Here is a 56136-nt window from a genome sequence, read left to right as displayed (position 1 = left end):
TCTGCGCCGCCGGATACCCGCCAAACACCAGCCCGGCAATCTGCGCGATCTCGCGAAAACGGCGCAATGCCATTTCTCCAGCATTGAGGCTGGCCAGCACATCCTCCAGCAGGTGTTCGGTAACCAGCGCCTGTGGCAGATGCGTTGCCCAGTCCACGTTGCCCGGGCTGAGCAGTTCGAACCCGTAGTCATTGACGGCAATCGAAACCGAAAGCGGCTGCACGCGGCTCACTCGCCAGGCAATCAGGTTGGCCAGGCCAAGGTTGGCCATGCGTCCGGCGAACGGGTACAGGAACAGGTGCCAACCTTGGCGCGACTTGAAGGTCTCGGCCAGCAGCGTGCCGGGGGTGGGCAGCGCCGACCATAGCGCCTGCAAGGTCAGCAGAGGGCGCACTGCACGCATCTCCGGGCCTTGGAAGCGCCCCTGGGATGCTGCGCCAAGCTGCTCGACCAGTGCGTCGGCCAGTTCGCTGGAAAGCGGCATGCGGCCACCATTCCAGCGAGCGACCGCTGCCTTGCGCGCGGTGCTGCGGCGTACGTAGGCGGTCATGTTTTCCACGCGCACCAGTTCCAGCACTCGCCCGGCGAACACCAAGGTATCGCCAGGGCGCAAACGGGCAATGAACGCCTCTTCGACGCTGCCCAGCGCCTTGCCTCCGCCGCCCTTGCTCCAGTACTTGAGCTGCAGGCTGGCGTCGCTGACGATAGTACCGATACTCATGCGGTGGCGACGTGCCAGGCGTTCGCTGGCAACCCGGTAAGCACCGTCGGCCTGGCGCTCGACGCGCTGGTAGTCCGGGTAGGCGCTGAGTGAACTGCCGCCATGGCAGACGAAGTCCAGCGCCCATTGCCACTGGCTGTCGCGCAACTCGCGAAAGGCCCAGGTGCTGCGCACTTCGGCCAGTAACTGCTCCGGGTGAAAGCCACTGCCCAGGGCCATGCTGACCAGATGTTGCACCAGCACGTCCATGCACAAGCGCGGCGAATGACGGGCCTCGATGTGCCCGGCTGCCAATGCCTGCCTGGCGGCGGCTGCTTCCACCAGTTCCAGGCTGTGGGTGGGCACCAGAGTAACCCGGGAGCGCCGCCCCGGCGCGTGGCCGGAGCGCCCGGCCCGTTGCACGAGGCGGGCAATGCCCTTGGCGGAACCGATCTGCAGTACTCGCTCCACGGGCAGGAAGTCCACCCCCAGGTCCAGGCTGGAGGTGCAGACCACTGCCTTCAGGCTGCCTTGCTTGAGGCTGCGCTCGACCCAGTCACGGGTATCGCGGGCCAGCGAGGCATGGTGCAAGGCAATCAGGCCGGCCCAGTCGGGGCGTGCTTCGAGCAGGGCCTGGTACCAGAGTTCGGCCTGCGCCCGCGTGTTGGTGAATACCAGGCAACTGGTGCTGGCATCGATCTCCCGGCTGACCTGGTCGAGCATCTTCAAGCCCATGTGCCCTGCCCAGGGGAAGCGCTCGATGGCCGTTGGCAGCAGGGTATCGACCTGCAGCGGCTTGTCTTGTCGGCCTTGTACCAGCAAGCCGCCTTGTGGCAGCAATACGTCCAGCGCATGTTGAAGATTGCCGAGGGTGGCGGACAGGCCCCAGGTCGGCAGGCTCGGGTGCCAGTGGCGCAGGCGGGCCAGCGCCAGTTGCAGTTGTACCCCGCGCTTGTTGCCCAGCAGTTCGTGCCATTCGTCCACCACTACCAGGCGCAGCGTGGCGAAGTCTTCGCGGGCTTGTGCCCGGGTCAACAGCAGCGTAAGGCTTTCAGGGGTAGTGACCAGTACGCTGGGCAGGCGCCGTGCTTGCCGGGCACGTTCGGCGCTGCCGGTGTCGCCGCTGCGAACGCCCACGCTCCAGGGCAGGCCCAGGTCGTCCAGCGGCAACTGCAGCGCGCGAGCGGTGTCGGCGGCCAAGGCACGCATGGGAGTAACCCACACCACCTGCAACGGTGCAGCCAGACGCCCCTGGGCTTCGGCCTTGAAGGCCCGCAGCGCGGCGAGCCATACCGCGTAGGTCTTGCCGGCACCGGTACTGGCATGCAGCAAGCCGGATTCGCCCCGGTCCACGGCTGCCCATACACGGCGCTGGAAAGCGAAAGGCTTCCAGCCACGCTTGGCGAACCAGGCCTTGGCGAGGTCGGTGGCGGCGGGCATGGGGCATAGGGTCCTTCGGTGGCTGTGTTTCTACAGACAACCAGCCAGGTGCAATGGTTTTACCGGATCAGTTTGCCAGCAGATAGCCGCTGCGGCACACCTGCTCGCCTGCGACGTGGGCGATGACCATGCCTGCGGTAGCCATGCGCCGTACGTTACGTGCATACAGCAGGCCGGGCTGGCTGTTGTGGATGGCAGTCACCCGGTCGCTGAGCGGGTCGATGACTTCGGCGATCAACTGGCCCGCTTCCAGGTGCTGGCCTGGCCGGGCGTGGTACACCAGCAGCCCGCCCAGTGGCGTTATCACCGGTTCGACGGCGGCCAGCGGCGTGGCCGGGCAGCGCAAGTCGGGCAGGGCCGGGCTGGCGCCTTCGATGACCCCCGCATGGGTCAGGAAATCGAGAATCGCCTGGCAGTCCTTGCTGGCCAGGTCGTGGCTGACATCGGCCTGGCCGCGCAGCTCGACGGTGACCGAGCAGCAGCCCAGCGGAATCGGGAACCGTTTGCCGAAGCGTTGCTGCAACTGCCACCACACCAGGCTGAAGCATTCATCGAACGACTGCCCGCCCGAATCGGTGGCCAGCAGGCTTGCCTGGGCACCCAGGTAGCGGGCCAGCGGTTCGATCTGCGGCCAGGCGTCTGGCGTGGTGTACAGGTGCTCGACCGCCTCGAAGTCGCAGTGCAGGTCCAGCACCATGTCGGCATCGCAGGCAAGGCGCTGCAGTATCAGGCGTTGGGCCTGCAGCGGTGTGCGCGCCGGGTGTGCGTCCAACCCCCGGCGCAGGTATTCGCGGATCAGTGCGAGGTTGTGTGCCGGGTCTTCGGTCAGGTGTTCTTCGATCTGGTCGCCGATGCTGTCGGAAAGGTCGACGAAGTTACGGTTGAAGTTCTCGCCACTTTGCAGTTCGAAACGTCCCAGCGGCGCGTCCAGCAGCACTTGTTCCAGGCCGACCGGGTTGGCCACCGGCACCAGGATGATCTCGCGCTGCAGGCGGCCTTGCTGTTCCAGTTCACCCAGGCGGCGCTTGAGGTGCCAGGCCACCAGCATGCCGGGCAGCTCGTCGGCATGCAGCGAGGCCTGAATATAGACTTTGCCGCCACCGCGAGGTCCGAAGTGGAAGCTGTGCAACTGGCGGGTAATGCCCGGAACGGGCGAGAGCAGGTCGTGAGTTGAATGGTGCATGGTGGTCCTGGGTGCGTGGCGAAAACGGTCTGCGACACAGTCGGCACAGAGATGGAAGCACAGTTTTCGGGCTTGCGCCTCCTTCGATTGCGCCCCGATTACCGCGTCGGCTTCTTCGCGGGCGCGCCCGCTCCCACAAGGAACCTCACAATCCTCGGGCCTGTGATGAACCTGTGGGAGCGGGCGAGCCCGCGAAAAAGCCAACCCGGTATCGAATTGATTTCAGGCCAGCAGCGCCTGCAATGTAGCCAGGTCATCCGCTTCTTCCACTGGCTTGTCCAGCCGCCAGCGCAGCATCCGCGGAAAGCGCACGGCAATGCCGCTCTTGTGCCTCCTGGACAGCGCGATGCCCTCGAAGCCAAGCTCGAACACCAGCGTCGGCGTCACGCTGCGCACCGGCCCGAAGGTTTCAACCGTGGTCTTGCGGATGATGGCGTCGACCTTGCGCATCTCTTCGTCACTGAGCCCTGAATAGGCTTTGGCAAAGGGGACCAGTGCCCGCCCCGGCGTACCGGCTGGCGCGTCCCACACGGCGAAGGTGTAGTCGCTGTACAAGCTGGCCCGCCGGCCGTGGCCGCGCTGGGCATAGATCAGCACGGCATCGACGCTGAACGGGTCGATCTTCCACTTCCACCAGGTGCCCATGTCCTTGGTGCGCCCCACGCCATACAAGGCCTCGCGCTGTTTCAGCATCAGCCCTTCCACCCCCAGGCTGCGGGACTGTTCGCGCTGGCAGGCAAGGTCGGCCCAGTCCCGGCCTTCGAGTAGAGGCGAGAGCAACACCGGGGCCAATGGGTGCTCCTCAAGCACGTGTTCCAGCTGTTGGCGGCGTGCATGCTGCGGCCGGCTGCGCCAGTCCTCGCCTTGCCATTCCAGCAGGTCGTAGGCCTGCAGCACGACCGGCGCGTCGCTCAGCAGCTTCTTGCCCAAGGTCTTGCGACCCAGGCGCTGCTGCAACATGGCAAAGGGTTGTACAGCCAGTTCAGCCGCTGAGCTGCCGGGTTTCCACACCAGGATCTCGCCATCGAGCACGACACCGTCGGGTAGCGTCTGCGCCAGGCTGTGCAATTCGGGGAAGCGTTCGGTGACCAGTTCCTCACCGCGCGACCAGACCCACAGCTGGCCTTCGCGCTTGACCACCTGGGCGCGAATGCCGTCCCATTTCCATTCGATCTGCCATTCGCTTGGCGGCCCGAGCAGTGCATCGAGCTGGTCGGTTGGTACCTGCAGGGGGTGGGCCAGAAAAAACGGGTAGGGCTGGCCGCCACGCTGGCTATGTTCATCGTCTGATTCCGGGGCTATCAGCCGTTGATAGCTGGCTGCCGTCGGGCGGTGGCTGATGTCGGTGTAGCCAACCAGGCGCTGGGCCACGCGTTTGGCATCCAGCCCGGCCAGTTGTGCGAGGGCGCGAGTGACCAACAGCTTCGATACCCCCACGCGAAAGCTGCCAGTGATGAGTTTCAGGCAGAGCATCAGGCTGGGGCGGTCCAACTGGGCCCAAAGAGGCGGCAGGCGTTGCTGGATCTCCTCGACCGGCAGGCCACGCAATGGCAACAGATGCGCTTCGACCCAGCGGGCGAGGCCCTCGTCGCCAGGGTGGTGGCTTTCCGGTACCAGCAGGGAAATGGTTTCGGCCAGGTCGCCAACGGCCTGGTAGCATTCCTCGAACAGCCAGTCAGGCAGCCCCGCCAACCTGCCAGCCAGCTCCCGCAGCACGCGTGTAGGCACCAGTTGGCGAGGGCGGCCACCTGCCAGGAAGTACACCGCCCAGGCGGCATCCCCAGCCGGGGCGGTGCTGAAGTAGTCGCGTAGCGCCGTGAGCTTTGCAGTGCTGGAGGTAGTCGCATCCAGCCTCAGGTACAGCTCGGCGAATGCTTTCATGCGTCTGGCTCCGCTGCTACCACGTCATCTTCCTCGCCGTACTCGGTCACGAAAGCGCGGGCATCGAGGCCTTGTTCGATGAGGTAGCGCACCAGCACATTGACCGAGCCATGGGTGACCATCACGCGTTCTGCGCCAGTCTGGCCGATGGCCCAGAGCAACCCCGGCCAATCGGCATGGTCCGAGAGCACGAAACCTCGGTCTACCCCGCGCCGGCGGCGGGTGCCGCGCAGCAGCATCCAGCCACTGGCAAAGGCATCGCTGTAGTCGCCGAAACGGCGCATCCAGCTGCTGCCACCCGCCGAAGGCGGTGCCAGGACCAGTGCCTGGCGCAGCAGCGGGTCGTTGCGTGGGATATCGCCCACATAGCGGGTTTGCGGAAGGTAGACGCCAGCGTCCCGGTACACCCGGTTGAGTGGTTCGACAGCGCCATGCACGAGGACAGGACCAATGTTGGCGTCCAGCCCGTGGAGGATTCGCTGGGCCTTGCCGAAGGCATAGCAGAACAGCACGCTGGCTTTGCCCTGTTCACTATTGGCGCGCCACCAGGTATTGATGCCGGTGAAGATCTCGCCCTGGCTGGGCCAACGGTAGATGGGCAGGCCGAAGGTCGATTCGGTGATGAACGTGTGGCAGCGCACCGGTTCGAACGGCGTGCAGGTGCCGTCGGGTTCCACTTTGTAGTCGCCGGAGGCGACCCAGACCTCGCCCTGGTACTCCAGGCGCACTTGCGCCGAGCCCAGTACATGCCCGGCCGGGTGCAGGCTCAGGGTTACGCCATGGTGCAGCAGGCGTTCGCCGTACGGCAGGGTTTGCAGGTTGATGTCCTGGCCCAGGCGGCTGCGCAGGATGCCGGCGCCTGGGGCGGCGGTGAGGTAATGGCGGTTGCCGACGCGGGCATGGTCGCCGTGGCCGTGGGTGATGACGGCACGCTCCACTGCCCGCCAGGGGTCGATGTAGAAATCACCGGGCGGACAGTACAGGCCTTCGGGGCGGGCGATGACGAGGTCCATGGCTCAACGTCTGGAGTAGGGCTTGCTAGGTCAGAGTGTCGAGGCCCGCGACAAGTTCTATGTGTGAGGCAGCCCTCTCGAGGGCTGCCAGACCCGCGTCAGGAAATAGCGACCTTCCAGCCCGTTTTTCGGGCTTCTTCGATACAGATCTTGGCGACGCGGGCGATGTTCAGGCGTTTGCCGTCATGCATCAAATATGGCGAAGCACGGAAGTGATCCCAAGTGGTATCGACGCTGTTTGGCAGCAGGTCCTCGGTGTCGTAAGTGATTTCCAGGGTGACGGGTGAAGTAACCGCAGGGGCGCAGGCATCTCCGTCGCTGATCATGCGGTAGTCGGCGATTGCAGTTCCCACCCAAAGTTGTGCATTGACGGTAGCGCCAGCTGGAACTTTGAGGGTATCAGGCCAGGAAATTTCAATTTTCAGGGTTTCTGTAGCCATGTTCTCATCCTCTTGATGGAAAGTGTGCCGCACCTGTCCGGGAACAGTGCGGCACCGAGGATGCTAGGTAGCTGGGCGGCTGCCGGTAACCAGGAAAGGCTCCACTAGCGCCCTGGCACCAACGTCAAACGCTGGTTGCCATACGCCCGCCCGAAGTTCTGCTGCTGCAGTGGCAGGCTCATGAAGCGCCCTTTGAACCAGGCATCCAGCCCGTCGCTGTAATGCGTGCTGGCCGGGTTGCCGGACTGCCCGCTGCTGGTCAGTACCTGCAACGGCTCGGCCTGGCCGAAGTCGACGATCATCCGCGCCGAGGCCGGCAGGCGGGTGTCGAAGTCGGCGCCCCAGGCGTATGGCGTCAGGGCCAGGGTGGTGAAGTCGCCACCGGCAGCCAGCGGCGAGCGGCCGAGGGCGTCGCCCAGGCCATGGTAGGCCGGTGCAGGCCAGCGGTATTGGTGCAGCTTGCCCCACTGCCAGGCGCGGCGGTCGGCGCCCAGATGCGCGGTGCCGGCATCCACCGCGCCAGCCAGGCTGCGGGCGAGAATGGCCGGCTTGTCTTCTTTCTGCGGCGTGCTGCGGTCATCCCAGAACGGGCTGTCGTCGCGGCCCAGCAGGTGGTCGGCCTGCGCCGAGAACGACAACCGCGCATTGCTGACGAAAGCCTGCCAGGCCGGGCCGGATTCCGGGCCCAGGTCGTCGAGGAAGGTTTGCCGGGCCACTTCCTGGAGGAACAGTTCGTACAGTGCGGCATCGGCCGATACCGGGCTCAGGCGGCCATCGAAGGCCTTGAGCCGGGCCAGCGCGTCGCTGGCCTTGTCGCGCTGTGCGGCGGGCAGGGCGTCGATCGCCTGCTTGAGCGGCTGGGCCATGCCCGGGGCGTCGAACATCTGCTTGAGCTTGTCGGCCAGCAGTGTGGTCTGGTCGTTCTGCAGGGCCATCAGGCTGCGGCTGTCGTGGCGGCCATTGCCGGCCAGCTGGGCCAGGCGCTCGGCGCGCTCGGGGTAGTACCAGGTGCTGGACAGCTGCATGCCATAGCCACGCGGCAGGCTGCGCTGGTTGGCGTGGCCGATCCAGCCGGCGGGCGGGTCCTGGTCGTAAGGGTGCAGCATCGGGTCGGCATAGCCGTCCCAGTCGTAGCGCCCGTCCCAGCCCGGCGAGGGCAGCAGGCCCTGGCCTTCGCGGCGGTTGGGGTAGCGGCCACTGACTTGCCAGCCGATGTGCTCGGGTTCGGCGAAGACGAAGTTGAGGGCGGCGGCGGTCACTTCACGGGTGCTGTCGAAAGCACGCTCCACGCTCTTGGCGCGGGTCAGGTCGAACAGCGCATCCAGGCTGCGGTCGCCCTTGAACTGTGGCAGGTTCAGTGCCAGGCCCAGGCTGGCATTGCCTGGCTGGGCCAGCAGGGTGCCGTGGCGGGTGTCGTACATCACCTCGCGCAGCGGGCGCTGGCCGCGGACGAAGAAGGTTTCGCTACGGGCGCGGGCCGGCAGCCATTTGCCGTCGGCCAGGTAGCTCAACTGGCTGCCCTGGTGGCGCAGTTGCTCCAGGTACAGGTCCTGGTTGTCGGCCATGACCGCGCTGCTGCTCCAGGCCAGCTTGCCGTTGTAGCCGGCCAGCACGATCGGCAGGCCGGGCAACGACAGGCCGGCGACCTGGTACTTGCCGGTGTGGATCTGCACCGGGCTCAGGGCCCAGGCGGCTCGGCTGTCGCTGGCCAGCAGGCTCTTGCCGCTGCGGCTGCGCTGCGGCGCCAGGGCCAGGTTGGCCGAGCCCGGGCTGCCCAGAAGGTCGAGGTCGGCCAGCTTCTGGCTGGCAGCTGCCAGGGCCGGCAGCCCCGGCAACTGGCTGGCCAGGTTCAGGCCCTTGAGCTTGTCCACTTCGGCGTCGGCCAACGGCTCGTCCGGGGCACCGGGTAGCAGCCAGGCCAGCTTGTCGCTGCCGGCTTTCTGCGCCAGGGTCAGGGCGCTCAGTTCTTCCTGCAGGTTCACCGACTGGCTGAAGGCATACAGGCTGAAGATCAGCGCCGAGTCTTCGGGCTTCCAGTATTCGGGGCGGTAGCCACTGCTGGCCAGGCCGGCGGGCAGCTTGTCGCGGTAGCGGAACAGGTAGGCGTTGACCCCGCGTGCATACACTTCGAAGAAGCGCTTGAGCCGTGGCGACGCGTCGGCGTACTGCTGGGCGGCGCTCTGCTTGAGGTTGGCCGCGCGCATCAGGCGGTCGATGTCCAGCGCGTCGCTGCCGGCCAGTTCTGCCAGGCGGCCCTGGGCCAGCAGGCGCATGGCGACCATCTGCTCGATGCGGTCGCCGGCATGCACATAGCCCAGGCTGAACAGGGCGTCATGGAAGCTGCTGCTTTCGATCAGTGGTGCGCCCATTGCGTTGCGCCGTACCGAGACGTTCTGCGCCAGGCCCTTGAGCGGCTGCACGCCGCTGGTCGGTGGCACGCTGCCCTGGTAGCCGCCCGTCTGGCAGCCGGCCAGCCCGAGCATGCCGAGCAGCGTGGCAGCGGTTGCGAACCGCGGGCGGAATGGAGGAAAGGCGGAGGCGGCCATGACAAGGGCTCCTGCAAGGCGTGGCGGGTTTCGAAAGGCGCTAAGGTAGTGAGCGCGCAGGCGCCGTGCAAGGTCCCTGGGCGGTTTATTTGCCAGTGCCGACTCAAACCTTGAAATGTTCGGCCACGGCGTCGGAAAAGTGCGTGCAATTGATGCGAGCAAGGCGTTGATAGTCACGGCTGACGGCGAAGGCCGAGCCTGGCATCAATAGCACCTTGTGCTGTTCCAGGCGACGCATGAAAGGCTGCAGGTCGGCCAGTTCGGGGTGGTAGACCCACAGGAACATGCCGCCTTGGGGCGTTATGTCGAACTGCCAGCCACGCGCCCGCAACAACTGCTGGGTCTGCGCCTGCTGCCGGATCAGACGCTGCTGCAGGTCTTGCATGTGCCGGGCATAGGTGCCGTCGGACAAGATGGTGTTGACGAAGCGTTCGCAAAACGCCGGCACCGCCACGCAGGTCAGCAGTTTCAGGCGCGTCAGCGGCTCTATCAGCTCTGCCGAGCAGGCGATGTAGCCCACGCGCAATGAAGCGGACAGGCATTTCGAGAAGCTGCCGATGTAGATGACCCGCTCAAGGTTGTCCAGTTCGGCAAAGGTCTGGCGCACACCCGGGCTGAAGTCGCCGTAGACATCGTCCTCGACCACGAAGAAGTCGTGTTCCACCGCCAGGCGCAGGACGCTGAAGGCATTGTGCGGGCTGATGTTGCCGCCGGTCGGGTTGTGGAAGGTGCTGTTGCAGAAGAACGCCTTGACCTTGTGCCTGGCCAGGTGCTCCTTCATGTCTTCCACGCTTGGTCCGTCCTGGGTTCGGCGCACCCCGACCACGTGGCCGCCGGCCAACTGGATCAGCTTGATCAGGTTGCCGTTGCCGGGCTCGTCGACGAACACGTGATCGCCTGGCTTGATCAACAACCGCGCCACCAGGTCCAGCGCTTGTGTGGCGCCCAGTGTAGTCAGCAACTGGCTTGGCCGGGCATCGACACGGGTCAGGCGTTTCAGGTGCACGCACAGCTGTTTGCGCATGGGCAGGTAGCCCTGGATGTCGCCATATTCCGCCAGCGAGCTCTGCTCCAGCCGCGCAGTGCGTCGAATCGCCTTGGCCAGCAGCTCGGTGTCACGCCAGGCGGGTGGCAGCCAGCCGCTGCCCAGTTTGATGTAGTGCTGGCCCCCCTGCAGCAGCTTGAACAGTGGGTCGCCGGCCATGCCTGCGGGCGCATCCACTGCGCCGGTTTGCCGTGTGTGGCTGGCGACGAAGTAGCCGCGGCCAGGAATGGCAGTCAACACACCTTCGCTGACCAGCCGGGCATAGCTGGAGACGACATCGTGGTAGCTGCAGCCAACCGCCGCCGTCAGCTTGCGGATGGACGGCATGCGCTGGCCGGGCAGCCATTCGCCGGCTTCGAGGCGCTGTTTCAACTGGTCATGAAGGCTGTGCGGGCGCATGGCGGGTCCAGCAGCTGTTAGAAAAAATAGCCTAACAGTTAACCGGAAAGCGCGTCGACTGTTCGAATTTCAGGGCGCGGCAGATGCGACCATGCACCTGTCGGCATCTTTCCCAATACCGAAATCGACCCGTCCACCAACCGTGAGCACACGCTATGTCGAGCACACTTCCGCGGCGCACGTACCTGTATTTCACCGCGCAATCGATCAACCTGACGACTGCGGTCATGTCCGTGACCATGGCGGCCATTGTCGGGGCGGCGCTGGCGCCTGCCGCCACGTGGTCCACCGTGCCCTATGGTTTCCAGTTCCTCTGCCTGATGCTGGCCACCTATCCGGTCTCCAGGCTGATGAGCCGTATTGGCCGCAAGCGCGCCTTCATGCTGGGCTCGATCCCTTTGGCGGTGTCTGGCATCAGTGGTTACCTGGCTGTGCAGTACCAGCACTTCCCGACGCTGGTGATCAGCCATTCGGCATTGGGCATCTACATTGCGTTTGCCAACTTCAATCGCTTCGCGGCCACCGACAATCTGGCCCAGAACCTGAAGCCCAAGGCGCTTTCCCTGGTCGTGGCCGGTGGGGTGATCGCTGCCGTGGTCGGGCCGGCGCTCACCGAGTGGCTGAGGGACGTTGGTGGGTATCCGCTGTTTTCGCTGTGCTACGCCGCTTTTGTCGGCCTGGCGGTGATGTCGTTGCTGACAGCGGCCTGCCTGCCCGGCGATACCGGCACCGCCAGTAACGACCGTGCAGCGAAACCGGCTGGCACGACCGCCGAGCCGCTGAGCCCGGTGGTTGCCGTGGCCATGGCAGTGGCCGCGCTGGGCTACGGGATCATGAATTTGCTGATGATCCAGGCGTCCATGCACATGAAATACATGCATGAGGACTTTTCCGACGTTCGCCTGGCGATTCAATGGCATGTGATTGCCATGTTTGCGCCGTCGTTCTTCACCGGCGCCATCATCCACAAGCTCGGCATCCGGGCCACCATCTGTCTCGGCCTGGGCCTGCTGATCGGTTGCACGGCCATGAACATGTGGTCGCACAGCTACGCGATGATGACCTTGTCACTGATAGCCCTGGGCCTGGGTTGGAACCTGACCTACGTGGGCGGTGGGGCGCTGTTGGCGCAGACGCTGCAAAACAGCCCGGCAGCGATGCAGATGCAGGGGAAGAACGATCTGGCCATTGCGGTGTTCGCGACCATTGGCGCATTCAGCCCGTCGCTGTTGCTGGGTACGGTCGGTTGGGATGGCACCAATGCCATTTGCATGGCCCTGTGCATCGTGCTGCTCATGGCCACCGCAGGGTTGCTGCAGCGCAAGGTTTCAGGGCCTGCCAGGGCCAGCTAGGCCCCGGCTACCCACTGCGCGGCCCGCGGCAGGGACGCGCAAGCGCTGTTCAGGTCAGGCGCCGTGGCACTTCTTGAACTTTTTCTGGCTACCGCACGGGCACGGGTCGTTACGGCCAACGTCCTTCAGGGCGTTGCGTACCGGCTCCTGGTGGCCGTGGTTGCAGTGCGGGCCGTGTACATGGCCATGATCGTGGTGGTGATCATGATCGTGGTTGCAGTCAGGGCCATGAACGTGGGGTTGCTGGGACATTGCAGGGTTACTCCAGTTTGTAATCACCGGGGATTATCTCACCACTGCGCGACAAGTGCAGGTCCCGATGGATGAGCAACCCGGTCGCCAGTTCGCCCTGCAGGCTGTAGTGCAGCGGTTGTTCGCTTTTCAGCAGCTTGGCCAGTGGTTTCAGGTGCTGCCACAGGTTGGTCCGCGCGGTGATATTGAAAGTACGCTGGGCATGCCCGCCGACACTGCGCCACACGCTGGTTTCATCCTGCACCAGCAACAGGTCGTTGAGGCGTATGGCATACGACAGGTTGCGGATGAATAGGCGGCTGTCATTGGGGTTGTCGATTCGCAGATGCAGCACGAATTCCTGCTCCAGCAACCTGGCCTTGACCGTCTCCACCTCGACCAGGTGCACCTCGGGTTCGCGCCAGTCGTCACTGCCCCAGCTGGCGCAGCCCGCCAGCAGTGCCAGCCATGCCATCAAGGTGGCGAGCAGCAGCGGGCGGGTGCGGGCGATCATGTTCAGCTACCCACGTAACTGGCGCAGCATTTCTTGAACTTCTGGCCGCTGGCGCAGGGGCAGGGGTCGTTGCGCCCGGCCTTGAGCCCGACCGTGGGGTCGATGAAGTACCAGCGCCCGGCATGCTGGACGAATGCCGAGCGCTCGCGGTGCTGATGGTCACCCTCCTGGTCGTGCCAGCGTGCAGTGAAGGTGACAAAACCGTGCTCCGGCTGGCCGCCCAGCACCTCTGCGCTTTCCACCTCCAGGCCCAGCCAGGTGCTCTGGGCGCTCCAGGCGGCCATGGCGGCACGGTCCAGGCCGGCTTGCTGGGCGGGCAGGGTGGTGGCCACCAGATAGTCGACCAGGCCCAGCACGTAAGCGCTGTAGCGTGAGCGCATCAGCGCCTGGGCATCCGGTGCCGGGGTGCCGGCATGGTAATGCCCGCAGCAGGCGTCGAGCAGGTTGCCACTGCCACAAGGGCAGACCGAGACACTCATCATCACCACCAGTACTTGCCGAAGTTTTCAGGGTTGGCCCAGAACTTGGCATTCAGCCAGTCCGGTACCTGCTTGTAGTCATGTAAATCATAGGTGAACAGGCTCAATACCTGCTGGTCACGGCGGAATTTCTCGCTGGCCGACAGGGCCAGGGCAAAGAAATCGGTGTCTTGCCAGCCACAGGCGGCCAGGTCGGCCAGCACCGCGACCCGGCTGGCATTGAGGTTGCGAATGCCGCCGAGCAATTCCAGGCCGGTGCGTTTGGGCAGGTGCTCCAGGCAGTCCACCAGTACCGCCAGGTCAAAGCGCTGGGCTGCCAGTTCGGCCGGCAGCGGGCCTGGGGCGGCCGTGGCGATGGTTACCTGTGGGTGCGCCTGGGCGAAGGCGTCCAGCGCCGGGAAGCGCGTGCCCACCAGCAGCAGGCGTTGCGGGGTGAAGCGCTCGAGCAGGGCCGCCAGGGCCTGCTGCGGGGTGCGCTGGGAAAAACCGTCGGTCATTGGCAATCCTCGTTGAAGTCGTCCAAGACTAGCGGGCCGCAGCGTGCGGGCAAAGAGGCATGTGACTGTGTCGTGGCTTATTGGTGGCAGGGATCAGATGCTCGGTCTTTACTCCCTGAAATCGGCCTTATGCCGATTCCCCCTAGGAGAAGCAATGAAATGAGCATAGTACGCACAGCGATACCCCTGGTTCTGCTCACCAGTGTGTTGACTGGTTGTGCAGGTTTGCAAAAGACCGACTGGCCGAAATGTGCCGCCGTCGGGGGTGTAAGCGGCGCTGCCCTGGGCGCCATCGAGAGCTCCAGCTGGGCTGGTTGGGGCGCGTTGCTGGGCGGTGGCCTGGCGGCGGGCTATTGCTGGGCCCATGGCGATGGCGACGAGGATGGCGACGGCGTGCCGGACAGCCGTGACAAGTGCCCAGGCACCCCGCGCGGTGTGCAGGTCGATGCCAACGGCTGCCCGCCAGAGCCGGCCGCGGTGGTCGAGGAAGTGGTGGTGCAGAAGGAAGAAGTCATCGTCATCCGCGATGTGCACTTCGAGTTCGACTCTGCGCGCCTGACCGCCAGCGACAAGGAGCGCCTCAACACCATTGCCACGCGCCTGAAACAGGAAGCGCCGTCCGCCCGCCTGAGCGTCAGCGGCCATACCGACAGCGTCGGCTCCGACAGCTACAACCAGAAACTGTCCGAGCGCCGTGCCCACTCGGTGACCGATTACCTGGTCGAGAGCGGTGTGCCGCGCAGCAGCTTCGTTTCGGTGGTCGGTGCCGGTGAAACCCAGCCGGTGGCAGACAACGCCACGGCCGATGGGCGCGCCATGAACCGCCGTACCGAGATCAAGATCCAGCGGTAGAGCGGCGTGCGCCCGTGCCTTGAGCAGTGGCACGGGCGCGCCTTCACGGCGGTCAACCGTCCGTGGCCAATGACACAGGAGCATTCAGCATGAGTGTGACGTCGAAGGCGGCGCTGCCGCTGTTGGTGGCTGCCAGCCTGCTCGCGGGCTGCGCCACCCACAGCGATGGCAGCGCGCCGCTCAACCAGAGGACCTGGCCCATCTGCAGCCTGCTCGGCGGCCTGGTCGGTGGTGGCCTGGGCGCCATCGAAAGTTCGAGCTGGGCGGCTGGCGGCGGTGCCCTTGGCGCCATTGCCGGGGGCCTGATCTGTTACGCCCAGGATGGCGACGAAGATGGCGACGGTATTTTCGACCGCCGCGATCGTTGCCCCGATACCCCCGCCAACACTGCGGTCGACCACATGGGCTGCCCGTTGAAGGTGTACCCCGCATCGCCGCCTGCCACTGAACCTGAACCGTCGCCAGAGGTGATCATCCTGGATGACAACGGCGCGGTGATGTTCGCCTTCGATTCCGCCGAGCTGACCCCGGCGGCCCAGCAGCGCCTGCAAGGCCTGGTGGCGAAGCTCGATTCACCGACGGTGGCGAAAGTAAGTGTGATCGGGCATACCGACAACGTAGGCTCCGACAGCTACAACCAGGCACTTTCCGAACGCCGCGCCAGCAGCGTGGCCGTTTACCTGATCAGCCAGGGGCTGGAGGCGGGCAAGGTCACCAGCCAGGGGCGCGGCGAGAGTGAACCGCTCACCGACAATGAAAGCGAGGAGGGCCGCGCCCGCAACCGACGGGTGGAACTGCACCTCAACTGAGTGGTGCTGGCGCCTGTCCTGACATTGCAGTTAATGTTGGTCGCACGGCCCGCTCGAACGGGCCGTCTCGACATAACAACAATCCATGGGGGCGGGATATGAAGTTCATCCTGGGCTTGGGCAAGGTCCTGACAGTCGCTTTCTGGGGTGTGGTGTTGTTCAATCAGTTGATGCCACAACCCTTGCCCTTCAATCTGCTGATCAACGCCGCCGGCATCACCTTGCTGGGCCTGCACCTGCTCGAAGTGCTGTTCTTCAATGGCAGCCTGCGCGGCCGCAGCCACCGCTGGTTCGATCGTCTGCAGATCCTGTTGACGGGTATCTTCCATGTCATGTCCATCCCCCGTGTGCAGGAGGCGCCGCGAAATGCGTAATCTGATGTTGCTGGCCATGTTGGCCGTTCCCCTGGCCCAGGCCGAAAGCCTGGAGGTCGCTGCCAATTCCATGCTGCGCCTGCCCGACAAGTCGGCAAGCGTGCACCTGGCACAGTTGCGTGTCGCCGATGCCGCAACCCTGCTGCTGCCTGCCACGCTCGCTGAGTTGAAGGTCGACCAGCTGGAGTTGGGGCGCGATGCACGTATCGCCATTGCACCTTCCGATAGCCCGTTGCTGATCGAGGCGCGCAGTGCGCGGCTGGGTGAGGGGAGCGAATTCAGTGCGCCGGGAGCGGCGGGTACTTACCAGCGGGGAGCCCGGTCGGGCCGCAGCCTGGACCTGAAACTGGCTGAAGTGGATGCCGAGCGCCTGGCCATCGATGCCCGTGGCGGTGCCGGTGCGCCGGGGTACGTGGGGCTCGATGGCGCCAACGGCCAGGCCGGTGGCTGCACCTGGGGCCAGGCCAGCCGCGGTGCCAATGGCGATGACGGCGGCAACGGGCACGATGGTGCGCCGGGTGGGCGCATCCGCTTGAGCGTGCCGCAGGGCTTCCCGCAAGAACGCATCGTGGTGCGCCTGGACGGCGGCGCACCGGGCAAGGCCGGGGCTGCAGGCAAGGCCGGCAAGGGCGGGGCTAGCAAGGGTTGCCTGGTGTACCGCACAGACGCCGGCGCCAACGGCCGGCCGGGGCAGCCGGGCCAGCCTGGATTGGCCGGCGCTGCAGGTGAGCTGATTCTGCAGCGCCTCTGAAGCCTTGCCGCGCCCCCTGTAGGAGCGGCCTTGTGTCGCGATGGGCTGCGCAGCAGCCCCAGGATTTCAGCGCCTTCGCCCAAATTGCCGGGGCTGCTGCGCAGCCCATCGCGACACAAGGCCGCTCCTACAGGGGCCGCGCAGATCCTGTCAGAGCATCAGCCGCGAACTGGCCACGGCTACCACCGCCAGGCCCAGCAGCAGGTTGATCCCCACCATCCGCCGAATCCGCCCCAGCACTGCCGCACCTGCCGGCCAGTCCTCGGCCTGCACCGCCGCCCTCAGCTCCGGCAGCAGCAACGCCTGGATGCGCATGAACAGGGCAAACATGGCGATGCCCCCACCGATCATCACCTGCACATACTTCGGTGCAGTCTCGAAGCCGCTGAAGCGCATGTGCAACATGCCGATACCACTTATCGCCAAAATCGCCACGGCCAGCCAGACCCAACCGAAGAAGCGTCGGAAAACTTCCACCCACAAGCGCAGCCGGGCAGGCCCTTCAAGGGCTGCAACCGTTGCCGGGCGCAGCACCAGCCAGGCGAAGAACATGCCGCCGACCCACACCAGGGCGGCCAGGACATGCAGTGTGTAGGGCAGGGCAAAGGCAAGCATCCGGATCTCCATGCGGCATAAAGGGCAATAGCGGGGTATGATAGCCGCCCCATGCGAAACACTGAAAATATATCCAGCCCGCCGGGCGCCTGCAGACCATGATCAGCAACGAACTCAAAGCCACCATCCAGGGCGCCTATACGCGTTTTCTCGAAGCCAAGAGCCTCAAGCCGCGCTATGGCCAGCGCTTGATGATCGCCGAAGTGGCCAAGGTGCTCGGCGACATCGCCTGCGACGAAGAAGGCCGCCGTGCCGGCGAGCCTGCCGTGGTGGCAGTGGAGGCGGGCACCGGTACCGGCAAGACGGTGGCCTACAGCCTGGCTGCCATTCCGGCCGCCAAGGCCGCCGGCAAGCGCCTGGTGATTGCCACCGCCACCGTGGCGCTGCAGGAGCAGATCGTCTTCAAGGACCTGCCCGACCTCATGCGCAGCAGCGGGCTGAACTTCAGCTTCGCCCTGGCCAAGGGCCGTGGCCGCTACCTGTGCCTGTCCAAGCTCGACATCCTGCTGCAGGAAGGCCACGCCCAATCGGCCACCGCCCAGCTGTTCGAGGAAGAAGGCTTTCACATCGAAGTCGACGAGCGCAGCCAGAAGCTGTTCAACAGCATGATCGAGAAGCTTGCCGGCAACCGCTGGGACGGTGACCGCGACAGCTGGCCCGAAGCCCTCGAAGACCAGGACTGGGCGCGTCTGACCACCGACCACAGCCAGTGCACCGGCCGTCATTGCCCGAACTTCCAGCAGTGCGTGTTCTACAAGGCCCGCGAAGGCATGGGCAAGGTCGACGTGATCGTCACCAACCACGACATGGTGCTGGCCGACCTGGCCCTGGGCGGCGGCGCGGTATTGCCCGACCCGCGCGACACCATGTACGTGTTCGACGAAGGCCACCACCTGCCGGACAAGGCCATCGGCCATTTCGCCCACTATTCGCGCCTGCGCTCCACTGCCGACTGGCTGGAGCAGACCGCCAAGAACCTGACCAAGCTGCTGGCCCAGCACCCGCTGCCCGGTGACCTGGGCAAGTACATCGAACAGGTGCCGGAGCTTGCGCGGGAAGTGCGCACCCAGCAGCAGTTCATGTTCACCCTGTGCGAGCAGGTTGCCGACTTCCGCCCCAGCGAGGACAACGAAGGCCGTGAGCGCCCGCGCTACCGCTTCGAAGGCGGCGTGGTGCCGGAGCAGATTCGCGAAGTGGGCATCGAGCTGAAAAAGGGCTTTGCCCGCCTCAACGACCTGTTTACCCGCCTGGCCGACCTGCTCAAGGAAGGCATGGATGGTGAGGTCAACATCGGCATCGCCAGCCACCAGGCCGAGGAGTGGTACCCACTGTTCGGTAGCCTGGTCACCCGTGCGCAGGGCAACTGGGAGCTGTGGACGGCCTTTACCGCCGAAGACCCGGAAGACAGCCCGCCCATGGCCCGCTGGCTGACCCTGGCCGAGAGCGGTGCGCTGTTCGACATCGAAGTCAACGCCAGCCCCATCCTGGCCGCCGAAATGCTTCGCCGCAGCCTGTGGAGCGTGGCCCATGGCGCGCTGGTGACCTCGGCGACGCTGACCGCGCTGGGCAAGTTCGACCGCTTCCGCATGCGCTCGGGGTTGCCGCGTGACGCGGTCACCTGCGTGGTGCCCAGCCCGTTCGTGCATGGCGATGCCGGCCTGCTGCGGGTCCCCGACCTCAAGGCTGACCCGCGGGATGCGGCGGCGCATACCGCAGCGATCATCCGCGAACTGCCGAACATCGTCGAAGATGCCCGCGGCGCGCTGGTGCTGTTCTCCTCGCGCAAGCAGATGCAGGACGTGTTCGATGGCCTGGACCGTGACTGGCGCAAGCTGGTGCTGATCCAGGGCAACCTGTCCAAGCAGGAAACCCTTAACAAGCACAAGGCGCGGGTCGACGATGGCCAGCACAGTGTGCTGTTCGGCCTGGCCAGCTTTGCCGAGGGTGTCGACCTGCCGGGTGCCTACTGCGAGCACGTGGTGATCGCCAAGATTCCCTTCGCCGTGCCCGACGACCCGGTCGAAGCGGCGTTGGCCGAGTGGATCGAAGCTCGCGGCGGCAACCCGTTCATGGAAATTGCCGTGCCCGACGCCTCGCTGCGGCTGATCCAGGCCTGCGGCCGCCTGCTGCGAACCGAACAGGATCGCGGTGTCATCACCTTGCTTGACCGGCGCCTGGTCACCCAGCGCTACGGCAAGGCTATTCTCAATGCGCTGCCGCCGTTCCGGCGGGAGATTTCCTGACCGCCGGAGCACACTTGCTCCGGCGCGATGTCCATTACTCAGTCGTGGGCCATGAGGGCCCTGAAGGAGAGCCCCAGCCTTATGGTCCGCCGTACCCTGCCCGCCATTTTCGCCCTGTTGTTCAGCTCGCCCTTGCTGGCTGGGCAGCAGACGCTGTTCAGCTTCGTGCGCCCGGCCTCAGTGGTCAACGTGGCGACCGAGGATGCCGGCATGCCGCAGTACAACGCGGAGCAGACGGCCGAAGGCGAAGTGTTGCGGCGCGTGGTGTTCAACCCGGCCCAGCGGCCGACCCTGCGCCTCAGCCCGCAAAGCGGTGTGTGGGACTGGTCCGGCGGTCAGTTCCTGACCTTGCGCCTGCAAAGCGCGATGGATTGGGCGCTGACCGTGGACGTCATGGTGCAGGGCAGTGATGGCCGCACGTTGACCAGCCGCATCGACCTTCCGGCCGGTCCTGCGCAAACCGTGATGGTACCGCTGACGGCCAGCTCGCCGCTGAGCCAGGGCATGCGCGCCGGCCCGCCCATGCCCTGGAACCATGGCGGCCAGCGCCTGCTGCTGACCAGCAGCGCCGGCGCGGTCGACCTCAAGCAGGTGGCGTCGGTCAGCCTGAGTATCCCCAACCCCAAGGTGGCGCAGAACCTGCTGATCGAGCGGGTCGGCATCCAGGATGACGACCAGGCCTACAAGGCGGCCTACCATGAGCTGATCGATGCCTATGGCCAGTCCACCCGCGGCCATTGGCCTGAAAAGGTTGCCAATGACGAGCAGCTCAAGGCGGCCGATGCACGCGAGCAGCAACAGCTCAAAGGCTGGCTGGCAGAGCATGGCAAGCAGCAGCTGGATGCATACGGTGGCCTGCTGGCCGGGCCGGCGTTCGAGGCCAAAGGCTTCTTCCGCACCGAAAAGCGTGACGGCCGCTGGTACCTGGTAACGCCCGAGGGGCATCCGTTCTATTCCCTGGGGGTGAATGCCGTGGCCGCGGATGGCGGGCGTACCTACGTCGCCGGGCGTGAAGGGATGTTCAAGGCGTTGCCGGGCGAGGATGATGCACTGGCCGCATTCTATGGCGAAGGCAACAACGACGACGGCAACCCCTCGTCGCAAGGGCGCAACTTCAAACAGGGGCGCTGGTTCGATTTCTATGCCGCCAACCTGCAACGCACCTATGGCAAACCCTGCCCGCCCGCGGTAGAAGGGCAGCCGGCCAACTGCCCACCATTGGCGCTGGATACCGCCCGCTGGCAGGCGCATGCGCTCGACCGCCTGCAGGCCTGGGGTTTCAACACGGTCGGCAACTGGAGCGAGCCGGCCCTGGGCCAGGCCAGGCGCATGCCGTACACCTTGCCGCTATCGATCGTGGGGGATTACGCCAGCATCAGCACCGGCATGGACTGGTGGGGCCGCATGCCCGACCCGTTCGACCCGCGTTTTGCCATGGCTACCGAGCGCGCCGTGGCCATTGCCGCCCGCGATCACCGTGACGACCCCTGGCTGATCGGCTATTTCGCCGACAACGAACTGGCCTGGGCCGCCCCCGGTAGCGACCCGAAGGCGCGTTACGGCCTGGCCTACGGTACCTTGCGCCTGACCACCGATGTACCGGCCAAGCGCGCCTTCCTCAAGCAGTTGCGTGACAAGTACCGCAACCAGGAAGGGCTGTCCAAGGCCTGGGGCATCGAGCTGACCGCCTGGGAACTGATGGAGGACCCGGGCTTCGAGGCACCGTTGCCCGACCCGGAGCACCCGGAAATCGAGCGTGACTACCAGCACTTCCAGCAGGTGTTCGCCGAAACCTACTTCAGGACCATTGCCGACTCGTTGAAGTGGCATGCGCCCAATCACCTGCTGCTGGGGGGCCGCTATGCCGTCAGCACGCCGGAGGCGGTCAAGGCCTGCGCAGAGTTCTGCGATGTGCTCAGCTTCAACTTCTATACCCTCAAGCCGCAGGATGGCTACGACTTCGCCCGCCTGGCCGAGCTGGACAAGCCGGTGTTGGTGTCCGAGTTCCAGTTCGGCTCGCGCGATCGCGGGCCGTTCTGGCCGGGGCCGCTGGAAGTGGCGCGGGAAGAAGACCGTGGCCCGGCCTACGGCAACTTCCTCAAGGCGGCCCTGGCGCAGCCGATGATCGTTGGCGCGCACTGGTTCCAGTACCTCGACCAGCCGGCCAGCGGCCGCCTGCTCGATGGCGAGAACGGCCACCTCGGGTTGGTGGCGATCACCGATATGCCATATCCGGGGTTTGTCGATGCCGTGCGCAAGAGCAACTTGCAGGCAATGAGCCAGCTGCGCGCCCAACTGGAAAAGCCGGCGCCCTAGCAACCGGCTGACGCGGTCTGGTGTAGGAGCGGCCTTGTGTCGCGATGGGCTGCGCAGCAGCCCCAGGATCTCCGCCGCAATGCACAATTTGCCGGGGCTGCTGCGCAGCCCATCGCGACACAAGGCCGCTCCTACAGGAGCACCGTTCGTCCTGGCTGCCATTCGTCGCGACCACTTGGCCCAAGCCAGTTTGCAAAACACGCAACTACTGAAACAATGCACACCATTTTCGGAATTGGTCGTACGGAGAACAGCGGGTGCAGATCCAGGGTCACTATGAGCTGAAGTTCGAAGCAGTGCGCGAAGCCTTCGCCGCGCTGTTCGATGATCCCCAGGAGCGTGGCGCCGCGCTGTGCATCCAGGTTGGTGGCGAAACCGTGGTCGACCTGTGGGCCGGCAGTGCCGACAAGGACGGCCAGCAGGCCTGGCACAGCGATACCATCGCCAACCTGTTCTCCTGCACCAAGACCTTCACCGCTGTCACCGCCCTGCAACTGGTCGGCGAGGGCAAGCTGGCGCTCGATGCGCCGGTGGCCAACTACTGGCCCGAGTTCGCCCAGGCAGGCAAACAGGCGATCACCCTGCGCCAGCTGCTCAGCCACCGTGCCGGCTTGCCGGCCATCCGTGAGCTGCTGCCGGCCGAAGCGCTGTATGACTGGCAGGCCATGGTCGATGCGCTGGCTGCCGAAACGCCCTGGTGGACACCCGGCACCGAGCACGGCTATGCCGCCATTACCTACGGCTGGCTGATCGGCGAGCTGATCCGCCGTGCCGACGGCCGTGGCCCCGGCGACTCGATCGTGGCCCGTACCGCTCGGCCGTTGGGGCTGGATTTTCATGTCGGCCTGGCGGACGATGAGTTTTATCGCGTGGCGCACATCGCCCGTGGCAAGGGCAACGCCGGGGACGCTGCGGCGCAGCGCCTGCTGCAGGTGACCATGCGCGAGCCCGAGGCCCTGTCGACCCGTGCCTTCACCAACCCGCCGGCGATCCTGACCAGTACCAACAAGCCGGAGTGGCGGCGCATGCAGCAGCCAGCGGCCAATGGCCATGGCAATGCACGCAGCCTGGCGGGCTTCTATGCCGGGTTGCTGGACGGCAGCCTGCTCGAATCCGAACTGCTCGACGAACTGACCCGTGAGCACAGCCTCGGGCAGGATCGCACCCTGCTCACCCAAACCCGTTTTGGCCTGGGCTGCATGCTCGACCAGCCCGACGTGGCCAATGCCACCTTCGGCCTCGGGGCCCGCGCCTTCGGCCACCCAGGTGCCGGTGGCTCGGTCGGTTTCGCTGACCCGGAACACGATGTGGCCTTCGGTTTCGTGGTCAATACCCTCGGCCCTTATGTGCTCATGGACCCGCGAGCCCAGAAACTGGTACGCGTCCTTGCCAGTTGCCTTTGATCGGGTAATGCGGGTGTTGCCCCACCCCTTTGACTATCCTCAATGCCAACGCCTGAAAGGCGTAGGCAAAATTTCTTTCTATTTCATGGTGTATCGCTGATGTCTTCACACAAAACCTTAGCACTCGCCCTGTGCCTGACCGCCGTTACCGGCTGCGCCAGTCACCCCCAGGACGGCTCGAAGGACAGCGCCTCGAGCTGGTGGCCCTTCGGTTCGGACAAGGTTGCCGAGCAGGAAGTGAAGCAAGCCGTCACGGAAAACGTGGCCAAGGCCGACGCCAAGTCCGACAACGCCAGCCGTTGGTGGTGGCCGTTCGGCGGTGAAGAGAAGCAGGCAAAGGGGCCGGTGGTACCGAAGATCGACCAGAAGGCCACCCAGGCCTGGCTGGACGAGTACGAGCCCAAGCTGCGTGAGGCGATCAAGGGCAGCAAGCTGGAACTGGAGCGCCGTGACAACGTGCTGGCCGTAACCATCCCGGTGGACAGCTCGTACAACCCTGATCGTCCGAACATGCTGCTGCCGATGACCCTGGGCCCGATCACTCGTGTGGCCAAGACTGTCGAGGGCGATGCCAAGACCGCCGTGCTGGTGCTCGGCCATGCCGACAGCAGCGGTGTCGCTGCCGCCAACCAGAAGCTCAGCCTGGAGCGCGCCGCTTCGGTGTCGGCCATTTTCCGCCTCAGCGGCCTGCAGCGTGATCGCCTGAACCTCAAGGGTATGGGCTCGGAAATGCCGCGCGCCGCCAACGACAGCGCCGAGGGCCGTGCCCTGAACCGCCGTGTGGAAATGCTGCTGACCCCGCAGAACACCATGGTCGCCCTGCTGGCCAAGTACCAGCAAGCCGCCCCGGCGCGGGCCCCGATGGTGGCGGTGCAGGACGTCAAGGCGCCTGCCGCCAAGGCTGCCGACAGCAAGCCGGCCACCAAGGCTGCGGCGAAGAAGCCTGTAACCAAAGCCAAGGCCAAGGCGCCAGCCAAGACCACGGCCAAGAAAAAAGCCGCGCCGGCCAAGCCCGTCGCCAAGAAAGCTACCACTGACAAGAAAGTAGCTGCCAACAGCCCTGCGAAGACCAACTGATCGTCAAGGAACGCAGCAATGACCCAATCCCTGGCCGATATGCGCCGCGACTACACCCGTGATGGCCTGGCCGAAGCCCAGGCCCCGGGGGAGCCGTTCGCCCTGTTCCACCAGTGGTTCGCCGATGCGGTGAAAACCGAGCAGGTACCGGTGGAAGCCAACGCCATGACCTTGGCCACTGTCGATGGTGAAGGCCGCCCTCACTGCCGTATCTTGCTGCTGAAGGGGCTCGATGAGCGTGGTTTCACCTTCTTCACCAACTACGATAGTGCCAAGGGCCAGCAACTGTTGGTAAACCCTTTCGCCGCCATGACCTTCTTCTGGCCGGCACTGGAGCGCCAGGTGCGCATCGAAGGGCGGGTGGAAAAGGTCACGCCCCAGGAGTCGGACGCCTACTACCAGGTGCGCCCGTTGGGCAGCCGCCTGGGGGCCTGGGCTTCGCCGCAGAGCCAGGTGATTGCCGGCCGTGAGGAGCTGGAGGGGCTGGTCAAGGCCACCGAGGCGCGCTTCTCCGACACCCAGCCGCATTGCCCGGAACATTGGGGTGGGTATCGTTTGCTGCCTGAACGCATCGAGTTCTGGCAGGGGCGGGCCAGCCGCCTGCATGACCGACTGAACTACCGGCTGGTGGATGGGCAGTGGCTGCGGGAGCGGTTGGCGCCCTGAGATTCCGGGGGCTGCTGCGCAGCCCATCGCGACGCAAGGCCGCTCCCACAGGTACAGCGCAGACCCAATCTGTGGGAGCGGCCTTGTGTCGCGAAAGGGTCGCAAAGCGGCCCCAGCAATCTCCAAGGCTACCCCGGATACCCCGCAGCCTCCCGCTCCAACCACCCCGCCAACTGCTTGCGCCCCACCTTCTCCACCCGCGCCTGCTCCAGCCTTTCCAGCATATACGTGCGTTTTGCAGGGTCCGCCCCAGCCAGCGACAACGCCAGGTCACGGTCCATCCAGCGGCGCATGCGCACATACAGCCACCAGTGGAAGTACAACCCCGCAACGGTGGTGACCACGACGATGAAGTAATCCATGGCTATCCTTGGTCTCACTTGAAAGGCCTCGACACAGCCACGCAGGCTGTCCCTTGGCTGAATGAAAACAATTTTATTACGTTTGTACCGTGACAGCCGTCAACGTGCAGCGTCTAATGAGCACCTGACTTATGGAGACTTTACCCATGCGTAAATCCGCTTTGCTGGTGGCGACCTTTACCACCATGTCGCTGTTGCTGGGTGGCTGTGCCTCGAGCCTGACCGGTGACAGCTACTCCCGTGATGAGGCCCGCCGCGTGCAAACCGTGCGCATGGGCACCATCGAGTCCCTGCGCCCGGTCAAGATCGAAGGCACCAAGACCCCGATCGGCGGTGGTGCTGGCGCCATCGTCGGTGGCGTGGCCGGCAGCGCCGTGGGTGGGGGCCGTGGCAGCATCGTCGCCGCCGTGATTGGTGCCGTTGCCGGTGGCCTGGCCGGTTCCGCCGCCGAAGAAGGCCTGACTCGTACCCAGGGTGTCGAAATTACCGTGCGTGAGGATGATGGCAGCATGCGTGCCTATGTGCAGGCCGTGCAGCAGAACGAGATCTTCCGCGTTGGCGACCGCGTGCGCATCATGACTGTCGATGGCACCAGCCGCGTCACGCACTGACCGTAGCCCAACAAGACAAAACCCCGACATGGCGCTCGCCAGTCGGGGTTTTTTCACGCTGCGGCCAGGTCAGCCGACGTTGGGCTTGCGGCTGGCCATGGCGGTTATCGCATAGCCGATCACGGCGGCGAAGAACGAGCCGGTGAGAATACCCATGCGGTCCATTCCGGCGTAATCGCTGCTGCCAGGCACAAAGGCGAGCGAGCCAACGAACAGGCTCATGGTGAAGCCGATACCGCAAAGTATTGCCACGCCCAGCAATTGCCCCCAACTGGCGCCTGCAGGCAGCGCGGCCAGGCGCAGCTTGACCGCGACCCAGGTCAGGCCGAAGACACCCACGGTCTTGCCCAGCAGCAGCCCGACGGCGATGCCCAGTGGCACCGGGTGGGTGAAGCTTTCTACGGTCATGCCTGCCAGCGATACACCGGCATTGGCGAAAGCGAACAGCGGCAGGATGGCGTAGGCGACCCAAGGATGCAGGGCGTGCTCCAGGGCGAGCAGTGGCGAGCGTTCGGCATGGCGCGTGCGCAGCGGGATGCACAGGGCCAGGGCAACCCCGGCCAAGGTGGCATGCACACCGCTCTTGAGCACGCAGACCCACAGGATCAGGCCAACGACCATGTACGGCCCAAGCTTGACCACGCCAAGCCGGTTCATGGCCACCAGCACTACCAGGCAGGCGGCGGCCAGCAGCAGCGACACGCTCGACAGGGTGCCCGAGTAGAAGAGGGCAATGACGATGATCGCACCCAGGTCGTCGATGATCGCCAGGGTCATCAGGAACAGTTTCAGCGACACCGGCACGCGCTTGCCCAGCAAGGCCAGTACGCCAAGGGCGAAGGCGATGTCGGTGGCGGTGGGGATCGCCCAGCCGGCCACGGCCGCCGGGTTGTCACGGTTGATGAACCAGTAGATCAGTGCCGGTATCACCATGCCGCCCACGGCGGCGGTGGCAGGCAGTATCACCTGGGAGGGCTTGGACAGGTGGCCGTCGACCACCTCGCGCTTGACCTCCAGGCCGATGAGCAGGAAGAACAGGGCCATCAGGCCGTCGTTGATCCACAGCAGCAGCGGTTTGGCGATGTGCAGCGCGCCGACCTGGACGGCGACGGGGACGTCGAGCAGGCCGCTGTACAGGTAGGACAGCGGCGAGTTGTTGATGACCAGGGCCAGGATGGCCGCAGCGATCAGCAGCAGGCCGCTGGCGGCTTCGAGCTGGAAGAAGCGGGTGAACAGGCTACGCACGGGCTATAGGCTCTCCATGAGCAGTTGACGATGGAACGGGCGTACACCCTAGCCTGTGACGATATGCTTTCAAACAAAAACTATATTCGTTTTTGTTATATGTTGTTACTGGCTGGGCTGAGGGAAGCCTAGATGCAGATGGGGAAGGAAGGGGGAGGGAGAGTCTGATCTCTTGGTTGGATAATTCTGATTCCTGTCAGGGCCTATTCGCGGGCTTGCCCGCTCCCACAGGTACCGCGCCACATTCAGATCTGGCGCGGCACCTGTGGGAGCGGGCGAGCCCGCGAAAGGGCCTTGGCAGGCAATAAAGGCTCAGAGACCGAGCATATCCCGCGCCACCGCCTCGGCGATACGAATGCCATCGACACCCGCCGACAGGATCCCGCCCGCATACCCGGCCCCTTCACCCGCCGGGAACAGCCCCTTCAGGTTCAGGCTCTGGAAGTCCTCACCGCGGGTAATGCGCAGCGGCGACGAGGTGCGGGTCTCGATCCCGGTCAACACTGCATCATGCAGGTTGTAGCCCTTGATCTGCCGGTCAAACGCCGGCAGTGCCTCGCGAATGGCCTCGATGGCGAAGTCCGGCAGGCTTGGCGCCAGGTCGCCCAGGGTCACGCCCGGTTTGTAGGACGGCTCGACACTGCCCAGTGCAGTCGACGGCCGGCCGGCGACGAAGTCACCCACCAGCTGCGCCGGGGCCTGGTAGTTGCTGCCGCCCATCACGTAGGCGTGGGCTTCCAGGCGCTCCTGCAGCTCGATGCCGGCCAGCGGGCCGCCCGGGTAATCGCGCTCGGGGTCGATGCCGACGACGATGCCGGAGTTGGCGTTGCGCTCGTTACGCGAGTACTGGCTCATGCCGTTGGTAACCACCCGGCCTGGCTCGCTGGTGGCGGCGACCACGGTGCCGCCCGGGCACATGCAGAAGCTGTACACCGAACGGCCGTTCTTGGCGTGGTACACCAGCTTGTAGTCGGCGGCACCAAGTTTCGGGTGACCGGCGTACTTGCCCAGGCGCGCCTTGTCGATCAGCGTTTGCGGGTGTTCGATGCGGAAACCCACCGAGAACGGCTTGGCTTCCATGTACACGCCCTTGGCGTGCAGCATGCGGAAGGTGTCGCGGGCACTGTGGCCCAGGGCCAGCACCACATGGCGCGAGTGCAGCTGTTCGCCGCTCTCCAGCACCACGCCGGTCAGCTGCCCATCCTCGATCAGCAGGTCGGTGACCTTCTGCTGGAAGCGCACTTCGGCGCCGAGGGCGATCATGTCCTGACGCATCTGCTCGACCATGCCGGTGAGGCGGAAGGTGCCGATGTGTGGCTTGTTGATGTACAGGATCTCGTCCGGCGCACCGGCCTTGACGAACTCTTCCAGCACTTTGCGGCCGTGGTGCTGCGGGTCCTTGATCTGGCTGTACAGCTTGCCGTCGGAGAAGGTACCGGCGCCGCCTTCGCCGAACTGCACGTTGGACTCGGGGTTGAGCACGCTCTTGCGCCACAGGCCCCAGGTGTCCTTGGTGCGCTGGCGCACTTCCTTGCCGCGCTCGAGGATGATCGGCTTGAAGCCCATCTGTGCCAGCAACAGGCCGGCGAAGATGCCGCACGGGCCGAAGCCGACCACGATCGGGCGCTCCTGCAGATCGGCAGGGGCCTGGCCGACGAACTTGTAGGTCACGTCTGGCGCCGGGCCGATGTTGCGATCGTCGGCGAACTTGCTGAGCAGTTCGGCTTCGTTGCTGGCTTCCAGGTCGATGGTGTAGATGAACAGCAGTTCGCTGTTCTTCTTGCGCGCATCGTAGCTGCGCTTGAACAGGTTGAAGCTGAGCAGTTGCTCGTCGCGGATGCCCAGGCGCTGGACGATGGCTTCACGCAGGGCTTCGTCGGGATGGTCCAGGGGCAGCTTCAGTTCGGTGATTCGTAGCATGGCAGGGTCCAGTATCCCGGCCATGGGCGGCCGGCGGCTTTACACAAACCGCCAAGTATAAGCTGTTCGCCGCCCCGACTGGCAGGATAAAAGCGCCCGGCGATCAGTTGTCGCGCGCACCGCCGTAGTAACCGCAGCCCTGCAGGGTCTTGCCGTCGATGCGCAGTTCGGCGCGCAGGTGGTGGATGGCACCGGTGGCGGTGTCTACGCAGCGTTGTGGCGCGACCCACAGCTCCACGTGCTGGCCGTTGGCTTCGCTGGTCAGGGTCAGGCCGCCGCCGGGCACTTCTTCTTCCAGGAAGGGCAGGGGCAGGGGTTCCTGGCCGACGCGGTTGAGCACCATGCCTTTGCCGCTGGCCTTGATGTCCCATTCCGGCTCATGGCCGTTGGCGCGCAGGGTCAGCTGCTTGAAGTTGGGGTCTTCACAAGCGCGGGTGGAAGGTTCCAGGCGGTACAGGCGGCGAACTTCCAGCTGGCCGTCGTTGTTGGCCTGCCTGCTGCCGGTGAGGCGGCCACGGACGTCGGCGAACAGCTTGTCGTTGGCGTCCTTGGCGAGGTTGGCGGCCTCCTGCAGGATGCCGGTGGCGGCGACGTCGTTGATCACGAAAGTGCGGTTTTCGCTGCACGGCTTGAACAGCAGCTGGCCACCGGCAGCACGCAACTCGCCCTGCATGCGCGTGGTGCCGATGTTCGGGTCGCTGGGGGCGTCAGCCATGAGCTGGCAGCCGGCGAACAGGGGCAGCAGGGCGGTGAGCAGCAGGGTGGGGGTGAGGCGCATGGGGCGGGCTCCGGGGGTCTTTGCCGTGAAAGCAGGCCACGTTACTCAGGCTGGCGCTGGATCACAAGTTAATGGTTGCCTGTACTGGCCCTATCGCCGGCAAGCCAGCCCCCACAGGCCCCCACAACTTTCAGGAACTGTGGGGTAGCTGTGGGAGCTGGCTTGCCGGCGATAGGGCCAGTACAGGCAATACATTTCTGACAGGTAGAAAAAAGGGCCAGTAGATGGCCCTTTTCCCGGTCAACCCCCCAGGTACGCGTCGCGCACCTTCGGGTCGGTCAACAGTGCTTCCCCAGTACCCTGCATCACCACCCGGCCGTTCTCCAGCACATACGCCCGGTCAGCGATCTTCAGCGCCTGGTTGGCGTTCTGCTCCACCAGGAACACCGTCACGCCATCACGGCGCAGCTGTTCGATGATGTCGAAGATCTGCTGGATGATGATCGGCGCCAGGCCCAGCGAGGGCTCGTCGAGCAGCAGCAGTTTGGGTTTGCTCATCAGCGCCCGGCCAATGGCGAGCATCTGCTGCTCGCCACCGGACATGGTGCCGCCACGCTGGATATAACGCTCCTTCAGGCGGGGGAACAGCTGCAGCACCTTGTCCAGTTGCTCCTGGTAATCGCCCTTGTCGGTGAAGAAACCGCCCATCGCCAGGTTTTCCTCGACGGTCAGGCGGGAGAACACACGGCGGCCTTCCGGCACCACCGCGATGCTCTTGCGCATGATGTGCGAGGACGGCTGGCCGACCAGTTCTTCACCCAGGTACTTGATGCTGCCGCTGTGCGCCTGCGGCGAGCCGCACAGGGTCATCAGCAAGGTCGACTTGCCGGCGCCGTTGGCGCCGATCAGGGTAACGATCTCGCCCTGGTTGATCTCCACGTTGACGCTGTGCAGCGCCTGGATCTTGCCGTAGAAGGTGGAAACGTTCTCGAACTTCAGCATTTACGCTTCCCCCAGGTAGGCTTTGATCACGTCAGGGTTGTCGCGAATCTCTTCCGGCGTGCCGTGGGCCAGGGGGGTGCCCTGGTTGATCACCACGATATGGTCGGAAATGCTCATCACCAGCTTCATGTCGTGCTCGATCAGCAGCACGGTGACGTTGTGCGACTCACGCAGGTAGGCGATCAGCGCCTTGAGGTCTTCGGTCTCCTTCGGGTTCAGGCCCGCTGCCGGTTCGTCGAGCATGATGATGCGTGGCTGGGTCATCATGCAGCGGGCGATTTCCAGGCGGCGCTGCTGGCCGTAGGCGAGGGTGCCGGCGGTACGGTTGGCAAACTCGGTCAGGTTGACCTTCTCCAGCCAGTACTGCGCGCGCTCCATGGCCTCCTTCTCGCTGCGGCGGAAGTTCGGGGTCTTGAACAGGCCGGCGAAGAAGTTGGTGTTCAGGTGGCGGTGCTGGGCGATCAGCAGGTTTTCCAGCGCGGTCATTTCCTTGAACAGGCGCACGTTCTGGAAGGTCCGCACCACGCCCTTGCGGGCGATCTGGTGCCCGGCCAGGCCCTGGATCGGCTGGCCATCGAGCAGGATGGTGCCGCCGCTGGGCTTGTAGAAGCCGGTCAGGCAGTTGAACACCGTGGTCTTGCCGGCGCCGTTCGGGCCGATCAGTGCCACCACCTGTTTTTCCTTGACGGTCAGGCCCACGCCGTTGACCGCCAACAAGCCGCCGAAGCGCATGCTCAGGCCGCTGACTTGCAGAATTTCGCGGCTCATCGACGCAGCTCCATGTGTGGACGTTGCATAGGCAGCAGGCCTTGCGGACGCCAGATCATCATCAACACCATCAGCGCACCGAACATCAGCATCCGGTATTCGCTGAACTCACGCATCAGCTCGGGCAGCAGGATCATCACGATGGCCGCGAGGATCACGCCCAGTTGTGAGCCCATGCCGCCGAGCACGACGATGGCGAGGATGATCGCCGACTCGATGAAGGTGAACGACTCCGGCGTCACCAGGCCCTGGCGCGCAGCGAAGAAGCTGCCGGCGAAACCGGCGAAGCAGGCGCCCAGGGTGAATGCCGACAGCTTGATCACGGTCGGGTTCAGGCCCAGTGCACGGCAGGCGATCTCGTCTTCGCGCAGGGCTTCCCAGGCGCGGCCGATCGGCATGCGCAGCAGGCGGTTGATCACGAACAGCGCCAGCAGAGCCAGCAGCAGGGCCACCAGGTAGAGGAAGATGACCTTGTTGATCGAGTTGTATTCCAGCCCGAAGAACTCATGGAAGGTCTGCATGCCCTCGGCGGCACGGCGTTCGAAAGTCAGGCCGAAGAGCTCTGGCTTGGGGATGTTGCTGATGCCGTTGGGGCCGCCGGTCCAGTCGGTGAGGTTACGCAGGAACAGGCGGATGATCTCGCCGAAGCCGAGGGTCACGATCGCCAGGTAGTCACCGCGCAGGCGCAGCACCGGGAAGCCGAGCAGGAAGCCGAAGGTAGCGGCCATCAGGCCGGCGATCGGCAGGCATACCCAGAAGCTCCAGCCCAGGTAGTGCGAGAGCATGGCGTAGCTGTAGGCGCCGACGGCGTAGAAACCGACGTAACCGAGGTCGAGCAGGCCTGCCAAACCGACCACGATGTTCAGGCCCAGGCCCAGCAACACGTAGATCAGGATCAGCGTGGCAATGTCGACCGCACCGCGCGAGCCGAAGAACGGCCACACCAGTGCCGCGACGATCAGGCCGATGATCACGTAGCGCTGGGTTTTCGGCAGGGTCAGGTAGTTGCTGACCGCCGGCGGGATCAGCTTGCGATCCGAACGGCGGCCCATTACCGAGTTCCACTGCTTGTCGAACAGCACGCGCAGGAACATCAGCACCGAGCACAGGGCAATGATGCTGAGGTTGAACGAGCCCTGGCTGTGCACGGACAGGCTGATGCCGTCGATGCTCAGTTTCAGGCCTAGTACCGGGAAGGCCACGGCCCATACCAGCAAGGCGCTGAAGAACGCCTGTTTGAGATTTCTGTTCATACTTTTTCAACCTCCGGGCGGCCCAGGATGCCGGTCGGCCGGAATAGCAGGACAAGAACCAACAAGCCGAATGCCACCACGTCCTTGTACTGGTCGCCGAAGATATCGGCACCGAACGCTTCGGCCACGCCCAGCACCAGCCCGCCGAGCATGGCGCCCGGGATGCTGCCGATGCCACCCAGCACCGCTGCGGTGAAGGCCTTCAGGCCCACCAGGAAACCGGCGTTGGGGTTGATCACCCCGTACTGCATGCTCAGCAGCACGGCCGCCACCGCCGCCAGGGCGGCACCGATGACGAAGGTGAGGGCGATGATGTTGTTGGTGTTGATGCCCAGCAGGTTGGCCATCTTGATGTCCTCGGCACAGGCGCGGCAGGCGCGGCCCAGGCGGGAACGGGAGATGAACAGGGTGAGGCAGGTCATGGCCACCAGGGTGACCACGAACACCAGGATCTGCATGTAGCTGATCAGTACTTCCTCCGCGCCGCCCGGCCCGAACGAGAAGCTTCCGGGGATCAGGTTGGGGATGGACTTGTCCTTGGAGTCTTGCGAAAGCAAGACGGTGTTCTGCAGGAAGATCGACATGCCGATGGCGGAAATCAGCGGGATCAGGCGGTTGCTGTTGCGCAGGGGGCGGTAGGCAACCCGTTCGATGCTGTAGCCATAGGCACTGGTGACGAAGATCGTCGCGACGAAGGCGACGGTCATCAGGATCGGCAGCGAATGGATACCCATCATGGCCAGGCCCGCCAGGGCGATGAAGGCCACGTAGGAACCGATCATGTACACCTCGCCGTGGGCGAAGTTGATCATGCCAATGATGCCGTACACCATCGTGTAGCCGATGGCGATCAAGGCATAGGTGCTGCCGATGGTCAATCCATTAACCAGTTGTTGGAAGAAATGGTAGATCTCAGGCATTACAGCGCTCCTAAAAACCTGATTTGCATTTCGCTGGCGGGGGTAGGCCAGGAAACCGCGGGTGACGGTTTTAAGATTTTCAGGTGAACCCGCCCCCGGATCGCGGGGATCAGGCCCATGAACCTCGTAAAACAAAGCCCACTGCTCGCACAGTGGGCTTCTACGGTCAGCTATTAGTCACGCAGTTACTGAGGGGAGACTTCGGTCTTCGGCTTGCCGAAGTGCCATTCGTAGACCACGAACTTGAAGTCTTTCAGGTCGCCTTTGGCGTCGTAGGACAATTCGCCGGTCGGGGTCTTGAAGGTGCCGGCGTGGATGGCCTCGGCCACCTTCTCGGCGTCTTCGGACTTGGCGGCCTTGATGCCCTGGGCGATCAGCTCGACAGCCGAGTAGGCCGGGAACACGAACGGGCCGCTTGGGTCCTTGCCGTCAGCCTTGATGGCGTCGACGATCTTCTTGTTGGCAGGGTCCGCGTCGAACGACTTCGGCAAGGTCACCAGCAAGCCTTCGGAGGCGTTCTGGGCGATCTGCGAGATGGAGTCGTTGCCCACGCCTTCCGGGCCCATGAACTTGGCTTTCAGGCCCTTTTCCTGAGCCTGGCGCAGGATCAGGCCCAGCTCTGGGTGGTAGCCGCCGTAGTAGACGAAGTCGACGTTGTTCTGCTTGAGCTTCTGGATGATCGAGGAGAAGTCCTTGTCACCGGCGTTCAGGCCTTCGAACACGGCAACCTTGGTGCCTTTGCCTTCCAGGGTCTGCTTGACCGCGGTAGCGATGCCTTCACCGTACTGCTGCTTGTCGTGCAGGACGGCTACCACCTTCGGCTTGACGTGGTTGGCGATGTAGTTGCCGGCAGCCGGGCCCTGGGCGCTGTCCAGGCCGATGGTACGGAAGATCAGCTTGTAGCCGCGGGCGGTGATTTCCGGGGAGGTGGCGGCCGGGGTGATCATGATCACGCCTTCGTCTTCGTAGATGTCGGACGCAGGCTGGGTGGAGCTGGAGCACAGGTGGCCGATGACGAACTTGACGCCGTCGTTGACCACTTTGTTGGCGACTGCAACGGCCTGTTTAGGGTCGCAGGCGTCGTCGTATTCCTTGGCTTCGAGCATCTTGCCATCCACGCCGCCCGCGGCGTTGATATCCTTGATGGCTTGCTTTGCGCCGATGAACTGCATGTCGCCGTACTGGGTCACAGGGCCGGTCTTGGGACCTGCAATCCCGATCTTGATGGTATCGGCGGCAAACGAATGGCTGGCTACCCCTGCCAGAACCATTGCGGCGAACAGCTTGGAAATCTTGATCATAGTGCTCCACTCATTCTGTTGTAATTCTTATAGTCCTGGCGGCCAGGGCTACAGACCGGGCGGGATTTGCGGCGTGGCCATGCCAACGCGCAAGCCCACCTTCCCCCGGAACATGTCCCGGAACTGTACCGGTACAGTGTAGAGCGCTGTTCGAGCGCTTGAAAAGCGGTCGAAAAGTGCCTGCTTCCTGGGTTGTCGCATGGTCGACACAAAGATACAGAAAGGCGCCATCAAACTGCCTGCATCTGCGACCCCGCCCCACAAGTTCGGGATCAATCGACCAAATTACATATTTGAAACCGGGTTTTTCTGCAAAAATGCCGACCTTTTTTATTGGCCGATTTTTGCGGAAACCACCCATGACTGATCAAACAAGCACCCTCTATGCCAAATTGCTTGGCGAGACGGCAATCATCGAGTGGAAAGCGCTGGAGCGTTTCTGGGCCAAGGGTGACCTGATTTGGGTCGACCCGAGCCTCGACCTGATCACCGTTGCCGAGGCGATGGCCGAGAATCGCAGCGAGATCTTCGCCAAGTGGCGTAGTGATGGCACTGTTGGGCCGGTGACCGCCGAGCAGGCCCATGACCTGCAAAGCCGCGATCCAGAGATCTGGGCGGTGGTGGTTTCGCCGTTCATCGTGATCCAGGTGAAGCCCCCGGCAGAGGCGTGATCGCTTTTGGTGCGCGAAAATGCGCAGCAGCCCCGTTTTGGTGCTCGAAGGCGCTCAAGGCGGGTAGAGGGAAGTAACAATTCGGCGTGGCGGTAACAGTTTACGGGATGCGTAATGCCCCACCGTTCTGCCAGGCAACGCGAAACCTGTAGGAGCGGCCTTGTGTCGCGATGGGCTGCACAGCAGCCCCGGCATTTTTTGCATCGATGCGGAAATCTGGGGCTGCTGTGCAGCCCATCGCGACACAAGGCCGCTCCTACAGGTTCCTGGCCCGCATGGGTAATGTTCGAACCAGTCAGGAGTCATTGATGAGCACTGCACTACCTTCGCTTGGATTCGCCGGCATCGGCCTGATGGGCCTGCCCATGTGCCGGCGCCTGCTGGCAGCGGGCTACCCGCTGACCGTGTGGAACCGCAGCCCGGACAAGTGCGCTGCACTGGTCGCCGCCGGCGCGCGCCTGGCCAGCAGCCCTGCCGAACTGTGCCGCGACAGCGACATGCTGCTGCTGTGCCTGGCCGACACGGCCGTGGTCCGCGAAGTGGTGTTCGGCGAGCAAGGCATCGCCCAGGGCGGGCGCAGCGGCCAGTTGCTGATCGATTTCTCCAGCCTGGAGCCAACCGCCACCCGTGAAATGGCCGCCGAACTGGCAGCGCTGTGCGGCATGGCCTGGCTGGACGCGCCAGTTTCCGGCGGCACGCCGGGGGCCGAAGCCGGCACTCTGGCGATCATGGTCGGTGGCGAGGCGGCCGACCTGGAGCGGGCACGCCCGGTACTGCAGGTACTCGGCCAGCGGGTGACGCACATGGGGGCGGTGGGCGCTGGCCAGGTGACCAAGGCCTGCAACCAGATGATCGTGGCCTGCAATGCCCTGGTGATCGCCGAAGTGGTGGCCTTGGCTGAACAGTCCGGGGTCGATGCGACGCTGATCGCCGAAGCGCTGGCGGGCGGCTTTGCCGATTCCAAACCGTTGCAGATCCTCGCCCCGCAAATGGCCGAAAGCCGCTTCGAGCCGATCAAGTGGCACGTGCGCACGCTGCTCAAGGACCTCGATGGCGCGGTCAAGTTTTCTCGCGAGCAAGGCTCGGCGACGCCGCTCAGTGGCCTTGCCGCACAATTGATGCGCCTGCACGCGAGCCAGGGGTACCTGCAAAAAGATCCGGCGACCCTGGTTGAGCTGTATCGCAGCAAGGGCTGAACACACCGCCCTGGTGCTGCAGCCGCTCCAGCAGCGAGCGCAGTTCGGCAAGCGGCTCCGGGCGGCCCAGCAGGTAGCCCTGCAGGTAGTCGCAGCCGTGGGCTTCGAGAAACGCCAGCTGTTCGGCGGTTTCCACGCCCTCGCTGACCACCTGCAGATGCAGGGTATGCGCCATGACGATGATCGCCTGGACGATCTCGCGGTCCTTCTGGCTGCCCGGCACATCCTGCAGGAAGCTGCGGTCGATCTTCAGAACGTCCAGCGGCAGGCGCTTGAGGTAGGCCAGTGACGAGTAGCCGGTGCCGAAGTCATCGATCGACAGCGCCACGCCCAGGGCGCGCACGCGCTTGAGCAGGTTGACCGTGCGCTGGATGTCACCCATCAGGGCGTTCTCGGTCACCTCCAGTTCCAGCTGCCGAGGCGCGAGACCGGCGTGGAACAGTGCCTTTTCCACTTCGTTGGGCAGTTCGTCGTGGCTGAGGGTGACGGCCGAGCAATTGACCGTGACCTTGAGGTTGCCATGGCCGTGGCGCTGCAGGTAGGCCAGGTCGGCGCAAGCGTGGCGCAGCACCCACAGGTCGAGGTCGATGATCAGCCCGTTGGCTTCGGCGATAGCGACAAAACGATCGGGCCCGAGCAGGCCGTGTTGCGGGTGTCGCCAGCGCACCAGGGCCTCCAGTTTGGCCACTTGCCTGCTGCGCAGGTCGAAGATCGGCTGGTAGTGCACGCACAGCCCATGCTCCTCGAGCAGGGCCACCCGCAGTTCCTCTTCCAGTTGCAGGGCAATCGAGGCCTGGGTCTTCAGGCTGTCGTTGAAGAAGTTCAGGCTGTTGCGCCCGTTGCCCTTGGACTGGTACAGGGCGAGGTCTGCATGCTTGAGCAGCTCTTCGGCGGTGGTGCCGTCGTCGGGGAAGATGCTGATGCCGATACTGGTGGTCATGACCATGCGCCGGCCGCCCAGGTTGATGGGCTCTTTCATCCTCTGCATGATGCGCTGGGCCAGGTGGCGGGCTTCGTCGCGGTTGTTGAGGCTGGTTACCACGCAGAACTCGTCGCCGCCAAAGCGTGCGACCAGGTCGTGGTTGCGGGTGGCGGCCTTGATGTGGCTGGCGATCACCTTGAGCAGTTCGTCGCCGGCGTCGTGACCGAGGCTGTCGTTGATGCGCTTGAAATGGTCGATGTCGAGGAACATCACTGCCAGGTGGCTTTCCGTGGCCTGGTGTTCGGCGAGGCGTTCGGCGAACACCTGGTTGAAACCGCGGCGGTTTACCAGGCTGGTCAGGGCATCGTAGTGCGCGGCCTGCTGCAGCGACGCGCGGGCCTGGTCGAGCTGGCTGAGCAGCACGCTTACCCGGCGCAGGTCGTGCTCCTTGCTTTGCAGCTTCTTGTCGGCCAGCGCGGTACTGATGCTGGCAGCACTGATCAGCAGGGTGATGAAGCCGATGCCCAGCGCCAATTGCAGGCTGTTGTCACCAGAGGGCAGGCGCAGGGCGGTGTCGGCCGGGATGACCAGGGTCATGGCCGACATCGCGGTGAAGTGGGTGGCGACGATACCGCCGGCCATCAGCAGGCTGGCGCCGTACTTCATGGCCTGGTGCAGGGTACCGCTGCCATGGCGGAAGTAGCGGGCCAGGTACAGCGCGGTCAGGCTGGTGAGCAGGGCAATGGTGGCCGAGGCCAGCAGCAGGCCGGACTGGTAGTACTGGCGGGCGCCGGTTTCCAGGGCGGCCATGCCCACGAAGTGCATCACGATGATACCCAGGCCGATCAGTACCGCACTTTGCAGGTAATGGTGTGTTTGCATCTGGCTGCGGTCGAGGCTGTGCATGGCCAGCCAGGCGACGGCCAGGGCGATGAGCAGCGAAAGGATGGTCAGGGACGCGTCGTAGTGGACTTCAACTGGCGCCTGGAAGGCCAGCATGCTGATGAAGTGCATGGCCCAGATGCCACCTGCCAGGCAGCAGGCACCGAGCATGTTCCATTGTCGGTGCGCAGTGGGGTCTTCGCTGTGGGATTGGCGCTCGGCCATGTCCAGGGTGGCGAAGCAGGCCGCACAGGCGACGAGGTAGGCGAGCAGAACCAGGAACGGTTCATGCCGGCAATCAATGACGATGCGCCCGGTTGCCGGCAGGTCGGCGAACAGTTGCAGCCCCAGCCATTCCATGGAATGCCTCATGATCGAGTTTTCACTCGTCTGCGCTACAACCCTGTGCAGACTGTCCAGAGGCAGTATAGGAAGAGGTGTTTAACCCTTCCTGAATAATGGCATATTGATTCCTACGATTTGGTTATGAACCTGATCGCAGCCTGGAATATGTAAATGGGGTCTGAAAATTGGCCGCCTGTGGGAGCGGCCTTGTGTCGCGAAAGGGCTGCAAAGCAGCCCCAGTAATTTCAACTATTGCGCGTCAATCCTGGGGCCGCGTTGCGGCCCTTTCGCGACACAAGGCCGCTCCCACAAAGGCGGCGGTGTCTGACCTGTATTAGCCAGCCACCAGCACGCGAATGGCTTCCAGGCGCAGGGCGGCCTTTTCCAGCATCGCCAGGCCCTCTTCGCGCTGCTTGCGCAGCGCTTCGATCTCGCTGTCGCGCACGCTCGGGTTGACCGCTTGCAGCGCGACCAGACGCGCCAGTTCTTCGTCGGCTTCCGCTGTCAGGCGACGCTGGGCCTCGGCCACGCGCTCGACGTGGGCCGGCATGACCTTGGCCTCGCCACTGCTGATGCGCTGGGCAAGCACGTCGCGCTGTGCCTGGACGAACTTGTTGGCGCTGGCGCGTGGCACGCTTTCCAGCTGGTCGTTGAGGGTTTCGAAGGCCACGCGGGACGCCAGGTCGTTGCCGTTGGCGTCGAGCAGGCAGCGCAATGCCGCCGGTGGCAGGTAACGGCCCAGTTGCAGGCTGCGCGGTGCCACCACCTCGCTGACGAACAGCAGTTCAAGCAGCACGGTGCCGGGTTTGAGCGCCTTGTTCTTGATCAGCGCCACGGCGGTGTTGCCCATCGAGCCGGACAGCACCAGGTCCATGCCGCCTTGCACCATCGGGTGCTCCCAGGTGAGGAACTGCATGTCCTCGCGCGACAGCGCCTGGCCACGGTCGTAGGTGATGGTCACGCCTTCGTCGTCGCCCAGCGGGAAGCTGGCGTCGAGCATCTTCTCGCTCGGCTTGAGGATCAGGGCGTTCTCGGAATGGTCTTCGCTGTCGATGCCGAAGGCGTCGAACAGGGTTTCCATGTAGATCGGCAGGGCGAACTGGTCGTCCTGTTCGAGAATGTCCTCGACCAGCGCCTGGCCTTCGCCGGCACCGCCGGAGTTGAGCTCCAGCAGGCGGTCACGGCCGGTATGCAGTTCGGCTTCCAGGCGTTCGCGCTCGCTGCGGGCATCGGCCACCAGGGCTTCCCAGGCCTTGCTTTCGCCACCTTCGAGCAGCGGCAGCAGGCGTGGGCCGAACTGGTGCTGCAGGGCGTTGCCGGTAGGGCAGGTGTTGAGGAAGGCGTTGAGGCCTTCGTGGTACCACTGGAACAGGCGCTCTTGCGGGCTGTCCTGCAGGTACGGGATATGCAGCTGGATGGTGTGCTTCTGGCCGATACGGTCGAGGCGGCCGATGCGCTGTTCGAGCAGGTCGGGGTGCGCCGGCAGGTCGAACATCACCAGATGGTGGGCAAACTGGAAGTTGCGGCCTTCGCTGCCGATCTCGGAGCAGATCAGCACCTGCGCGCCGAACTCTTCGTCGGCGAAGTAGGCGGCGGCGCGGTCGCGTTCGAGGATGCTCATGCCTTCATGGAACACCGAGGCCGGGATGCCGGAGCGCACGCGCAGGGCGTCTTCCAGGTCCATCGCGGTTTCGGCATGGGCGCAGATCACCAGCACCTTGGTGCGCTTGAGCATCTTCAGGGTGTCGATCAGCCAGTCGACGCGCGGGTCGAAACGCCACCAGCGCTCGTCGTCGGCCACCTCGCCCTGGGCCTGGAAGGCGACTTCCGGGTACAGCTCGGCATGTTCGCCGGCTGGCAGGTCGCGGTACTGCTCGGGCGTGGCCAGTGGGTAAGGGTGCAGTTGGCGCTCAGGGAAGCCCTGGATCGCCGCGCGGGTGTTACGGAACAGCACGCGGCCGGTGCCGTGGCGGTCGAGCAGCTCACGGATCAGGCGCGCACTGGCCTGGGTATCGCCGTCGCTGACCGCGGCCAGCAGGGCTTCGCCTTCGGCACCCAGGAAGCCCTGGATGGTGGCGTGGGCCTTGGGCGACAGGCGGCCTTCGTCGAGCAGTTCCTGTACGGCTTCAGCCACCGGGCGATAGTGCTCGCTCTCGGCGCGGAAGGCGGCCAGGTCGTGGAAACGGTTGGGGTCGAGCAGGCGCAGGCGGGCGAAGTGGCTGTCCTGGCCGAGCTGCTCGGGGGTGGCCGTGAGCAGCAGCACGCCCGGGATCACCTGGGCCAGCTGCTCGACCAGGCCATATTCAGCGCTGACCTGGTCTTCGTGCCAGACCAGGTGGTGGGCTTCGTCCACCACCATCAGGTCCCAGCCGGCGGCGAACAGCGCGTCCTGGGCCTTTTCGTCGTCGACCAGCCACTCAAGGGCCACCAGCGCCAGCTGGGCATCCTCGAACGGGTTGCTGGCGTCGCTTTCGATGAAACGCTCGGCGTCGAACAGGGCCACCTGCAGGTTGAAGCGGCGGCGCATTTCCACCAGCCACTGGTGCTGGAGGTTTTCCGGTACCAGGATCAGAACGCGGCTGGCGCGGCCCGACAGCAGCTGGCGGTGGATCACCAGGCCGGCTTCGATGGTTTTGCCCAGGCCCACTTCGTCGGCCAGCAAGACGCGCGGCGCGCTGCGGTCGGCGACTTCGCGGGCGATGTGCAACTGGTGGGCGATGGGTTGGGCGCGGCAGCCGCCCAGGCCCCACAGCGCCGACTGCATCTGCTTGCTGGTGTGCTGCAGGGTGTTGTAGCGCAGGCTGAACCACGACAGCGGGTCGATCTGCCCGGCGAACAGGCGGTCGCTGGCCAGGCGGAACTGGATGAAGTTCGACAACTGGGTTTCCGGCAGGGTGCGCGGCTGGTTCTGCCCGTCCAGGCCGTGGTAGACCATCAGCCCGTCGATGTCCTCGACCTCGCGCACGGTCAGCTTCCAGCCTTCGAAGTGGGTGATCTGGTCACCTGGCGAGAAGCGCACGCGGGTCAGCGGCGCATTGCGCAGGGAATACTGGCGGGTGTCGCCAGTGGCCGGGTAGAGCACGGTCAACAGGCGGCCATCCTGCGCCAGGATGGTACCCAGGCCGAGCTCGGCTTCGCTGTCGCTGATCCAGCGTTGCCCCGGTTGATACTGCTGCGCCATACTGCCTGAACTCCCGCGATGAAAAAGCCGGTTATGTTAACGGATCGGCCGGTCAGACCAAAGTGCCGAGCGCATCGAAAGGTGCCGAAGTGCGATAGGTAGCAACAGTCTAGCCGCTTCATCGCCCCCCACCGTGCTGCCGACGAGGGCCCCGGATCAACATGTCTGCCAAGCACCGCTGGATCAGCACTTCGATGGCCGTGGGCAGCCTGTTGCTGCTGGCCGCCTGCGAGCAGAAAAACTTCGAGACCTTGCCCGCCATCCCGATCGAGCAGCTCGAGGTACTGGGCGTGCAGACACCGATCAAGAGCGTGCACTTTCGTGACCGCGACGGTGAAGGCCTGCTGGTATTGAGCCGCAGCGATGGCCAGGCCAGCGACCCGGAAAGCGAGCAGGAAGTGGACAAGGTGGTACTCAAGGCCACGCTGTACGGGCGCACCGCCGAAAACGACGCGTTCAAGGCGCGCTGGCAGATCGAACAGGAAACCACCTGCCCGGGCCTGGACCTGGACGTGGACTTCTATAACGATGTAAGCGATGTCGGCGACCTGAACAAGGACGGCGTCGCTGAGGTGACGGTCGCCAGCCACGCCTTCTGCGGCGGTGGCATCGACCCGCACGACATCGCCATCGAGATGCGCGAAGGGCAGGCCAGCTACAGCATCACCGGCCAGTCGCTGATCACCCCGGCGGGTGAAGAGCCGATCGGCGGTGAGCGCGAGGACAGCGCTTCGCTCAAGGCTGCGCCGCAGGTGCTGCGCGAGCACATGGACGCGGTCTGGCAGCAGGTGTACAAGCGGCCCTGGAGCGAGGCCAGCCCGCCAAGCGACGACGACCCTGACGACGAAGCCGAATAAGTGTTGTGCCTGCCATCAAGGTAAGCCCGCGCCTGCCGATACAGGGGGCATAGGAGAACGTCCATGCTGCCACCGATCATTCCGCTCAGTGCCGCGCCGGTGACCTCGCAACAGGACCCGGTCAAGCCGACCCCCGACATCAAGCCGGTGGTGCCGACGCAGCCTGCATCCGGTGAAAGTGCCATCGACCTCAAGCACCAGCGTGACCCGCAGGAGCAGGCGTTGCTGCTGCGCGACGAGCAGCGCCGCCAGCAGCAACGCCGGCAGAAGGGCGACGACGAACGCTACAGTGCGATGCCCGGTGACGAGGTCAACGCCGACAACACCGTGCCGGTGGCGCCGTTGATGGGCGAGCATGTACGCCAGGGGCTGCTGGTGGACATCGAAGTCTGACATGGGGCTGGTCAGCGCCAGCGCCTGGCTTCATCATGCAAGTCTCAGTTGATCGTCGAGCCCACCCATGAGCCAAGACAACCTCATCGATTTCGATGCCGAACGCGCCAAGCGCGTCCACGACCTCAAGGAAAAGCGCCTGAACGAAATGCGCAATGCGTTCGAGCAGGCCCTGCCGTTGAACACCGCCAAGAAAAAGAAGCCCAAGGGCAAGCCGAAGAAGCGCTGAAACTTGACGCAGGTCAACCCTGCACCCGCCTCGCGTGCCCGGCCCCGGGCACCATTGACACCGATCAATTTTCCCCGCCCCCACATTGGTTAACTTGCACCCATCGGACAACGGCAAACGAATGGGGAGGCCAGCATGTTCTTCGACAACGTGGTTATCGCCGGAGTGGTAACGGTCGGGTTGATGGTCGTCTTCTTTGCCGGTCTGGGCATTTTCATCTGGAAGGACTCGAACAAGCGCAAGCCGCGCTGAGCTTCCGGGTACACGAGCACGCAAGGCATTTAGGGCGACTTCGGTCGCCCATTTTTTTTGCCTGCAATTTTTGTGTTGCCAGTACCGGCCTCTTCGCGGGCACGCCCGCTCCCACAATGACTTCACAGGATTCGGACTGTGCGCGGTCCCATGTGGGAGCGGGCGTGCCCGCGAAGAGGGCAGCACAGGAGGGCCTGTCCACAACAAAGATGATTAGCTAGCTAATTAATTGTTTCCGCTTTATCCTTCCCCCATTGTCTATCTTTCTACAAGACCATCCCCGCAAGGTCCGTCTCGTGCCCATCACCCTCCAGGCCCTGTTCGCCCCCAGCAGCCTCGCCCTCAAGTTCGCCATCAAGACGCTGCTCGGTGGCGGCCTGGCGCTGTGGCTGGCGATGCGCTGGGGTCTTGAGCAACCGTCCTGGGCACTGATGACCGCCTTCATCGTCGCCCAGCCGTTGTCGGGCATGGTGGTGCAGAAGGGCCTGGCGCGGTTGGCCGGTACCTTGGTCGGCACGTTTGCGTCGGTGCTGTTCATCGGCCTTTTTGCCCAGACCCCATGGCTGTTCCTGCTCACCTTGGCCCTGTGGCTGGCCCTGTGCACCGCCGCCTCCACCCAACTGCGCAGCGCCTGGGCCTATGCCTTCGTGCTGGCAGGCTACACCGCGGCGATCATTGCCCTGCCGGCCATCGACCACCCGTTGCAGGTGTTCGACCAAGCCGTGGCGCGCTGCACCGAGATCTGCCTGGGTATCTTCTGTGCCACCGCCAGCAGTGCCTTGCTCTGGCCCATGCGGGTAGAGCAGCAACTGGGCGGGCAGGCCCGCCAGGCCTGGCAGAACGGCCTGCAGGCCGCCAGTGCCATGCTGGGCGGCGAAGACGAGGCGCGCAAAGGCCTGCTGGAAAGCCTGGGGCGTATCGTTGCCATCGACAGCCAACGCGAACACGCCTGGTTCGAAGGCAACCGCGGGCGCCAGCGCGCTCGTGCCATTCGTGGCCTGAGCCAGAAACTGATGGTGCTGTTGCGCATTTCCCGTTCGGTGCGCCGGCAGTGGCGGCAACTTGATGAGCGCGAGGCCGAACGCCTGGCACCCTGGCTGGAGGAAGTGCGTGCACTGCTGGGCAAGCCCGACCAGCCGAACCTGTTGTTGCTGCGCCAGCGCATCTGGGATGCTGCCCACGATGAACAGATCAGCCCGGCGGAGCACTTCTGCCTGGCGCGCATGGCGCTGCTGCTGGACTACGCCATGGCTGCCAGCCAGGCGCTGGACGATGTGGAGGCGGGCAGGGCGCCCAAAGATGTGTCCCAAGGCCTGGCCGCGCACCGCGACTGGTCGCTGGCTTTGCTGTTCGGCTCACGCAGTGCGCTGGCCTTTCTGGTAATGAGTGGCTTCTGGCTGGCCACCGCATGGCCTTCGGCACCAGGTGGCCTGGTGCTGACCTGCGTGGTCTGCAGCCTGTTCGCCAGCCGCGAGAACGGCGCGCAGATCGGCCTGAGCTTCTTGCGTGGGATTTTCCTGGCGATACCTGCGGCGTTTCTGGTCGGACAGATTCTGCTGCCGCAATGGAGCAGCTTCGCCATGCTCTGCCTGGGCATGGGCGTGCCGCTGTTTCTTGGTGCGCTGGGCATGGCTCACCCGCGGACCGGGGCAACGGCTACCTCCTATTGCCTGCATTTCATCGTGCTGGTGTCGCCGCTCAACGCCATGCAGTTCGGCGTCGCCACCATGCTCAACAGTGCCTTGGCCATGCTCGTGGGTGTGTCGGCAGCGGTGATGGCCTTCCGTTTGTTGGTGTTCCGCCACCCGGCCTGGCTGGGACGGCGCCTGCGTGCGGCGACCCAGAACGACCTGGTGCGCCTGACCCGGCGCGACCTGCGCGGGGCTGACAGCTGGTTTGGCGGGCGCATGGCCGACCGCCTGATGCTACTGGCGCGGCATGCCGGCGAACTGCCCGAGAGCGAACGCAAGCGCTGGGACGACGGCCTGCACGGCCTGGATATCGGCGACGAACTGGTGCACCTGCGCATGTGCCTGGCGGTTGCCCAAGCCCCGTTGGGGCGGGCCGAGCGCGAATACCTGCAGCAGGTAGAGGCCGTGCTGGCCAAGGGGCCGGCGCCCGGGCGAGGTCAGCGCCTGGATGCCGCCAGCGAACAGTTCATTGGCGCCTTGCGCCGTCTACCCTCAAGCGATCCGCTGCGGTTGGCCGAAGGGGCGGTGCTGCAACTGCAGAAGAGCTGGGGCAAGTGGTGCCACTGGCAGGAGGAAGCCCATGGGGTTGCGTGAGTGGGAAGTGGGCGGCGTGCTGTTCAGCCCCTTCCTTGTTTATGTGTTGCTGGCGCTGGTGCTTACCGGGTTGTTGCGTCTGGTGGTGCAGGCCACGCCGTTGGGGCGCTGGATCTGGCATGAAGCGCTGTTCGACGCGGCGTTGTTCGTTTGTGTGCTGTTCCTGGTGGTGCGACTGCTGGGAGCTTTATAAAGGAGTGTTTCGATGCGTGCGGCCGTACGTACCCTGGTCACCTTGTGTGTGGTGGCCCTTGCCGTGTTCGCCGGCTATCAGCTGTGGCAGTACTACATGCTCACCCCCTGGACCCGCGATGCCCGTGTGCGCGCCGATGTGGTGGTGATCGCCCCTGATGTGTCCGGCTGGGTGCGCGAGCTGAAGGCCCGTGACAACCAGCAGGTCAAGGCCGGCGACCTGCTGATGAGCATCGACCGCGAACGCTTCCAGGCGGCCTTCGACCAGGCCAGCGCGGTAACCGAGACCCGCAGTCAGCAACTGCGCCTGCGCGAGCGTGAAGCGGCCCGGCGTACAGCCTTGGGGCCGGAGGCGATCAGTGCCGAATTGCGGGAAAACGCCCAGATCAATGCGGCCATCGCCCGCGGTGAGCTGCATGAGGCCGAGGCACAGTTACAGGTTGCCAGAATCAACCTGGCGCGCAGTGAAGTGCGGGCACCGCGCAGCGGGCATATCACCAACCTGCGCCTGGCCGAGGGCAACTATGTGAACACCGGGGAATCGGTGATGGCCCTGGTGGACGATTCAACCTTCTATATCCAGGCCTACTTCGAGGAAACCAAGCTGCCGCGCATTCGTGTGGGGGATGCGGTGAAGGTCTGGCTGATGGGCGCAGGCGAGCCGATGCAAGGGCATGTAGAGAGCATCAGCCGTGGTATCACCGACCGCAACAGCAACCCCGACAGCCAGTTGCTGCCGGAGGTTGAACCGACCTTCAACTGGGTGCGCCTGGCGCAGCGGATACCGGTGAGGATCCGCCTGGACCAGGTGCCGGAGGGGGTGACCCTGAGTGCGGGGATGACGGCCAGTGTGCAGGTGCATGAGCAATGAGGCAGGTGGCTACTCTGTGGCCCGATCGCTGGCAGCCCAGGCTCATGCGGTGTTGGGAGCAACTGTCCTGTGTTGCCTGTCCTGGCCTCATCGCCGGCAAGCCAGCTCCCACAGGTACTGCACAATGCTTGAGGTCGATGCAGTCGAGGTGGGAGCTGGCTTGCCGGCGATGGGCCGCAAAAGCGGCCCCAGAAAACCTGACCTCAGAGGAACATCCCGCCTGAAACCTCCAGCCGTTGCCCGTTGATCCAGCCATTGCCATCTTCGAGCAACAGCGCAATCGCTGCCCCGATATCATCCGGCAAGCCCACCCGCCCCAGCGCCGTGTTGCCGGCAATGTATTCATTCACCTGGCGGTTATCCCGCACCACGCCGCCGCCAAAGTCCGTCTCGATCGCCCCCGGCGCCAGAATATTCACGCGAATACCACGCGCGCCCAGTTCCTTGGCCTGGTAGCGGGTCAGCACCTCCATCGCCCCCTTCATCGCGGCATAGGCGGCATACCCCGGCAGTGCAAAGCGCGCCAGGCCAGTGGAAATGTTGACGATGCGGCCATTGTCGACCAGCAGCGGCAGCAGGCGCTGGGTGAGGAAGAACGGCCCTTTCAGCTGGATGTTCAGCAACTGGTCGAACTGCGCCTCGCTGGTTTCGGTGTATGGCACGTTCAAGCCGATCCCGGCATTGTTCACCAGAAAATCGAAACGCTCGCGACCGAAGTGTTGCTGCAAGGTTGCCCCCAGGCGTTCGGCGAAGCCGGCAAAGCTGGTGCTGTCGCTGACGTCCAGTTGCAACATGGCGGCGTTGACCCCGGCCTGCTCCAGCCGCGCGGCCACGGCCTGGGCTTCCTCGGCCTTGCTGTGGTAAGTGCCGATGACATCGATGCCGCGTGCGGCCAGGTGTTCGGCAGTGTTGCGGCCCAGGCCGCGGCTGGCGCCAGTGATCAGGGCAATCTTGCGGGTCATGGTGAAAACCTCATGGTGGGCTGATGAGCGCAGGTTATTGGTCGGTGTTGTGCTGTTAAATCCAGCAAATATGGAAATACTGTTCGGTAAAACCGGATAGACGAGGTTCAAGTGAACAAGCTGGAGTTGTTGCGCACCTTTGTGCGGGTGAGCGAGGTCAGCAGTTTCACCCTGGCTGCCGAGAGCCTGGGGCTGCCCCGTTCGACCGTGTCGGAGCAGGTCAGGGCGCTGGAGCGTTTGCTGGGTACGCAGCTGTTCAACCGCACCACCCGCCGGGTGCAGGCAACCCAAGATGGCGCCTTGCTGTACGAGCGCAGCAAGGACCTGCTGTCGGGCATGGACGAGATCGAGAGCCTGTTCTGCGCCGACGATGCCGAGCTGGCCGGGCGCCTGCGGGTCGACCTGCCGACCATGATGGCCCGTCGGGTCATCATCCCGGCGCTGCCGCAGTTTCTGCAGCGCTTCCCGCGCCTGGAGGTGGAGCTCAGTTGCACCGACCGCCAGGTCGACCTGCTGCGTGAAGGCTTCGATTGTGTGATGCGCATTGGTGCCCTGCATGACCTGGACGTGGTGGCGCGCCCGGTCGGGCAACTGAGCATGCGCAACTGTGCCAGCCCTGCCTACCTGGCCCGCCATGGCGTGCCGCGCACGCTGCAGGACCTGGCCGAGCACCACCTGGTGCATTACGTGCGCACCCTTGGGGGGCGCAGTGCCGGTTTCGAATACCTGCAGGGCGGTGAACTGCACTTCCAGGCCATGGCCGGAGTGGTCACGGTCAACAATGCCGAGGCCTACTCGGCGGCCTGCCTGGCCGGGCTGGGGTTGATCCAGGTGCCGGCGGTGGGCGTGGCCGAGCACCTGCAGCGCGGTGAGCTGGTTTCGGTACTGGAAGGCTGGCAGGCCCCGGCCATGCCAGTATCATTGTTATATGCCCGGCAACGGCATGTGCCACGCCGGGTGCAGGCCTTCATGCAGTGGCTGGGCGAGGTGCTGCATTCGCAGGTCGACGGTGGACGCTGATCGATGAAACGCGTGGCGCCTGTGCGACGGCTTGCGTTAGGCTGCCAGTCACGAGTTGCCCGGCAGAGGCAACCACCCCCGCCTGGCGTGCGTATCTTCCGATTTCATTGCGAGGTTACGTCATGGCCATCACTTCCCAGGACATCTGCAACGCTGCCGACCAGCTCAAGGGCTTCGTCGGTTTTCATGGCAAGCGCGGTGTGCACATCGTGCGTTTTTCCGAAGATTCGTTCGGCATGGACGTGGCCGACGCCAGCATCACGCCCTGCAGCGAGTTTGTCTGGCGGCCCGAGCAAGGGCAGCGCATGGCCCTGTGCCGCGAACGGCTGGCGCTGTTGCTGGAGCAGCATGTGGATGACCGTTTGAACATCGGTGAACCGCTGCGCACCTACCTGCGCCGGCGCGACCTGCCGGAAATCGTGGCAGAGCGCAGCTTGCAGCGGGATTCCGCTCTGTAATAGCGGAGTAACTGCCTAGCTCGAATACCGAAAACCTGCACCATCACTGTGGGAGCGGGTTCACCCGCGAACACCGGCGAAGCCGGTGCCATATACCGCGTCGCATTCTTCGCGGGTGAACCCGCTCCCACAGGGGGTGTGCAAGTATCAAACCTGGACAAGACAGTTACCTCCACGCGCTACAGTTAGGGCGCCGAACGCTGGGATGCCTGCTGCAACAACGCCTCGAGCCCCGCACTGTCCAGCGGCCTGCTCAGGTAATAGCCCTGCACTTCATGGCAGCGGTCCTTCTGCAATGCCCTGAGCTGCTGCTCGCTCTCCACCCCTTCGGCCGTCACCGTCAGCCCCATCGCTTCGCCCAGGTTGATGATGGCCTGGACCACGGCGCGGTCGCTGCCAGCGGTGTTGTTCAGCCCGCCGATGAAGCGTTTGTCGATCTTGATGCTGTCGAACGGGTAGGTGCGCAGGTAGCCCAACGACGAGTAGCCGGTGCCGAAGTCGTCCATGTTCAGGCGCACGCCCAGCTCCTTGAGCGACAGCATGGTGCCCAGCGCGCCTTCGATGTCATTGAGCATCACGTTTTCGGTAATTTCCAGCTCCAGGCGCTGGGCAGGGAAGGCGGTTTCCAGCAGGATCTCGCGTACATCGGCCACCACATCGCTGCGCAGGAACTGCGCCGGTGACAGGTTCACGGAAACCAGTACATCGGCGGGCCAGTCATGGGCGGTGCGGCAGGCTTCGCGCAGCACCCAGCGGCCCAGCGCAACAATGATGTCACTCTGTTCAGCCAACGGAATGAAGGTGTCCGGCCCCAGCAACCCCTCCTGCGGGTGCTGCCAGCGCAGCAAAGCCTCGACCGCGACGATGCGCAGGTCGCTGAGGCGATAGCGCGGCTGGTAGTGCAGCTCGAATTCCTGGTTGCGCAGGGCCCGCCGCATGTCGTTCTCCAGTTGGCGGCGGTACTGGATCTGCTGGTTCATTTCGGCAGCGAAATAGCGCCAGGTGCACTTGCCGTCGGCCTTGGCCTGGTACAGGGCGATATCGGCGCAGCGGATCAGCTCGCCGGCATCGAAGCCTTGGGTACGGGTCTGGGCGACACCGATACTGGCGCCAACGTGCAGGGGCTGGTTATCGAAGATGATCGGTTGTTGCAGCAGGCTGATCAGGCGCGCACAGAAGCGGTCGATCTCGCTGCGGTTGTCCATGCCGCCGAGCACCAGGAGGAACTCGTCGCCGCCCAGGCGCGCGACCAGGTCGCCATCGCGGGTGCTGTCGCGCAGGCGTGTTGCTACCTCCTGCAGCACGGCGTCACCGGCGGCATGGCCGAGGGAGTCGTTGATCGGCTTGAAGTTGTCCAGGTCCAGCAGCAGCAAGGTCAGTGGCGGCGAATCACTGCCGCGCAACAAGGCCTGCTCGAGGTGCCGGGCGAGCTTGTTGCGGTTGGCCAGCCCAGTCAGCGGGTCGTGCAGCGACAGGTGCTGGATGCGCGCATGAGCGTCGACTTCATCGGTGATGTCGCTGGCGGTGCCGCGAAAACCGACGGGCTTGCCGTCGTACCAGATGGCGCGGGCCGATATCCGGCAGTAGCGGTTCTGGCCATTCTGGTCGCGGTAGGTGCAGCGCAGGTTGGCCAGTTGTTGCGGGTCGGCCGCGGCCAGGGCATCCAGCCACGGCGAGAGCGGAGTGGTATCGCAGGCCAGCAACTGATTGAGCGGGTGGCCGAGCCAGTCGTCCACCGGGTAGCCGGTGACATTGACGAAGCGTTGCGAAAGGTAGGTCAGGCGTTGTTGCCGATCGGTTTCCCAGATCCAGTCGGAGGCCGACTCGGCCACCGCGCGAAAACGCTGCTCGCTGGCCTCCAGGGCCTGGTTGCTCTGCTGCAGATCGGCGAGCGTGAGGTCGATCGCCCGCGAACTGCGCAAGGCATGGCGGAACAGGTACAGCATGACCAGGCCGAGTATCAGCAAGGCACCCGCCAGCGGCGGCAACACCGCACGCAGCAACTGGTGTCCTGGCAGCGGGCTGCTCCAGGACAGGTGGTAGCCGGTATCGCCGAGGTCGATGCGCAGGTGGCCGTGCTCCCGCACATCATCGTTTTCCACATGCATGCCGGTCAGGCCGGCACCGCTGCTCAGCTGTGCCAGCTTTTCCTCGGTGAGCTGGTCGACGAACAGCATCACCGGCGCCTGGCGCACCTCGCTATCGGTGACATCCCGGTCCGGGCGCACCGCCGCGGCACTGAGCACTGCCGGCCAACCGTTGAACAGGACGAAACGGGTGATCTGTTCACGTGGGATGGCCGCCGCCCGAGCCTGGTCGATGATTGGCTGCAGCGCTGCATCAATATAGGTATTGGCCGCTGCCTGGGTAGGCTGGCCTTTGAACAAACCGTAGGTGGTGCGAGCGTCCTCCACCACGAACACCCCTTCATAGCCGCTGGCGCTGTACAGCGACTCGCCCACGTTCTTTTCTTCGTAGGCCCATTTCCAGTCGGCCTGGCCCGCCAGGTGTTCGAAGGCAGCATCCCACACGGCATAGCTGGACAGGAACTGGCGCGAGGCGAGCAGCCGTTGCTCCAGCGCCTTGGTTGCCTGCGAGGCACTGCGCTGGCGTTCCTGATGGTCAAGAGTACCCGCGATATTGAACAGGGCGCCGAGGATGATCAGGCAGGCCAGACCGAAAACTGCGCTGAAGCCGGCAATCAGGCGACGCACCTGGAAGCGTGGTGTGGGGCTGGCGGGTGGAAGGTTGGCGGTCCTGGCCATGCGCGAGCGGCTCCTTCAGGCAGCCTCCCGCCAGTTGGTCAGGAAGGAGGTTCAATCAGGATAGGCCAGCCTGAGCGCCGCAGCGTCTCTGTGGGCAAAATTGACCTGGTCGCGCCCGGCATGCTTGGCGGTGTACAGCGCCTTGTCCGCCTGTTCGAGCCAGTGTTCGGGTGACTCCAGGTCGGCCTCGAATGCCGAAAGGCCGATGCTCAGGCTGATGCGCAGGTGCGGCAACTGCGGGTTACGGTAGCTGGCGACCTGCTCGCGCAGGCGCTCCATGGCCTGGCAGGCTTGGGCCTCGCTGGTGTCCGGCAGGATCACGCAGAATTCGTCACCACCGTAACGCCCGGCCTGGTCGCCTTCGCGCAGATTGCGCCGCAGCTCGGCGCCGAGCTGGCGCAGCACACAGTCGCCGACCACGTGGCCGAAGGTGTCGTTGATGGTCTTGAAGTGGTCGATGTCGATCAGGGCAATCACCGCGTGCCCCTGTTGCTGCTGGCAAGCCTGAAACTTCAGCAGCAGCAGGTCTTTCCAGGCGCCGTGGTTGAGCAGCCCGGTCAGGCTGTCGGTAAGGCTCAGGGTGCTCAGCCGGCGCTTGTGGTCGGCCAGCTTGATCGCCAACTGGTAGCAGACCCAGCCCAGCGCCAGCGGGTAGAGGGTCAGCATCGGGAGGCAGGCATAGACCTGCAGGGGCGTCGCGTTCAGTTGCAGGCCGGGGCCCAGCAGCAGGATGGCGACGAGCATGCCCGCCAGTTGGGCCAGCACCCCGCGAACGACCATGCGTTTGCCGCCGGCGGCGACGTTGTTCATGGTCATCATCGACAGCACGGTCACGCTGGGCAATGGATTGAAATGCATGGCGGCGGTCCAGAACCCACCCATCAGGGAGTCCAGCACCAGGTTGCGCTGTTCTGCCTGATAGGGCATGGCCGAACGGGCGGCCCACAGGTAGGCCACATGCGGCCACAGCAGGCCGTTGAACAGTAACAGCAGCCATGCCCAGGTGGGCGGTGACAGCGGCGCCATGGCGGCCATGACGCTGAACAGACCGATCCCCAGGCCGATGACCCGCGGCAGGTAGATGCGTTTGGCGAATGAAAGTCCTTTGCCGCTGCGTTTATCCATATTGGTCATCGTTCTTCTGCTGAAGCACCGTTTATCGCATAACTCGCATGAATATTGTTGAACAGTGTTTCATCGACGAAAAATGACCTTACAAGCCAATTCACGGTTGATCCGATCACTGTGGGGTAACATGAAGGCTTTCCTGTTGCTCGGAGTGTTGCTGATGGTCCCTTTGGCCAACCCTGCCGGCGAGCCGGCGCCTCAGCGGGAAGGGCGCTTTCACAATCAGGCGTCGTTGCCACAGGATGGCGTATTGAAGAAGCTGCGCATCGGGCTCAAGTACCTGTTCCTGCGCAAACCGCCGGAAACCCGGCCGGCCACACCGGTCAGTCTCCAGCCCATGACCCGCCAGCAGGTGCTCGATGCGCCCGACCGCAGCCTTTGGCGCCTGGGCCATTCCACGGTACTGCTCAAGCTGCGCGGGCGCTTCTTTATTACCGACCCGGTATTCGCCGAGCGCGCCTCGCCGGTGCAGTGGGCCGGCCCACTGCGCTTCCATGCGCCGCCCCTGGCGCTGGACCAGTTGCCGCCGTTGGCTGCGGTGGTACTGTCCCACGATCACTTCGATCATCTTGACGAACAGGCGATTCGCCAACTTGCACCGCGCACCAGTGTGTTCCTGGCGCCGCTGGGCGTAGGCAACCTGCTGATGACCTGGGGCGTAGCACCGGCAAAGGTGCGGCAGCTGGACTGGTGGCAGGAAAGCGAGGTCGAGGGTGTGCGCTTTGTCGCCACCCCGGCTCAGCACTTTTCCGGGCGTGGGCTGCTGGACAGCAACCGGACCTTGTGGGCGTCGTGGGTGATCGTCGACGAGGATGTGCGGGTATTCTTCAGTGGCGATACCGGCTACTTCGATGGGTTCAAGCAGATTGGCGAGCGCTTCGGGCCGTTCGACCTGACCCTGATCGAGACCGGGGCCTACAACGTCGCCTGGCCCGATGTGCACATGCAGCCGGAGCAGAGCCTGCAGGCCCATCTGGATCTACGCGGGCGCTGGCTGTTGCCGATTCACAACGGCACCTTCGACCTGTCCATGCATGGCTGGCAGGAGCCGTTCGAGCGCATCCTGGCGTTGGCCAACCAGGCACAGGTGCGCCTGAGCACGCCGCAGATGGGGGAGCGGGTCAGCCTCGACTCTCCGCACGCCGGGCAGAACTGGTGGCAGCCGCGGCCTGTGCGTCAGCGCGGTCAGGCGAACGAGCGCGTGGTAGCGGCACGCTGAAGTTCATTTGTTGCCGTTGTTGCGGCGTGGGGAGGGTGGCTGTTCCTCTTTCAGTAGCCGTGAGGGCGGTTTGCCGCTGTCGCTGCGCACCTGTGCATGGCTGATCAAGCCGAAGATGAAGCTGCCGCCGATGATGTTGCCCGCCAGTGTCGGCAGGGCGAACTCCAGCCAGAAGCTGCGCCAGGTTTCATCGCCGGCCCAGACCAGATAGGACACCTCGACCGAGCCGACCACGATATGGGTGAAGTCGCCCAGGGCCATCAGGTAGGTGATCATCAGGATGATCCAGATCTTGGCGTGTTCCATCGACGGGATCATCCAGACCATGGTGGCGATCATCCACCCCGATACGATGCCTTTGGCGAACATCTGGCTGATATCGTTCTTCATGACCTTGCGGCCCACCTCCAGGAAGGCCACGTCGGTCTTGCTGTCGAAGATCGGCAGTTCCAGCATTACCCAGGCCACCAGCAAGGTGCCGGCGAGGTTGCCAAGCAGTACCACGCTCCAAAGGCGCAGCAGGCGCCCGAAGTTGGCCAGGGTGGGGGCGGTCATTACCGGCAACACGGCGGTCAGGGTGTTTTCGGTGAACAACTGCTGACGCGCCAGTATCACTGCAAGGAAGCCTGCGCTGTAGCCGATGCTGGCGATTACCTGAGCGCTGTCCCCCTCTGGCAGGCGGGCATAGAACAGGCCCATGGCCATGAGCGACAGCCCCATGGACAAGCCTGCGGCCAGTGCCGACCACCACAGTGCGGCGAGTGTACGTTCCAGTTCCTGGTCGCCCTGGTAACGAATGATCTCGTGCAGTACTGCCGCCCGGGGCGGCTGGCTAAGGCTGACTTCCTGCTCCTCGTCCGCCGACAGGCCCGGGGTTTTCTCGCTTTGCGCATCGCTCATGGCCGCTACGCTCCGTGGTGGTGTTTCTCTACAGATTCGCGGCGCTTTCATTAGTTGCCGGCGAGGAGACAAACGCCGGCAGAAAGTTTTTTCAGATCAAGGTGTTGACTCTGATTTCAAAGCGCGTATTATTCGCCTCCTCGCAGCGATGAACGCTTCGAGGCAAGCGGTAAGTTATTGAGGTTGAAGGGTTTCGAAAGAAATCGGTTGTAAAAACTTCAAAATAAACGCTTGACAGCAAATGAGGGAAGCGTAGAATGCGCGCCTCGGTTGAGACGAAAAGCTCTTAACCAAACGCTCTTTAACAAATCGAATCAAGCAATTCGTGTGGGTGCTTGTGAGTACGGACTGATAGTCACAAAGATTATCAGCATCACAAGTGGCCATGCGAGAAATCACATAGTCATTTGAGATTGCTGAGCCAAGTTTAGGGTTTCTTAAAAACCCAAGCAGTATTGAACTGAAGAGTTTGATCATGGCTC

Annotated in this window: 50 protein-coding genes and 1 pseudogene (1 of these 51 only partly in view); 23 read left to right on the top strand and 28 right to left on the bottom strand. The window is 64.4% G+C overall.

Translation table 11 applies throughout. The features are described from left to right. The 7 genes from CAG34_RS12150 to CAG34_RS12120 form a co-directional block, all read right to left on the bottom strand. Nucleotides 1–2140 carry the 5' portion of a ligase-associated DNA damage response DEXH box helicase gene (locus CAG34_RS12150; protein ID WP_085590211.1) on the bottom strand. The gene continues 314 nt to the left of window position 1, outside the view, so 2140 of the gene's 2454 nt are visible here — the first part of the coding sequence; it begins with the start codon at nucleotides 2138–2140; its stop codon lies off the left edge, out of view. Between the two features lie 67 nt (nucleotides 2141–2207). Continuing rightward, nucleotides 2208–3323, bottom strand: coding sequence for a succinylglutamate desuccinylase/aspartoacylase family protein (locus CAG34_RS12145; RefSeq protein WP_085590209.1), 1116 nt, complete (start codon nucleotides 3321–3323; stop codon nucleotides 2208–2210). Nucleotides 3324–3545: 222 nt separating this feature from the next. Then, nucleotides 3546–5204, bottom strand: coding sequence for an ATP-dependent DNA ligase (locus CAG34_RS12140; RefSeq protein ID WP_085590207.1), 1659 nt, complete (start codon nucleotides 5202–5204; stop codon nucleotides 3546–3548). Then, nucleotides 5201–6217 carry a ligase-associated DNA damage response exonuclease gene (locus CAG34_RS12135; RefSeq protein WP_085590205.1) on the bottom strand — a complete coding sequence of 339 codons (1017 nt, stop codon included), beginning with the start codon at nucleotides 6215–6217 and terminating at the stop codon, nucleotides 5201–5203. Before CAG34_RS12135 ends, CAG34_RS12140 begins: the two co-directional genes overlap by 4 nt. A 98-nt stretch (nucleotides 6218–6315) precedes the next feature. After that, nucleotides 6316–6657: a hypothetical protein gene (locus CAG34_RS12130; protein WP_085590203.1), complete on the bottom strand. Its 342-nt coding sequence runs from the start codon at nucleotides 6655–6657 to the stop codon at nucleotides 6316–6318. Nucleotides 6658–6761: 104 nt separating this feature from the next. After that, complete coding sequence (locus CAG34_RS12125) at nucleotides 6762–9203, bottom strand: penicillin acylase family protein (protein ID WP_085590201.1); 2442 nt, start codon at nucleotides 9201–9203, stop codon at nucleotides 6762–6764. A 103-nt stretch (nucleotides 9204–9306) separates the two neighbouring features. Next, a complete protein-coding gene (locus CAG34_RS12120) occupies nucleotides 9307–10647 on the bottom strand; it encodes a PLP-dependent aminotransferase family protein (RefSeq protein ID WP_085590199.1) in 1341 nt (446 codons plus the stop codon). A 155-nt stretch (nucleotides 10648–10802) separates the two neighbouring features. Between CAG34_RS12120 and CAG34_RS12115 the strand changes: the two genes are divergently transcribed. Beyond that, nucleotides 10803–11999, top strand: coding sequence for an MFS transporter (locus CAG34_RS12115; RefSeq protein WP_085590197.1), 1197 nt, complete (start codon nucleotides 10803–10805; stop codon nucleotides 11997–11999). 54 nt (nucleotides 12000–12053) lie between these two features. On the opposite strand, the gene CAG34_RS12110 is transcribed toward CAG34_RS12115, so the two are convergent. The 4 genes from CAG34_RS12110 to CAG34_RS12095 are packed head-to-tail and all read right to left on the bottom strand — an operon-like array spanning nucleotide 12054 to nucleotide 13720. Next, on the bottom strand, nucleotides 12054–12251 hold the full coding sequence (locus CAG34_RS12110) for an SEC-C metal-binding domain-containing protein (protein WP_003258907.1): 198 nt from the start codon (nucleotides 12249–12251) through the stop codon (nucleotides 12054–12056). 7 nt (nucleotides 12252–12258) lie between these two features. Beyond that, a complete protein-coding gene (locus CAG34_RS12105) occupies nucleotides 12259–12744 on the bottom strand; it encodes an LEA type 2 family protein (protein WP_085590195.1) in 486 nt (161 codons plus the stop codon). Between the two features lie 2 nt (nucleotides 12745–12746). Beyond that, a complete protein-coding gene (locus CAG34_RS12100; protein WP_015271542.1) occupies nucleotides 12747–13223 on the bottom strand; it encodes a YchJ family protein in 477 nt (158 codons plus the stop codon). A 2-nt stretch (nucleotides 13224–13225) separates the two neighbouring features. Further along, nucleotides 13226–13720: a DUF6231 family protein gene (locus tag CAG34_RS12095; RefSeq protein WP_025340372.1), complete on the bottom strand. Its 495-nt coding sequence runs from the start codon at nucleotides 13718–13720 to the stop codon at nucleotides 13226–13228. Nucleotides 13721–13879: 159 nt separating this feature from the next. On the opposite strand from CAG34_RS12095, the gene CAG34_RS12090 reads away from it, so the two are divergent. The 4 genes from CAG34_RS12090 (at nucleotide 13880) to CAG34_RS12075 (ending at nucleotide 16506) form a co-directional block, all read left to right on the top strand. After that, nucleotides 13880–14572, top strand: a complete 693-nt coding sequence (locus CAG34_RS12090; RefSeq protein WP_025340371.1) for an OmpA family protein — start codon at nucleotides 13880–13882, stop codon at nucleotides 14570–14572. 89 nt (nucleotides 14573–14661) lie between these two features. After that, nucleotides 14662–15381 (top strand): OmpA family protein, encoded by a 720-nt coding sequence (locus CAG34_RS12085; RefSeq protein ID WP_025340370.1) that lies wholly within the window; start codon nucleotides 14662–14664, stop codon nucleotides 15379–15381. Nucleotides 15382–15479: 98 nt separating this feature from the next. Further along, the gene (locus tag CAG34_RS12080) at nucleotides 15480–15755 is read left to right on the top strand and encodes a DUF1145 domain-containing protein (protein WP_025340369.1); all 276 of its coding nucleotides are present in this window, start codon (nucleotides 15480–15482) and stop codon (nucleotides 15753–15755) included. Further along, on the top strand, nucleotides 15748–16506 hold the full coding sequence (locus CAG34_RS12075; RefSeq protein ID WP_075046127.1) for a collagen-like triple helix repeat-containing protein: 759 nt from the start codon (nucleotides 15748–15750) through the stop codon (nucleotides 16504–16506). The genes CAG34_RS12080 and CAG34_RS12075 overlap by 8 nt, the downstream gene beginning before the upstream one ends. Nucleotides 16507–16656: 150 nt before the next feature. Here the strand turns inward: CAG34_RS12075 and CAG34_RS12070 are convergent, their stop codons facing one another. Next, nucleotides 16657–17121: a CopD family protein gene (locus tag CAG34_RS12070; RefSeq protein WP_003258897.1), complete on the bottom strand. Its 465-nt coding sequence runs from the start codon at nucleotides 17119–17121 to the stop codon at nucleotides 16657–16659. A gap of 98 nt (nucleotides 17122–17219) precedes the next feature. On the opposite strand from CAG34_RS12070, the gene dinG reads away from it, so the two are divergent. The 5 genes from dinG to pdxH all read left to right on the top strand — a co-directional run bounded on the left by dinG (nucleotide 17220) and on the right by pdxH (nucleotide 24826). After that, complete coding sequence (gene dinG, locus CAG34_RS12065; RefSeq protein ID WP_013973931.1) at nucleotides 17220–19364, top strand: ATP-dependent DNA helicase DinG; 2145 nt, start codon at nucleotides 17220–17222, stop codon at nucleotides 19362–19364. An 81-nt stretch (nucleotides 19365–19445) separates the two neighbouring features. After that, nucleotides 19446–21680, top strand: coding sequence for a beta-galactosidase (locus CAG34_RS12060; RefSeq protein ID WP_085590193.1), 2235 nt, complete (start codon nucleotides 19446–19448; stop codon nucleotides 21678–21680). Between the two features lie 257 nt (nucleotides 21681–21937). Next, on the top strand, nucleotides 21938–23083 hold the full coding sequence (locus tag CAG34_RS12055) for an EstA family serine hydrolase (protein ID WP_025340366.1): 1146 nt from the start codon (nucleotides 21938–21940) through the stop codon (nucleotides 23081–23083). Between the two features lie 99 nt (nucleotides 23084–23182). Then, nucleotides 23183–24160, top strand: a complete 978-nt coding sequence (locus tag CAG34_RS12050; RefSeq protein WP_085590191.1) for an OmpA family protein — start codon at nucleotides 23183–23185, stop codon at nucleotides 24158–24160. An 18-nt stretch (nucleotides 24161–24178) separates the two neighbouring features. Further along, nucleotides 24179–24826: a pyridoxamine 5'-phosphate oxidase gene (gene pdxH, locus CAG34_RS12045; RefSeq protein ID WP_025340364.1), complete on the top strand. Its 648-nt coding sequence runs from the start codon at nucleotides 24179–24181 to the stop codon at nucleotides 24824–24826. A 128-nt stretch (nucleotides 24827–24954) separates the two neighbouring features. Here pdxH and CAG34_RS12040 read toward each other — a convergent pair whose 3' ends face one another. After that, a complete protein-coding gene (locus CAG34_RS12040) occupies nucleotides 24955–25188 on the bottom strand; it encodes a hypothetical protein (protein WP_085590189.1) in 234 nt (77 codons plus the stop codon). A 146-nt stretch (nucleotides 25189–25334) separates the two neighbouring features. Here CAG34_RS12040 and CAG34_RS12035 point away from each other — a divergent pair, with 146 nt between their 5' ends. Beyond that, nucleotides 25335–25799, top strand: a complete 465-nt coding sequence (locus tag CAG34_RS12035; RefSeq protein ID WP_013973925.1) for a glycine zipper 2TM domain-containing protein — start codon at nucleotides 25335–25337, stop codon at nucleotides 25797–25799. 69 nt (nucleotides 25800–25868) lie between these two features. On the opposite strand, the gene nhaA is transcribed toward CAG34_RS12035, so the two are convergent. From nhaA to CAG34_RS11995, 8 genes are all read right to left on the bottom strand, one after another. Then, nucleotides 25869–27044: a Na+/H+ antiporter NhaA gene (nhaA, locus tag CAG34_RS12030; RefSeq protein ID WP_085590187.1), complete on the bottom strand. Its 1176-nt coding sequence runs from the start codon at nucleotides 27042–27044 to the stop codon at nucleotides 25869–25871. A 312-nt stretch (nucleotides 27045–27356) separates the two neighbouring features. Further along, the gene (locus CAG34_RS12025) at nucleotides 27357–28964 is read right to left on the bottom strand and encodes an NAD(P)/FAD-dependent oxidoreductase (RefSeq protein WP_046614721.1); all 1608 of its coding nucleotides are present in this window, start codon (nucleotides 28962–28964) and stop codon (nucleotides 27357–27359) included. Nucleotides 28965–29067: 103 nt separating this feature from the next. Further along, nucleotides 29068–29742, bottom strand: coding sequence for a COG3650 family protein (locus tag CAG34_RS12020; protein WP_025340360.1), 675 nt, complete (start codon nucleotides 29740–29742; stop codon nucleotides 29068–29070). A gap of 240 nt (nucleotides 29743–29982) precedes the next feature. Then, entirely contained in the window at nucleotides 29983–30684 is a 702-nt protein-coding gene (locus CAG34_RS12015; RefSeq protein ID WP_013973921.1) for an ABC transporter ATP-binding protein, read from the bottom strand. Then, nucleotides 30685–31452: a high-affinity branched-chain amino acid ABC transporter ATP-binding protein LivG gene (livG, locus tag CAG34_RS12010; protein WP_025340358.1), complete on the bottom strand. Its 768-nt coding sequence runs from the start codon at nucleotides 31450–31452 to the stop codon at nucleotides 30685–30687. Next, a complete protein-coding gene (locus CAG34_RS12005) occupies nucleotides 31449–32705 on the bottom strand; it encodes a high-affinity branched-chain amino acid ABC transporter permease LivM (protein WP_085590185.1) in 1257 nt (418 codons plus the stop codon). Before CAG34_RS12005 ends, livG begins: the two co-directional genes overlap by 4 nt. Beyond that, nucleotides 32702–33625, bottom strand: a complete 924-nt coding sequence (gene livH, locus CAG34_RS12000; protein ID WP_025340356.1) for a high-affinity branched-chain amino acid ABC transporter permease LivH — start codon at nucleotides 33623–33625, stop codon at nucleotides 32702–32704. The genes CAG34_RS12005 and livH overlap by 4 nt, the downstream gene beginning before the upstream one ends. 185 nt (nucleotides 33626–33810) lie before the next feature. Beyond that, nucleotides 33811–34926 (bottom strand): branched-chain amino acid ABC transporter substrate-binding protein, encoded by a 1116-nt coding sequence (locus CAG34_RS11995; RefSeq protein WP_085590183.1) that lies wholly within the window; start codon nucleotides 34924–34926, stop codon nucleotides 33811–33813. 359 nt (nucleotides 34927–35285) lie between these two features. Between CAG34_RS11995 and CAG34_RS11985 the strand changes: the two genes are divergently transcribed. Further along, complete coding sequence (locus CAG34_RS11985; protein ID WP_085590181.1) at nucleotides 35286–35597, top strand: DUF2288 domain-containing protein; 312 nt, start codon at nucleotides 35286–35288, stop codon at nucleotides 35595–35597. A gap of 308 nt (nucleotides 35598–35905) precedes the next feature. Then, nucleotides 35906–36793, top strand: coding sequence for an NAD(P)-dependent oxidoreductase (locus CAG34_RS11980; protein WP_085590179.1), 888 nt, complete (start codon nucleotides 35906–35908; stop codon nucleotides 36791–36793). Here CAG34_RS11980 and CAG34_RS11975 read toward each other — a convergent pair. Both CAG34_RS11975 and rapA read right to left on the bottom strand, forming a co-directional pair. Beyond that, complete coding sequence (locus CAG34_RS11975) at nucleotides 36693–38957, bottom strand: bifunctional diguanylate cyclase/phosphodiesterase (RefSeq protein ID WP_085590177.1); 2265 nt, start codon at nucleotides 38955–38957, stop codon at nucleotides 36693–36695. The two genes, CAG34_RS11980 and CAG34_RS11975, sit on opposite strands and share 101 nt — an antisense overlap. A gap of 319 nt (nucleotides 38958–39276) precedes the next feature. Further along, nucleotides 39277–42123, bottom strand: a complete 2847-nt coding sequence (gene rapA / locus CAG34_RS11970; protein WP_075046115.1) for an RNA polymerase-associated protein RapA — start codon at nucleotides 42121–42123, stop codon at nucleotides 39277–39279. Between the two features lie 161 nt (nucleotides 42124–42284). On the opposite strand from rapA, the gene CAG34_RS11965 reads away from it, so the two are divergent. The 7 genes from CAG34_RS11965 (at nucleotide 42285) to CAG34_RS11945 (ending at nucleotide 47202) form a co-directional block, all read left to right on the top strand. Further along, on the top strand, nucleotides 42285–42980 hold the full coding sequence (locus tag CAG34_RS11965) for a M949_RS01915 family surface polysaccharide biosynthesis protein (protein WP_025340349.1): 696 nt from the start codon (nucleotides 42285–42287) through the stop codon (nucleotides 42978–42980). Nucleotides 42981–43043: 63 nt separating this feature from the next. Continuing rightward, nucleotides 43044–43373 carry an aspartate-semialdehyde dehydrogenase gene (locus CAG34_RS11960; RefSeq protein ID WP_085590175.1) on the top strand — a complete coding sequence of 110 codons (330 nt, stop codon included), beginning with the start codon at nucleotides 43044–43046 and terminating at the stop codon, nucleotides 43371–43373. Between the two features lie 67 nt (nucleotides 43374–43440). Next, entirely contained in the window at nucleotides 43441–43602 is a 162-nt protein-coding gene (locus tag CAG34_RS28985) for a hypothetical protein (protein WP_075046112.1), read from the top strand. A 135-nt stretch (nucleotides 43603–43737) separates the two neighbouring features. Continuing rightward, nucleotides 43738–43854, top strand: a complete 117-nt coding sequence (gene ccoM / locus CAG34_RS29320; protein ID WP_025340347.1) for a cytochrome c oxidase subunit CcoM — start codon at nucleotides 43738–43740, stop codon at nucleotides 43852–43854. 296 nt (nucleotides 43855–44150) lie between these two features. Beyond that, nucleotides 44151–46139, top strand: a complete 1989-nt coding sequence (locus CAG34_RS11955; RefSeq protein WP_085590174.1) for an FUSC family protein — start codon at nucleotides 44151–44153, stop codon at nucleotides 46137–46139. Continuing rightward, nucleotides 46126–46332, top strand: a complete 207-nt coding sequence (locus CAG34_RS11950; RefSeq protein ID WP_025340345.1) for a DUF1656 domain-containing protein — start codon at nucleotides 46126–46128, stop codon at nucleotides 46330–46332. The genes CAG34_RS11955 and CAG34_RS11950 overlap by 14 nt, the downstream gene beginning before the upstream one ends. Before the next feature lie 12 nt (nucleotides 46333–46344). Then, nucleotides 46345–47202, top strand: coding sequence for an HlyD family secretion protein (locus tag CAG34_RS11945; protein WP_075046110.1), 858 nt, complete (start codon nucleotides 46345–46347; stop codon nucleotides 47200–47202). Nucleotides 47203–47405: 203 nt separating this feature from the next. Here the strand turns inward: CAG34_RS11945 and CAG34_RS11940 are convergent, their stop codons facing one another. Further along, nucleotides 47406–48164 carry an SDR family NAD(P)-dependent oxidoreductase gene (locus CAG34_RS11940; protein WP_085590172.1) on the bottom strand — a complete coding sequence of 253 codons (759 nt, stop codon included), beginning with the start codon at nucleotides 48162–48164 and terminating at the stop codon, nucleotides 47406–47408. A gap of 111 nt (nucleotides 48165–48275) precedes the next feature. Here CAG34_RS11940 and CAG34_RS11935 point away from each other — a divergent pair, with 111 nt between their 5' ends. Then, the gene (locus tag CAG34_RS11935) at nucleotides 48276–49184 is read left to right on the top strand and encodes a LysR family transcriptional regulator (RefSeq protein WP_085590170.1); all 909 of its coding nucleotides are present in this window, start codon (nucleotides 48276–48278) and stop codon (nucleotides 49182–49184) included. Nucleotides 49185–49306: 122 nt separating this feature from the next. Beyond that, nucleotides 49307–49642, top strand: coding sequence for a DUF2025 family protein (locus tag CAG34_RS11930; RefSeq protein ID WP_013973906.1), 336 nt, complete (start codon nucleotides 49307–49309; stop codon nucleotides 49640–49642). Nucleotides 49643–49827: 185 nt separating this feature from the next. Here CAG34_RS11930 and CAG34_RS11925 read toward each other — a convergent pair whose 3' ends face one another. Both CAG34_RS11925 and CAG34_RS11920 read right to left on the bottom strand, forming a co-directional pair. Then, nucleotides 49828–52407 (bottom strand): EAL domain-containing protein, encoded by a 2580-nt coding sequence (locus CAG34_RS11925; RefSeq protein ID WP_085590167.1) that lies wholly within the window; start codon nucleotides 52405–52407, stop codon nucleotides 49828–49830. A gap of 51 nt (nucleotides 52408–52458) precedes the next feature. Next, nucleotides 52459–53532, bottom strand: a complete 1074-nt coding sequence (locus CAG34_RS11920; RefSeq protein WP_085590387.1) for a diguanylate cyclase — start codon at nucleotides 53530–53532, stop codon at nucleotides 52459–52461. A 130-nt stretch (nucleotides 53533–53662) separates the two neighbouring features. Between CAG34_RS11920 and CAG34_RS11915 the strand changes: the two genes are divergently transcribed. Then, a complete protein-coding gene (locus CAG34_RS11915; protein WP_085590165.1) occupies nucleotides 53663–54754 on the top strand; it encodes an MBL fold metallo-hydrolase in 1092 nt (363 codons plus the stop codon). A 3-nt stretch (nucleotides 54755–54757) separates the two neighbouring features. Here CAG34_RS11915 and CAG34_RS11910 read toward each other — a convergent pair whose 3' ends face one another. Both CAG34_RS11910 and CAG34_RS29070 read right to left on the bottom strand, forming a co-directional pair. Then, on the bottom strand, nucleotides 54758–55654 hold the full coding sequence (locus tag CAG34_RS11910) for a formate/nitrite transporter family protein (RefSeq protein WP_085590163.1): 897 nt from the start codon (nucleotides 55652–55654) through the stop codon (nucleotides 54758–54760). Nucleotides 55655–55828: 174 nt separating this feature from the next. Further along, nucleotides 55829–56136 (bottom strand): annotated as a pseudogene (locus CAG34_RS29070) (hypothetical protein); the annotation flags it as partial.

Source organism: Pseudomonas sp. B14(2017) (assembly GCF_002113255.1).
GTDB lineage: Bacteria > Pseudomonadota > Gammaproteobacteria > Pseudomonadales > Pseudomonadaceae > Aquipseudomonas > Aquipseudomonas putida_Z.
This window is presented reverse-complemented; position numbering and strand designations above follow the sequence as displayed.

Excerpts from the sequence above, each read along its gene's own strand:
- CAG34_RS12145 (WP_085590209.1), bottom strand. The coding sequence starts at position 3,323 with ATGCACCATTCAACTCACGACCTGCTCTCGCCCGTTCCGGGCATTACC.
- CAG34_RS12140 (WP_085590207.1), bottom strand. The coding sequence starts at position 5,204 with ATGAAAGCATTCGCCGAGCTGTACCTGAGGCTGGATGCGACTACCTCC.
- CAG34_RS12135 (WP_085590205.1), bottom strand. The coding sequence starts at position 6,217 with ATGGACCTCGTCATCGCCCGCCCCGAAGGCCTGTACTGTCCGCCCGGT.
- CAG34_RS12130 (WP_085590203.1), bottom strand. The coding sequence starts at position 6,657 with ATGGCTACAGAAACCCTGAAAATTGAAATTTCCTGGCCTGATACCCTC.
- CAG34_RS12125 (WP_085590201.1), bottom strand. The coding sequence starts at position 9,203 with ATGGCCGCCTCCGCCTTTCCTCCATTCCGCCCGCGGTTCGCAACCGCT.
- CAG34_RS12120 (WP_085590199.1), bottom strand. The coding sequence starts at position 10,647 with ATGCGCCCGCACAGCCTTCATGACCAGTTGAAACAGCGCCTCGAAGCC.
- CAG34_RS12115 (WP_085590197.1), top strand. The coding sequence starts at position 10,803 with ATGTCGAGCACACTTCCGCGGCGCACGTACCTGTATTTCACCGCGCAA.
- CAG34_RS12110 (WP_003258907.1), bottom strand. The coding sequence starts at position 12,251 with ATGTCCCAGCAACCCCACGTTCATGGCCCTGACTGCAACCACGATCAT.
- CAG34_RS12105 (WP_085590195.1), bottom strand. The coding sequence starts at position 12,744 with ATGATCGCCCGCACCCGCCCGCTGCTGCTCGCCACCTTGATGGCATGG.
- CAG34_RS12100 (WP_015271542.1), bottom strand. The coding sequence starts at position 13,223 with ATGAGTGTCTCGGTCTGCCCTTGTGGCAGTGGCAACCTGCTCGACGCC.
- CAG34_RS12095 (WP_025340372.1), bottom strand. The coding sequence starts at position 13,720 with ATGACCGACGGTTTTTCCCAGCGCACCCCGCAGCAGGCCCTGGCGGCC.
- CAG34_RS12090 (WP_025340371.1), top strand. The coding sequence starts at position 13,880 with ATGAGCATAGTACGCACAGCGATACCCCTGGTTCTGCTCACCAGTGTG.
- CAG34_RS12085 (WP_025340370.1), top strand. The coding sequence starts at position 14,662 with ATGAGTGTGACGTCGAAGGCGGCGCTGCCGCTGTTGGTGGCTGCCAGC.
- CAG34_RS12080 (WP_025340369.1), top strand. The coding sequence starts at position 15,480 with ATGAAGTTCATCCTGGGCTTGGGCAAGGTCCTGACAGTCGCTTTCTGG.
- CAG34_RS12075 (WP_075046127.1), top strand. The coding sequence starts at position 15,748 with ATGCGTAATCTGATGTTGCTGGCCATGTTGGCCGTTCCCCTGGCCCAG.
- CAG34_RS12070 (WP_003258897.1), bottom strand. The coding sequence starts at position 17,121 with ATGCTTGCCTTTGCCCTGCCCTACACACTGCATGTCCTGGCCGCCCTG.
- dinG (WP_013973931.1), top strand. The coding sequence starts at position 17,220 with ATGATCAGCAACGAACTCAAAGCCACCATCCAGGGCGCCTATACGCGT.
- CAG34_RS12060 (WP_085590193.1), top strand. The coding sequence starts at position 19,446 with ATGGTCCGCCGTACCCTGCCCGCCATTTTCGCCCTGTTGTTCAGCTCG.
- CAG34_RS12050 (WP_085590191.1), top strand. The coding sequence starts at position 23,183 with ATGTCTTCACACAAAACCTTAGCACTCGCCCTGTGCCTGACCGCCGTT.
- pdxH (WP_025340364.1), top strand. The coding sequence starts at position 24,179 with ATGACCCAATCCCTGGCCGATATGCGCCGCGACTACACCCGTGATGGC.
- CAG34_RS12040 (WP_085590189.1), bottom strand. The coding sequence starts at position 25,188 with ATGGATTACTTCATCGTCGTGGTCACCACCGTTGCGGGGTTGTACTTC.
- CAG34_RS12035 (WP_013973925.1), top strand. The coding sequence starts at position 25,335 with ATGCGTAAATCCGCTTTGCTGGTGGCGACCTTTACCACCATGTCGCTG.
- CAG34_RS12025 (WP_046614721.1), bottom strand. The coding sequence starts at position 28,964 with ATGCTACGAATCACCGAACTGAAGCTGCCCCTGGACCATCCCGACGAA.
- CAG34_RS12020 (WP_025340360.1), bottom strand. The coding sequence starts at position 29,742 with ATGCGCCTCACCCCCACCCTGCTGCTCACCGCCCTGCTGCCCCTGTTC.
- CAG34_RS12015 (WP_013973921.1), bottom strand. The coding sequence starts at position 30,684 with ATGCTGAAGTTCGAGAACGTTTCCACCTTCTACGGCAAGATCCAGGCG.
- livG (WP_025340358.1), bottom strand. The coding sequence starts at position 31,452 with ATGAGCCGCGAAATTCTGCAAGTCAGCGGCCTGAGCATGCGCTTCGGC.
- CAG34_RS12005 (WP_085590185.1), bottom strand. The coding sequence starts at position 32,705 with ATGAACAGAAATCTCAAACAGGCGTTCTTCAGCGCCTTGCTGGTATGG.
- livH (WP_025340356.1), bottom strand. The coding sequence starts at position 33,625 with ATGCCTGAGATCTACCATTTCTTCCAACAACTGGTTAATGGATTGACC.
- CAG34_RS11995 (WP_085590183.1), bottom strand. The coding sequence starts at position 34,926 with ATGATCAAGATTTCCAAGCTGTTCGCCGCAATGGTTCTGGCAGGGGTA.
- CAG34_RS11985 (WP_085590181.1), top strand. The coding sequence starts at position 35,286 with ATGACTGATCAAACAAGCACCCTCTATGCCAAATTGCTTGGCGAGACG.
- CAG34_RS11980 (WP_085590179.1), top strand. The coding sequence starts at position 35,906 with ATGAGCACTGCACTACCTTCGCTTGGATTCGCCGGCATCGGCCTGATG.
- CAG34_RS11975 (WP_085590177.1), bottom strand. The coding sequence starts at position 38,957 with ATGGAATGGCTGGGGCTGCAACTGTTCGCCGACCTGCCGGCAACCGGG.
- rapA (WP_075046115.1), bottom strand. The coding sequence starts at position 42,123 with ATGGCGCAGCAGTATCAACCGGGGCAACGCTGGATCAGCGACAGCGAA.
- CAG34_RS11965 (WP_025340349.1), top strand. The coding sequence starts at position 42,285 with ATGTCTGCCAAGCACCGCTGGATCAGCACTTCGATGGCCGTGGGCAGC.
- CAG34_RS11960 (WP_085590175.1), top strand. The coding sequence starts at position 43,044 with ATGCTGCCACCGATCATTCCGCTCAGTGCCGCGCCGGTGACCTCGCAA.
- CAG34_RS28985 (WP_075046112.1), top strand. The coding sequence starts at position 43,441 with ATGAGCCAAGACAACCTCATCGATTTCGATGCCGAACGCGCCAAGCGC.
- ccoM (WP_025340347.1), top strand. The coding sequence starts at position 43,738 with ATGTTCTTCGACAACGTGGTTATCGCCGGAGTGGTAACGGTCGGGTTG.
- CAG34_RS11950 (WP_025340345.1), top strand. The coding sequence starts at position 46,126 with ATGGGGTTGCGTGAGTGGGAAGTGGGCGGCGTGCTGTTCAGCCCCTTC.
- CAG34_RS11945 (WP_075046110.1), top strand. The coding sequence starts at position 46,345 with ATGCGTGCGGCCGTACGTACCCTGGTCACCTTGTGTGTGGTGGCCCTT.
- CAG34_RS11940 (WP_085590172.1), bottom strand. The coding sequence starts at position 48,164 with ATGACCCGCAAGATTGCCCTGATCACTGGCGCCAGCCGCGGCCTGGGC.
- CAG34_RS11930 (WP_013973906.1), top strand. The coding sequence starts at position 49,307 with ATGGCCATCACTTCCCAGGACATCTGCAACGCTGCCGACCAGCTCAAG.
- CAG34_RS11925 (WP_085590167.1), bottom strand. The coding sequence starts at position 52,407 with ATGGCCAGGACCGCCAACCTTCCACCCGCCAGCCCCACACCACGCTTC.
- CAG34_RS11920 (WP_085590387.1), bottom strand. The coding sequence starts at position 53,532 with ATGGATAAACGCAGCGGCAAAGGACTTTCATTCGCCAAACGCATCTAC.
- CAG34_RS11915 (WP_085590165.1), top strand. The coding sequence starts at position 53,663 with ATGAAGGCTTTCCTGTTGCTCGGAGTGTTGCTGATGGTCCCTTTGGCC.
- CAG34_RS11910 (WP_085590163.1), bottom strand. The coding sequence starts at position 55,654 with ATGAGCGATGCGCAAAGCGAGAAAACCCCGGGCCTGTCGGCGGACGAG.